Origin of the sequence: Mesorhizobium sp. M8A.F.Ca.ET.218.01.1.1, assembly GCF_004791165.1 — a bacterium.
Classification (GTDB): domain Bacteria; phylum Pseudomonadota; class Alphaproteobacteria; order Rhizobiales; family Rhizobiaceae; genus Mesorhizobium.
This window is the reverse complement of sequence record NZ_SRUZ01000009.1, coordinates 1-57671: the sequence shown is the minus strand read 5'-3', so window position 1 is coordinate 57671 and position 57671 is coordinate 1. Positions and strand designations below refer to the sequence as shown.

Here is a 57671-nt window from a genome sequence, read left to right as displayed (position 1 = left end):
CCTTGCCGACGATTTCGTTGACCAGCCATCCGCAGTAGGCACCCCACAGTTCAAAGGCTTGGGCGCTAGTTGCCTTGTGCGGCCATTTGGCACCGCCATCACGCATTCTCTGCAGCGCGGTCGGATGGCCATCGGCGCCAACCACGAAAATCTTGTCCTGAAGGCCCTTGGCAACGATCGCTTCGGAGGCCGCCATTGCCGGCTCGTCCCATGGGCACCAGATGCAATCCAGCTCGTCGCCGTAGCGCGTCAGCCAGTCGTTAACGATATTCTGGGTCTTTTCATAGAACCCGTCATACTGGATGACACGGGAATCGACCTGCTCGATCCAGGTATTTTCAGACAACAGAACTTCGAGAACCTTGCCGCGCTTTCGCGTGCCGTGATGGAAGTTTGCAACGATCGAGGCAATCTTCGCCTTGCTCTTGCCGGCGCCGAGAAGACGGTCGGCCATGTATTGCGACGGCGCGCCACCGAGAATGTAATTGTTGCTGGTGAGATCGGCGATCGCTGGATCTTGCCATCCGGAATCGATGCTGAAGAACGGAATGCCAGAGCTCTTGACGCTATCAAGCGCAGCATGCGCAGCCGTTAGCGTCGCAAAGAGCACGATGATTGCATCAACCTTTGCGGTCACGGCATCCTGGATCTGCGAGACAAGCTTGCCGGGATCGCCCTTCGCGTCCGTCAGGTTCATCTTCCAGGTCTTGTCGACGCCCATGCCCTTCATCCAGGCCTGCATACCTTCCCAAGCACGCTGGTCGGACTGGGCGGACATCTGTTGACCGATGACCGCGATGTTCAGCGGCTTGTCAGCGGCATACGCTGGCGTCGAGCCGAGGAGAAATTCGGCCATGTTGGGCAGCGTGGCAGCTGCCGCGGCCACGCCGCCTGCACGTCCACCCCACTTCAAGAGATCGCGGCGCGATACGCCCCCAGTTGCGGTCGATTGACCATCAATGTCAGTCATCAAATCCTCCCAGAAAGAGACGCTTGCTGCTGCAAGCGACGATCATTTGTTCATTGCGTGCACAAAAAGTCAAACCAAAAATACTTTTGCTCGCCGACTGAACAAATGATACACGAGCGCGAGAAAGGATTCACAGTGATCGAACGCGACCAGAGCGACGGCGACATGATGGTGAGAGCCGCGTGGCTTTACTATGTGGCCGAAAAAACCCAGAACGAGATCGCATCCGTCCTGGGCGTTTCCCGCGTCAAGGTTGCGCGCCTGATTGCCGATGCCCGAACGAGCGGCATCGTTACGATCGACATCGACCACCGGCTGTCGGCGCTTTCCGAACTCGAGGAGCGCATCCGCATCAAGTTCGACCTGAAATTCTGCTTTATCACCCCGCCCTCCGATGACGAGGAGAACGCAGCAACGGGTGAGGCAGTTGCGCGCCGCGGGGTCGGTATGGTCGCTGCGAAGATCCTTCGCTCGATGCTGGTCCAGGATCAAGCGAAGGAGACCGTCATTGGTCTCGCTTGGGGCAGGACGATCAGCGCCATGGCCGATGCCTTCCTCCCGATCCACAAGCCTGATGTACAGTTCGTGTCGCTTCTCGGTTCGTTGACGCGTTCGGCCTCGGCAAACCCGTTTGACGTTGTTCAGAAGATCGCTTCAAAGACAGGTGGACAGGCGAAGTATCTGCCGGTGCCATTCATCGCAGACAGTGAAGAGGATCGAGAGGTCTTCATCCAGCAGAGGGTGGTTCAGGACATCATTCGCACGGCCATGCGCGCACAGGCCTGCTTCATCAGCGTCGGCGAATGCGGTTCCAGTTCGTTCCTGTCGCGTTATGGCTATCTGTCCATGGACGACCTGAAGGTCCTCCAGGAGCTCGGCGCTGTCGGCGACACGCTTGGATTGTTCTTCGACAAGAACGGAAATTATATCGATTCACAGATCTGCAGACGCACGCTGGCGATCAACTTGTCTGCGCTTTCTCAGAGCGACATCATCCTTTTGTCAGCCGGCACCAACAAGGTGAAGGCAACCCATGCCATCTTGAAAGCAGCGTTCATAACCGGTCTGGTCATCGATGCCTACAGCGCCAGTCAGTTAGAGCGCCTTCTGTAGAAGGAGGAAGAGTTGCTCGTTGAGCGGGACAGACGGAGCCGCGCAACAATCGCCCAGGACACGACGGCGGTTCCGCATCCAGCAGATGTCAGGTCGGCTGCACGTTCGGTACAACTATGGCGGGGGCGAACCTACGGAATCTGTCTGAGAAAAAGCGGCGATGATCGCGAGCAACTGGTCAAGGCGACTCGAGGCGATGCAGGCGAGCGGCGAGATGCTGACGCTGCTGAAGAAATGGAACCTCCCGGGCACCACTACCGACGTCAAGCACTCGGCCTCAATTGAGGGAAGGGCGCCGTGGTCGTCGACAAGCTCTTCCTGACGGCATTGTTCGGCTGCCCTCCCCAAGGGGACCCTGCTGACCTTGATTCTTTCGGTTGTCGTGATGTCGGTCGACTTGACCATATCCCCGGCAACAGCGGCGCTGGCCACGTCCAAGCGGCGCTGGGTCCGTCTGTTTATCGTCGCCTCGTCTGGCTCTTCGCGGTGCGCCGGCGCTGCTCGTGCTGCTGTTCATCTGGAATGGGCTGCCGCAAATCTCGGGCGGTGTTCCAATCGAACTGGTTCACGTCTTTCATCGCGGCCCTTCTTGCCTTGACGTTGATCCAGAATGCCAACCTGGCCGAGATTCTTCGCAGTTCCTAAGCAGCCATCGGCAAGGGACAATCGGAAGGCGCGGCGGCCCTCGGCCTGCACCCGGGTCGCTATTCTTCCTGATCATCCTGCCTCAGGCGCTGCGTGTCGCACTGCCGGCCCGGTCAACGAGTTCATTTCGTTACTGAAGGCAACCTCGCTGGGATGGCGCCGCGCTGATCTACTACATGTCGACGGTTTTCGGTCCTGACCGTCCTTAAGTTGAAGGTCGAGCGAATGCTTGCGCAGCGGACATCGTTGATGTCGTCCACAAGGCTTGGCGACGCTCACCGTGCTCCCGGCTGGCTTTCACGCGAAGCTCTGGGTCGGGGCATCACGCGGATACGGGAGCCGCACGTCCTCCTGATTTCAGAAGCAATATCATTCATGTGGCTTGGCGCGATGCCGATCTCGTCATCGATGGGGGCATGGGTCTCGTGCCTTTCTCCAGTTTTTTGAAAACAAACAGCTTGCCTTCTCGCACGCTGTCTTCAAGTGATCTCGCATTTGCAAAATGCGCCGCGATCGCGCTGGCCATCATGCAGCCGGTCCCGCGTAGCGTTCCGGCAAGCCGAGGCATATCGAAACGGACAGGTTCCCGATCGGAACGCAACAGGATATCGGTTGATCGAGGTCCAGATGCGTGGCCGCCCTTGATCAGCAGGGACTGTGGCCCGTCGGCCAGAAGTCTTTGTCCTTGTTGAAGCGCGCTTCCCTCATCCATCGCCAATTCCGCGCCGACAAGAAGCGCCAACTCGATTAAATTAGGCGTAACGACACGGCAAAGCGGCATCAGATCGCGTTTCATGGCGGCGATGGCGTCCGTTTCGAGTAGCGCTCGACCTGAGGTGGAGGCCAGCACAGGGTCGAGTACTGCGGGGACATGGGGAAATTTGCGCAGCATTGCGGCAACGGCAACAATGATCTCGGCAGTCGCCAGCATGCCGATCTTGATTGTGGCCACGTCGTTGGCCTGCAGCGCGGCGCACATCTGATTGGCCACCAGGCTGGGTGGCGAATGATGGATTTCGATCACTGCGTCGTGCGTTTGCACCGTTAGCGCTGTGACGGCGAGACAGGTGCGCACGCCAATGGCAGAGATCGTCTCGATGTCACGCGCAATTCCGGCTCCGCCGCTGGAGTCGGACCCGCCAACGACAAGCACATGCGGTTCTCGTCTCATCGCCATCGGTCCGTCTTTTCGATCCATTCTCGCGTGCGCGCTTCGGGGTCGGAGTTCAACGTGATGTCCGTGACCACTGCGGCGCTGTTGGCGCCGGCCTCAAAGACGCCGTCGAGGCGGTCCGGGTTGAGGCCGCCGATGGCGACCAATGGTATCCGCGCCACCCGCCGCTTCCACTCGCTGATCCGCTCTAGCCCTTGCGGTGCCCACTTCATTTTCTTCAAGATGGTGGGATAGATTGGACCGAGCGCGACATAGTCGGGTTCAGCAAACATGGCCGTTTCCAGCTCGACATGATCATGCGTGCTCAACCCGAGCCTGACACCGGCTGACCGTATCCTCGAGAGGTCAGCGGTTTGCAGATCCTCCTGGCCGAGATGCACGAAATCGCAGCCCTCCTCGATTACCAGGCGCCAATGATCGTTGACGATGAGCTGGCTTTTGTATTGGACACACAAGGCCTTCGACTTGCGGATCTCCGCGCGCAGCCCGGTTTCGTCCATGGTCTTGATGCGAAGCTGCACCAGCTTCACGCCGAGCGGCACCAGCCGCTCGATCCAGGCTGCACTACCGACGATCAGATAGAAGGGATCGAGCTTCATGAAAAAGCCGCCCTGCCGATCGTCGGGGTTGACGGCATCGCGACCTCGCGCGGTTCGAGCATTCCCGAGCAAAAGGCTTCGCGGCCGGCTTCGACCGTCTTGCCGAAAGCACGCGCCATGCCGACCGGATCGGCCGCCTTGGCGACCGCCGTGTTCAGGAGCACGGCGTCAAAGCCGAGTTCCATGACGGTCGCCGCGTGCGACGGCCGTCCGAGCCCTGCATCCACAATCAGCGGGACGCCTGGGAAATGTGCGCGCATCGAGCGCAGCGCCGGAATGTTGACGGGTCCCAGGGCGGAACCGATCGGTGCGCACCACGGCATCAGGACCTTGCAGCCCGCTTCCAGCAGCCGCTCGGCGACGACAAGATCGTCGGTGGTATAGGGAAAGACGGAAAAGCCGTCCTCGGACAGGATGCGGGCGGCGTCGACCAGGCAGAACACGTCAGGCTGCAGTGTGTCGTGTTTGCCGATCACTTCGAGCTTGATCCAGCTCGTCCCGAACACCTCGCGCGCCATGTTCGCGGTGGTGACCGCTTCCTTGACGGAGTGGCAGCCTGCCGTGTTGGGAAGGACTCTCGTGCCAAGCGAGCGCATCAGCGACCAGAATTTCTCGCCGGCCCTGCCGCCCGCCATCTCTCGCCGCAGGGAGACGGTCACGATAGACGTGCCCGACGCCTTGACCGCGTCGGCAAGGATGGCCGGCGAGGGATATTGAGCCGTGCCGAGAAGCAGCCGCGAGGCAAGCGTCGTTCCAAGAAGATCGAACATGCTAGCCTCCCTGCATCGGCGAGAGGATTTCGATCCGGTCGCCGTCGCTCAATCGGAATTCCGCCCGGTTGGCTTTGTGCACGAGGTCGCTGTTGACGGCCGTCGCCAGCCAATCGCCCTCATAGTCGAGCGCGGCAAGCAATTCGGCCAGCGTGGCGGCGGCGATCTCACGCGCTTCGCCATTGACCATCAGTTTCATGAGCAAGCTCCTTGGTTCCGGCTTGATTGAAAACCAGGTCGGCTGCCTGGTGCGCCATTGCGGGGGCGAGAAGAAAGCCATGGCGGTAGAGGCCGTTGATCGCGACGGTGCTTCCATGGACCTCGACTCGCGGCAGGTTGTCTGGAAAGGCCGGACGAACGCCGACACCGGCCTCAACGATCTCAGCCTCGCCGAATGTCGGATGGAGCCCGCAGGCGGCACTGAGCAACTCCATCATCGAACGCGCCGTGACCGGTCCCCCAGATTGGCTCTCGATCATCGTGGCGCCGATCATGAAACGGTGGCCGGTGCGCGGCACCGCGTAGAGCGGAAAGCGCGGATGAAGCAGCCGGACCGGGCGCGACAGCGAGACTTCAGGCGTGCGCAGGATCAGCATTTCGCCGCGAACGCCGCGCAGCCTGTCATCGACGGCCGCCATCCCCGTGCAGTCGATGTGGCGATCGAAACCGGAGATGTGCCGGGCGTCGCAGCTGAAGTGGAATTCGACACCCATGGCCGCGAGCTTGTCATGAAGTGCCGCCATCGCCTGGCGCGGGTCGAGATGACCCTCATCGGGGAACAGCAATCCGCGGCGGAATCGGCCGGCGAGGTCGGGCTCCAGCAACGCGATATCATCTTCATCGACGCGCCGATGACCCGACGTGCGACTGGCGAACCGGTCGAGCTCGCCCGCATCACGCGGCGCGGCCACGACCAGTGTCCCGGCCCGTGTCACCTGACCCGGCGTTGTCGCCTCCCACCAATCGGCCGCGCCGCATCCAAGGTCCAGAACCGGCTGCTCGGCGCTTTCACGCTCGCACCATGGTGCCAGCATGCCGCCCGCGAACCATGATGCGTTGCCGCCGAGGCCATGCCTTGTCTCCGCGACGGTCACCGCGGCACCGCGGGCAGCGAGCTCGAACGCCGCGGCGAGGCCGGCGACGCCGGCCCCTTTGACCAGTACCCTCATGACGGTTCCGGCACCTCTGACATCAGCCGTACGCCGGTCTCATCAGCCGGCATATAGAGATCGCCGCCTTCGCGATATTTCGCCGCCATCGCGGCCATGCCCTCTTTCTGTGCCTCGGCGCGGATGTCGTGGGAGATGCGCATCGAGCAGAATTTCGGCCCGCACATGGAGCAGAAATGCGCCACCTTGTGCGCCTCCTTGGGCAAGGTCTGGTCGTGGAAGGACCGCGCGGTTTCGGGGTCGAGCGACAGGTTGAACTGGTCTTCCCAGCGGAACTCGAAACGCGCGCGCGAAAGGGCATCATCCCTGAGTTTTGTCGCTGGATGCCCCTTAGCCAGATCGGCGGCATGAGCGGCTATCTTGTAGGTGATCACGCCAATCTTGACGTCGTTGCGGTCGGGAAGGCCGAGATGCTCCTTGGGTGTGACATAGCAAAGCATGGCCGTGCCGAACCAGCCGATCATGGCGGCGCCGATACCTGAGGTGATGTGGTCATAGCCTGGCGCGATGTCGGTCGTCAGCGGTCCAAGCGTATAGAACGGCGCCTCGCCGCACACTGCGAGCTGCTTGTCCATGTTCTCCTTGATCTTGTGCATCGGCACGTGGCCGGGCCCCTCGATCATCACCTGGCAATCCTTGGCCCAGGCGATCTTCGTCAACTCGCCGAGCGTCTCCAGCTCGGCGAATTGGGCTGCGTCATTGGCATCGGCGATCGAGCCCGGACGAAGGCCGTCGCCGAGAGAAAAGGACACATCATAGGCGCGGCAGATGTCGCAGATCTCCGCGAAATGCTCGTAGAGGAAGCTTTCTCGGTGATGGTGCAGGCACCATTTGGCCATGATCGAGCCGCCACGCGAGACGATGCCCGTGACCCGGTCTACGGTAAGCGGGATGTAATGCAGCCGCACGCCGGCATGGATGGTGAAATAGTCGACGCCCTGTTCGGCCTGTTCGATCAGCGTGTCGCGGTAGACCGCCCAGGTCAGGTCCTCGGCGATGCCGCCCACCTTTTCGAGCGCCTGATAGAGAGGCACCGTGCCGATCGGCACTGGCGCATTGCGTACGATCCACTCGCGGATGTTATGGATGCTGCGTCCCGTCGACAGATCCATCACCGTGTCGGCGCCCCAGCGGATCGCCCACACCATCTTTTCCACTTCCTCGGCCATCGAAGAGGTGACCGCCGAGTTGCCGATATTGGCGTTGATCTTCACCAGGAAATTGCGGCCGATGATCATCGGTTCGCTTTCGGGATGATTGATGTTGGCGGGAATGATCGCACGTCCGCGTGCTACCTCCTCACGCACGAATTCCGGTGTGACGAAGTCGGGGATCGCGGCCCCGAAGGCCTCGCCGTCCCGCTCAAGCTTGCCACGCAGCATCTCGCGGCCGAGGTTCTCGCGGATGGCGACGAACTCCATTTCGGGCGTGACGATGCCGGCGCGCGCATAGGCAAGCTGAGTCACCGCCTTGCCTGCCTTGGCCCTGAGCGGTCGGTTGCATACCGGAAATTCCGGTGTCAGGCGCTCGCTCGTGACGAATCCATTGTCTTCCGGCCGGACATGGCGGCCGTCATAGGCCTCGACGTCGTCGCGGGCCGTAACCCATTCGCGGCGAATCCGTGCGAGGCCCTTTTCGATGCTGGTTTCGACAGTCGGGTCGGTGTAGGGGCCGGACGGATCATAGACGGTGACGGGCGGCTCGCCGGCTGTCGGATGAACGGAGATTTCGCGCATCGGCACCCTGATCTGTGGGTGGAGGACGCCGGACTTGTGGATTTTCCGCGAGGCGGGCAATGGTCCCGTCGACACGGCAGGGGTGAGGGCATTCATCGTGAGGCTCCTTTGCTCATGCATTGGAGACCCAGTTCTGTGCCGGAAGGATGAAAAGAGCTTCAGTCGACCTGCCGAAACAGGACCTCGGGCGTAAACTCCCGCAAAAGCGCTTGCACCGTCCCTACGCCAGTATGAACTGGATCAGGTTCAACGGGTCACTGCGCCGCGAAGCCAGCAGTATCTCAGCCCCTTGCCGGGACTCCCCTGGTGAATGCCTGAGGGTGACCGGACCGACGCTATCTGTCAAGTGTAGTCCTGCGCGTGCAGACCCCTCGGGCCATTCAGGTGACTGGTTATCCCTGAGACTTGCCCGCTGATGGTCAGCCCGACGATCAAATCTCACGGTAGTCGAGACCGATATTAAGGTTGGCGCGCTATGAGTCAGCCAGCCGGAGATCAGATCGACTCCGGTCGCGGCGATGCTGGCGCCGTCGCCGGTGTGACCCTACACGAGGCCTCGGTAGTCGCCCGGCCGGCAATCATCGCCATTGCATGTTGCAACTCGTCGACCGACATGTTGTCGAGTAGGGCAGCGTCCCGGAGCGAGACCCAAGACCTGGCCAGCTTGTCGACCTCGACTTCGATCTTGACGAGCTTCGCGCGCGCTCGACGGCTGGACGAATTCCGGCGGCGATCGCGATGTGCACGGCGTATTTTTCGACAGCCCGCAAGCCGGCGTCGTGCAGACGATCTTTGCACATGGCCGCGAACAGCCGCGATGACGCTGCCGTCGCCGTCGCAATGAGAGCGCTGTCCGTTCGGCGTTAAGCATGGCCCGGGCCGGACCGCCCATGCGATGGCCTCGCCTTGCGCGACGTCGCTGCCGTCCGCTCGCTCCACCGTTGTCTCGACATTCTGGTCGATGAGCTTGAAGGCGAGCATCGCAGCTGCAATGCGAGGGAAGCGTTAGGCCGCCAGCAGGTCACAGTGGTGTTCGCTGAAGAAGAAGTCGGCGACCACAACCGGAAAGGCCCTTGGACCGGGATCACTGCAGAGTTCGTCGAGCCTATCTGCCGCGCGATCCACAAGCGCAACCCGTCCACCTTCCGCCAGCATGAATCGTGCGCATTCCAAGCCGATTCGGAAAGCGGCGCCCGTTATTGCCGCGACCATACCTTCTTGTAACTTCCCGGTCCTATCATTTACCCGTGCTATCGATTCAAAGGGCATCAGGCAGCATGCAAATGTAGCCACAAAAGGCGATTTGGCACAAGAAAACCCTGTCTTGGCTAGAAGCTTGACCAAATGAGACCATTTTCCCGGTTTCCGGGTAGAATTTTTGAACACAATTGTATTTTGAAAGATCTATTTGTCGTTGACAGACATAGAGAAGGGGGCTACTTGAGTTCGCGGCCCTCGCTACGACTGGAGCTGACATCCCGCTTTCGATGTTCCGCCGCTGCCGGCTGCCTAGTCCAAATAAAGCAACGAGCGTCGTGACGGCGGAGAAAGCGCGCATGCCACTGGGATCGCATCGGATTGCATCTATAGAAGACGATTGGTTGCAGCCAAGGGACCCAGGCGCCGAGGACATGGTCCGTCAATACTGTGAGCTTCCGTTCACAACAGTTGGCAGCAGCTGAATGACGAGGGGGGAGGAAGGTTTGCGTGACGAACGCATAAAATATCTCTTTGTCTGGCCGGCATTCCTCATCGTGCTGGCTGTCAGCATTTTCCCGCTGATATATGCGCTGACCGTCAGTTTTCAGTCCATGCGCCTAACGCCCCCTTTACCGGCGCGCTTCGTCGGCCTTGAAAATTATCTGGGGCTGCTTGCCTCAGCACGCTTCTGGGGCGCTATAGCAACAACGAGTATCATCGTTCTGATCTCGGTGGCCGTTCAATATTGTGTTGGCCTTGCCCTGGCACTTTCATTGCACAGTAACGTACCTGGTGAGCGGCTTTACCGACCGCTTTTCCTTTTTCCGATGTTCATGGCGCCCGTTGCGGTGGCGCTTGTCGCACGGATGATATTCAGCCCAACACTTGGTCCTCTTAACGAGTTCGCGACATTTCTCGGCTTTCCGAACCTGCCTTTTCTGACGCAGGCGAACTGGGCGATTGCGGTGATCGCCATCGTTGAAATCTGGCAGTGGACGCCACTTGTCACACTGCTGATGCTCGCCGGCCTGCAGGGCCTGCCGCGGGAAGTGTTCGAAGCGGCCGCCATCGAGAACGCGTCGCCTTGGCAGCGCTTCTGGAGCATCACTTTTCCGATGCTGCTGCCGCTCTCCGTGGCGGTCGTCTTCATCCGCATCATCGAAGGTTTGAAGATCATCGACACGGTCTTTGTGCTCACCGGCGGAGGTCCGGGCACCTCCACCGAGACGCTGACGCTCTTCGCCTACAATGAGGGCTTCAAGAAGTTCAACCTCGGGCAGGCCTCGGCGCTGAGCTTTCTCTTCCTGATGGTCATCACTCTGTTCGGAATTGTGTATCTGGCGCTCGCACGGCCGTTGATGGAGAAGCGCACATGAATGAAGGCCGCTTGCTCCGCTGGGTCGCCTTCCTAGCCTGCCTCGTCTGGGCGCTATTCGTCGCGGCGCCATTCTGGTGGGTCGGGGTCACCGCCTTCAAGGCACCAACAGACGTGAATGGTGGCCCAACCTACTTGCCGTGGATCGACTTCAATCCTACGTTTTCGACATTCCGCGAAATCGTGGCGGGTGAGCGCGGTGACTTTTTCAGGGGCTTTTGGCACTCGACGGCCGTCGGCCTCTCGGCGACTGCCCTTGCGGTCTTCTTCGGCTCGATGGCCGCTTATGGGCTCAGCCGTTTCGAATACCGTATTAAGCTTGCCGCCGCTATCGCCTTCGCCGCAATTGCCATCGGCGGCTTCATACTCTTGAACGAAGTGTGGCGCCTGCCGGCGCCGCAATCGCTCAGTCTGTCGATGCTGGCCGCGCTTCCGACTTGCATTGTCCTCAACAGGCTTCGATTGCCTGGCCCGCAGCTCGGCAACAAGGATATCACCTTCTGGTTCGTCTCTCAGCGCATGTTTCCGCCGGTCGTCTCGGCCTTTGCGCTCTTCCTCTTCTACGCAGAGCTGAACAAACAGGGCGTGCGTCTTCTCGACAGCTATCTGGGTTTGGTCCTTGCTTACACGGCCTTTGGCCTGCCGTTGGCCGTCTGGCTGATGATCGACTTCTTCAAAAGCGTGCCCTTGGAGGTCGAGGAGGCGGCGCTCGTGGACGACGTGCCGCGCTGGCGGATCTTCTTCGAGATCGTGCTGCCGATGGTCCGACCTGGGATGTTGGCCACTTTCATGATCGTGCTGGCCTTCATCTGGAACGAGTTTCTCTTTGCTCTGCTGCTCACCACGTCTCGGTGGCAAACGCTGCCCGTGGTTCTCGCCGGACAGGTATCCAGTCGCGGAGACGAATGGTGGGCAATATCGGCGGCCACACTCATCTCGATCGTTCCGATGATGTTCGTCGCGGCTCTGCTCGGCCGCATGATGCGGTCCGGGTTGCTCGCAGGTTCAATCAAATAGCTTCGTGTTTCAAAGGAGGAGAACTGGCATGGTACACAAACTCGCAACATTGGTCGGCGCGCTCATGGTGTCAGCCGCAACCCCCGCGCTTGCTTGCGAACCGGACTACACTGGTGTGACCTTGAGTGTCGGCGTGCAGACGGGTCCGTTCGTGGCGTCAGCCCTGAAGACCGCCAGCGACAATTGGTCGAAGAAGACCTGCGGCAAAGTGAATGTCGTCGAGTTCCCATTCGGCGAACTGTTCCCAAAATATATCACCGCGCTGCAAAGTAGCACCGGCGATTTCGACGTTATGGCCTTTACGCCAGCCTGGCTGCCGGACATGGCCGATTTCCTTTCGGATATGCCGGCGAACATGCAACAGGGCGAGTACTGGGCCGACATTCACCCAGCCTACAAAGAGCGGCTGATGATCTGGAACGGCAAGGTCAAGGCTGCCCAGATGGATGGCGACATGCACACGCTGCAATACCGCGGCGATCTCTTCGAAAATCCTGAGGAGCAAAAAACCTTCAAGGCGAAATACGGCTATGATCTCGCCCCTCCGAAGACCTGGGACCAATATTACGACATTGCAGCCTTCTTCACTCGTCCCGACAAGGGGCTTTTCGGCACCGCCGAGGCCTATAAGCGCGGCGGGCAGCAATTCTGGTTTTTCTTCAGCCACGCTGCGAGCTACACGAACAACCCTAACGTGCCGGGATCGATGTTCTTCGATCCCGAAACGATGAAGGCCGAGATCAATAATCCGGGCTGGGTAAAGGCGCTGGAAGACTACAAGAAGGGATTGGATTTCAATCCGCCCGGCTCGCTCAACAATGGCTCGAGCGAGATCCGCCCGCTCTATTCCGGCGGCAAAGTGGCAATGAACATCGACTGGGGCGATTCAGGGATTCTTGGCGCTGACAAGAAGGAATCACGCATCATCGGCAACGTCCGCGCGTCGGTCCTGCCCGCTTCGGCGAAGATCTGGAACATCAAGAAGAGCGCTTGGGACGAATTCCCCGAGCCAGTCGCCTCGCCTTTCCTGGCATTTGGTGGCTGGCAGCTCGGTGTTCCGACCTCGTCGGCGCATATGGAGGCGGCCTGGAACTACGTCCAGGAAGTCACCAGCATCGAGACTTCAGGCAAGGCCATCGTCACGGCCGGCACCGGCGTCAATCCCTACCGCCTCAGCCACATGAGCAATGTCGAGAATTGGCTGTCGATCTTCTCCAGGCCTGAAGCCGTATCTTACCTGGGTGCGATAAAAGGTTCTCTCGACGCCAAGAATGTGACCTTCGATCTGCGCCTGCCAGGCTTCTTCAACTATACCGAAGCGCTGGAAATCGAGCTTTCGAAGGCGCTTGCCGGTCAAGTTGAGCCACAGGCAGCCTTGGATGCGGTTGCAGCCGAATGGGACAGCCTGACGGAGGAATTCGGTAAGGACAAGCAACTTGCGGCCTATCGCGCGTCGATGGGACTGCCGCCACTCAAGTGAAAACGGACATGCCGGGCGGAACGCCGCCCGGCCTCTCCCGAGGAGATCTCAAGCATGTCTCATGTCACGCTGGAAGGCGTCGCCAAATCGTTTGGCAGCCTCCAAGTCATACCACCGCTGGACCTCAGAATAGACAAGGGCGAGTTCGTCGTGCTGGTTGGACCATCGGGATGCGGCAAAACGACAACATTGCGGATGATCGCGGGGCTCGAACAGGGAAGTTCTGGCCGTATCACCATCGCCGGCCGCGATGTGACCGACGTTCGGCCTGGCCTGCGCAACTGCGCCATGGTGTTCCAGAATTATGCGCTCTATCCGCATATGTCGACCTACGACAATATCGCCTATGGAATGAAGGTTCGGCGCGAAAATCCTGAAAGCATACGTCGCCGCGTGACAGAGGCAAGCGAACTGCTTGGGCTGACGCCCTACCTCGAGCGCAAGCCTCGGCACCTTTCCGGCGGCCAGCGGCAGCGGGTCGCGATCGGCCGCGCCATCGTCCGCAATCCAGAGGTTTTTCTATTCGATGAGCCACTTTCGAACCTTGACGCCAAACTCCGCGTCGACATGCGCACGGAGATCAAGCAGTTGCAGCGGCGACTCGGGGCGACGGCGATCTATGTCACACACGATCAGGTCGAAGCCATGACCATGGCCGACCGCGTCGTCTTGATGAATGGCGGTCGGGTCGAGCAGGCGAGTGATCCGATTGAACTCTACGAGCGCCCTGCCAACCTGTTCGTTGCCGGTTTCATCGGCACGCCAAGCATGAATTTTCTCGAAGTGGAAGTGGCCATGGCGTCGGGCTCGTTGGCGCTCAAACTTCCCGACGGTTCTCTTCGAGAGCTGCCGGAACTTGTCGCCAGGTCAAGTCTTGCCCGGTTTGCTGGCCAGACGGTGATTTTTGGCATTCGTCCCGATGACAGTTCCGAAGGCCAAGGCGGCGCCGAAGGTTTCATCGTCGATGCGATCGAACCTTTGGGGCCGCACACCTTGGCGATCGGCAGGATTGGGCAGTCGAAATTCACTGCCAAGCTCGAAGCGCATGTGCGGCCGAAGCCGGGAACGCAACTCTCAGTCAAATGGGATTGGTTGAAGACCCATTTCTTTGATCCCGCCGATGGCAGCGCCATCAGCTGACGATCATACGCTTGCTATCCAAGACCGGTACCCGCTCGCGGGGACTACTCGGCGGCTTTCTGCAGGGCTCAGCCGTGCCGTCCATGCGAAATGCACAGGAGTCAAAGGAATTTACAATTGAATGATTGTTTCACAAATGTGTGTGCAGGCAATATTGCCCATGCCCGTTTTTGAAAAATTCCCCATAAAATCTGAAAGCCTAGCCGGCAACAAATGTATTTTTTAATATCTATTTGTGTTAGCCTTGTGGTGTATGTTAAGGACTGAACTGCCTGAAAGCCTTCGTGGAGGTGATGTTCGACAACTGGGTCGCATGCGTTGATCCGGACCGGTTCTGATTGTCTTGCCGTCCACCTGACGTGGCGAAGCTGCGCAGGGGAACTCTGTCTGAACGCGGGAGCGCCGTTCGCAGAGCGTGGTCTCATCGCGCTCGCTGGGAGGGTTCGCATGAAGAAAATCTTGTTGGTTGCGTCCGCTGCTGCCATTTCGCTCGCCGCCTCGCCAGGACTGGCCCAAACGGACTGGGGGTCGATCCTGAGCAAGCATGACGGCGAGGCCGTGAACATCATGTCGATCCAGGACCCATTCATCGATGCGGTCCGGAAAATGTCGCCCCAATTCGAGGCTCTCACGGGTGCCAAGGTCACTACCGACGGGTTCGGCTACGATCCGCTGCACCAGAAGGAAATTCTCGCGTGCTCGCAAAAAGACAGCCAGTACGATGTTCTCTTCATCGATGGCATCTGGCTTGGTGAATTCGCAGACGCCGGCTGCATCGATCCGGTGCAGGACATCTGGAGCGACACGGATCCCAAGATCATTGCCTGGGACGATTATGTCGAGTCCTTCGCCGGTCAGGCGATGTGGGGAGATAAAAAGCTGTGCCTGCCAGTCGCAGCCTATTGGCAGATGGTTCACTACCGCAAGGACCTCTTCGACAAAGCTGGGCTGAAGCCACCGACCACTCTCAAGGAGACAATGGAGGACGCAAAGTTCTTCACCAACAACAAGGACTTTCCTGGCGTCACGGGCTACGCCATGAACGACCAGAGAGGCGCCGCGGCCGGTCAGCAGTATTTTGAATGGGTCTATTCCGCCGGTGGCAAGCCCTGGGTGAGCAACTTTCCGGGCTCGCCCGCTGCTTACGCGGACCAGACGCCGCTGCTGAACTCGTCGGAATCCGTGTCGATTGTGCAGTTCATGAAAGACATGGTGGCGTATGGACCGCCGGGCGTGGAGCAGTTTGCCTGGGATGAGCGTTACAATGCGTTCGCACAGGGCAATGTTGCAATGATCAACGCCTGGTCCGTGCAAACGCCGGGGCTTAATGACCCCAAAATATCCAAGGTCGCCGGCAAGTGGGACGTCGCGATGATGCCCCACGCCGAAGGCAAGGAGTCCATCCCCCCAGTCGGCGGTTGGATCATGTGCTTGAACAAGTACAGCACGCGCAAGGAGGCGGCTTGGGACTTCATGCGCTGGTACGCCAGCCCCGAAGTTCACAAGGCAGCAGTGCTGGCCGGAGCGCCGCCGTCCCGCCACTCTGCCTTCCAGGACCCCGAGGTCCAGAAAGCTCAGCCTTGGGTGCCCACGCTCTACGAGGCCGCAAAAAAGGCTTGGATGGAAGGCCGCCCGCGTCACGCGCTGACTTTCGAGATGATTGACGCGATCGGCCTCCAGGTCAATCGCGCCATCATCGGCGAAGCGACCGCACAAGAGGCGATGGACAAAGCGAACGGTGATGTCACCAAGCTGCTCAAAGATGCAGGCTACATCAAATAGCGTTCCGTCCACGCGGGCGGTCGTCATCCTACCGCCCGCTCCGCAGCCCTTCAATCTCGAATGCCGGCGTTCGGCCGCCGTAAAGTGTACAGAATGAGACGAACCGAGCGATGAGATTTAGCGTGGTCGACAGTATCCCGGGCTCCCGACCGAAGAGCCAATGGGACCGCGAAAGCCGCGAGCGTTTGATCTTTCTAACGCCGGCCGTGGCCTATCTTTTCTTGCTGACAGTTTTCCCTTTCCTCTATTCGCTCTACCTCAGCCTATATCAAGTGAAGCTGACGCGGATGGACAGAAAGGTTTTTGTCGGCTTCGACAACTATGCTAATCTTCTTACCGATTCCCTCTTCCTTCACGCTTGCCTAAACATAGGAATTATCACCGGCATATCTATCGTCATCGAGATAATCTTCGGGTTCCTCGCTGCAAAGATCTTCTTCGCGCTGAGATTCAGCCGAGCTGGCGGCATTCTCCGCTCCCTCTCGATCTTGCCGATGATGATCACTCCAATCTGCATTGGGTTGATCTTCTCCTACATTCTTAATCCGACTTTGGGTATCGCCAACTACCTGATCAAGGGGGCAGGGCTGCCGCCGCCAGGTTGGCTCAGCGATCAGACTTTTGCTCTCTTTACCATCAGTCTGATCAATAGCTGGCAATGGACACCGTTCATGATGCTGCTGATGCTGGCCGGGCTGATGTCGATCCCGACCGAACATTACGAGGCCGCAGAGGTTGAAGGGGCAAGATGGTGGCACGTTGCCAGGGCCATCGAGATCCCCGCCATCAAAAGTGTCGTGCTGGTTGGCGTTATCCTGCGTGTCATCGACAACCTTCGTTTTTTCGACATTGTCTATGTCACCACCCGTGGTGGGCCTGGCGCGTCGACTGAAGTCGTTACGCTCTTTGCCTACAAGCAGGACTATCAATATTTTCAAATCGGTTACGGATCGGCCGCGGCAGTTGTCATCCTGGCCATGAGCATCGTCATCACGACCTTCGCTGCCGGCTATCTCAGGAGGGCTGAAGGTGAATAGGGGCACGCATCCACACCGGCTCGCGCTGCCTGCCGGCATTCTCGTGGCTGTGGCCTTCGTAGCGCCCATGGCCTGGATGTTCCTGGCCAGCTTCAAGAGCATAGAAGGCATATTCTCTCTGCCGCCGCGATGGATTCCCGATTTCACTTACGTCGACAACTATACGAAGCTGCTTTCGCAGAATTGGGTCTTTCTCGTCAATTCCATCATCGTCACCCTTGGTGCGACGCTCCTGTGCATGGTGCTGTCGTTGCCCGCTGCGTTTGGTTTGGTGAATTTCAAGTTTCGCGGCCGCGAGTTCCTGGCAGACTGGATCCTGTCCACTCGTATGATGCCGCCGATCGCGGCCGGGGTGCCGCTCTATATAATCTTCAACACCATAGGCTTGCTCGACACCGTGTGGGCCCTGATAGTCGTCTATGCCGGTTTCAATATTCCCTTTGCCGTGTGGGTCAGCATGTCGTTCTTCCGGCGCGTGCCGCGCGAGACGATTGAAGCAGCCATGCTCGAGGGATGCTCCTGGGCGCAGATTTTCACCAAGGTAGCCCTTCCGCTAACCCGTAGCGGCATCGCGACAGTGGCTACCTTCGTGTTCATTTTTGCATGGAACGAGCTGCTCTTGGCCCTGTTTCTGACAACTCGCGCCGCAAAGACGTTTCCGGTCGTTATCTCGTCCTTCGTCACCAACAGCATGACTTTTTGGGAGATGATCGCGGCGTCTTCGGTAATTCAGGCAATTCCGCCGATCATCTTCACCCTGCTCATGCAAAGGCACATCGTATCGGGCCTCACGATGGGCGCGGTCAAAGACTGATCGCATTAGAGGAGATTTCATGGGCCAGATCACGATTGATCGCGCTGTAAAACGCTTCGGCGACTACACAGCTATCGACCATGTCAGCCTCGATATAGAGGATGGTCAATTCGCCGTCTTTGTGGGGCCGTCCGGCTGCGGCAAGTCAACGCTGTTGCGCGTGATTACTGGCCTGGAGGATCTCAGTGAAGGCGCCATCTATATTGACGGACGGGATGTGAGCCACGTCCGGCCATCCGAGCGCAAGCTGGCAATGGTGTTTCAATCTTACGCGCTATTTCCCCATATCAGCGTGCGTGACAATATTGCGTTTGGCCTCAAAATCGCCGGCGAATCAAAAGACGTCATCCACACAAAGGTCGCGGATGCCGCACGCATCCTGGCACTTTCTGACTATCTTGATCGAAAACCGCGTGAACTTTCGGGGGGCCAGCGCCAGCGCGTCGCAATCGGTCGTGCCATCGTTCGCAATCCGACCGCGTTCCTTTTCGACGAGCCCTTGTCTAATCTCGACGCAGCCTTGCGCGTACAAATGCGGCTTGAGCTTTTCAAGCTGCGCAAAACATTGAAAACTACGATGATCTATGTCACGCACGATCAAGTTGAAGCTATGACGATGGCCGACAAGATAGTGGTCTTGAACCACGGCCGTGTTGAGCAATTTGCAACGCCGCTGGAAATCTATGATCGCCCGGCAAACACCTTTGTCGCAAGCTTCATCGGTTCGCCGAGAATGAACTTTGTCGATGTCGTCACGACGGACGAGACCGGCCTTTTTTTCGGCGATGGAAACCATCTCGCCATTGAGAAACTGAGAGCAACCCCAGCAGGAAAGGCACCATCACTGCTCGGTGTTCGACCGGAGCATATCGCGTATTCCGCCAATGCCGGGTTTTGGCGCGGTGTTGTCTCGCTCGAAGAACAACTTGGCAGTGACACGTTTCTTTACGTTGATGTAGCCAGTGTCGGTACACTTATTGTTCGGGGCGTGGGCGAGCGTTCGTTCCGCGCTGGTGACACTATTTTCCTGACGCCTCCACCCGCGAGATGCCACATCTTCGACGGTGAGGGCCAACGGATCCTTACACACGCCCAAGCCGACGACAGCTCTAAGGTCCACATGAACATTTAGGAAAAGTGCGTTCCGGCTCGTTGAGTCCTGCTCCAGAAAGTCGCTTTTCAGGCGCGCGGAGCGCCGAACCACTTTGACACCTTTGCGATCGAAGCACGCATCCATCTTGTCGTTCAGTGTTTGGGCCACGTCGGCCGAGAGGCTGCCGGACTTACAGGCCGCGGACCAGATCTCGCCCGGCGCCAAAGTAGGGACATTGCTTTCCTGTTTCTCCTTAAGATAACCCTCGATCCCGAGGCGCACGGCAGCGGCAGGCCCAGTGCGTTCTGGTCCGGCGTGCGGGAATCCAGCGCACGGACCTCGGCAGCTCGGCCATCCGGAAGCCCAGATAGTCGGTCACGCCGTCATGGTGGATTTGGAGCGATTCGGCCCAGCCGTCGTTGTTGACAGAGAACTGGAAAAAACGGTGATGGAAGTTATTAATCAGCCCTCGGACTTCTGAGCAAGCTGAGCATTTGACGCGCAGCGCTTTCATCAGTCACCAAAGTATTGCAGCCTATTCGCCTGATAGCTGCCAAGATTGCGGCGGCTCGTTGTTCTCCCCCCGATGCGATAACCACGTGCCGTGCGCGTCTCACTGTATCGAGATCAACCGACATCACCCGATCGTTTACCGGATGGTCCACCGTGCGGCCGTCTCGATCCAGGAAATTGCAGAGAACATCGCACATTGCCCCCTTGCCGATGAGCGTTTCCAACTCCTCTGGCGCAAGGGATGCGACCGACAGCGATGTTGAATGGATGCCGATATCACCGACGCTCACCAGTGCAATGTCCAGATCGGCGGACAGCTTCATGATCCGATTCAAGCCGCACTTTTCGATTAGGCGTTCCTTGGTGTCGGCAGAGTCAACCAGCAGCGGCGCCATCAAAAGAAAACATTGCGCCCCGAGTTGATTGGCGAGCTGCCAGGTGAAATCGATCGGGTTTTCATGCTGGGCTTCCACCGTACCTCCAAGCAGAGACACAATTTTTACTCCTTCGCGTCGCAGCGGGCGAAAACTCGAAAGCGCGCCACTGAGTGTTCGTCCCCAGCCAACCCCGATCGTGGCATTGCTGGGAATGGTGTCGGAAAGAAATTGACCCAGCGCTTGCCCGACGGCCCGGGCTGTTCCGTCGACATCTTTCGCCGGCGGCGTGACGATCACTTCATCTAGATTGAGCGCGGCTTCCAGCTCGGATGCCAACTCCAACTCGCTTGCGGCCTGCTTCACCCAGATCTGGATTTCGCCCCGCTTCAGCGCCTCGTCGAGGAGCTTAACGATTGTGCTGCGGCTGACACCAAGTTTCGCGGCGACTTCGTTTTGCGTAAGCTTCTGATTATAATAAAGAAAAGCTGCTTTCAACCTGAGGCTTTCAGCGTCCAGCAAGCTGGTGTGGGGCATCCTTGTCAGTTTAGTCATCCAATCCGCCCCTCCGAAAATTATCGGCAGCCCATCATCCTACCAATTTGGATAAACGTTGCGCCCACGATAAGAACGGCGTCCAAATCCATTCACGGATATTCGAATAAAGCATCTCTAGACGTGGCGTTTCACCCTTAACTGGCACGGCTAGCCTCCGCAATAGCTTGCGGTGCTTGGCGTCTCATCCGGTCCCGTTTAACTGCCTTCGTCGTATCCAGCCAGGCTGATTTCTCTGCGCCACGGCGGGTCACTTCCGCGATGCTCGCAGGCGAGACTTGCAACATGTGCGGCAAACTCGAGAGCTTTGCGAGCCCGGTCATCCGTCAAGGCACCGATGCTATTGCGATTCAAGTCGCCGCTCTGCTGCAGATGGGTAAGAAAGCCTGCAATGAGTGCGTCTCCGGCTCCCACGGTATCAACAACCCTTGCAGGGCGTGCTGGAACTTCAACGACTCTGCCACCCCCAAGATAAACCGTTGCGCCCACCGCACCCCGGCTGACGAGGACGATCTTGGCCTGGTTTGCAAGCCAACTCTCCGCTGCCGAATGCGGCCTGACACCCGGCTGCATGAACTCGAGATCCGTCACCGATAGCTTTACGATGTCAGCCATACCGCAGAGGCGATTGAGACGCTGGCGATATGCCTCTGGATCCTGCGCCAGACTGGGCCGGCAGTTTGGATCGATTGATAGCACGCGCTTACCCTGTTCGTCTTCGAACAGCGACTCGCAAGCGCTTGAGACAGGGGGGTGAATCAACGTGACGGAACCGATGTGCAGGACGTCAACCTCGCTCCCCAAGGCTGGTGCCTGTTTCAGCGTCCAGTGCCTTGCCGCACTGTCGCTGTCATAGAACGCGTACTCAGGCTCGTCGCTTCCCAGACGTACAAAGGCCAGCGTCGTGTCGAAAGGCAGGCGAGCTGCGTAGCGAAGATCAGTCCCCGCTTCGTTGAACTGCTGAAGCAGCATGGCGCCAAAAAAATCCTCGGACAGCCCTCCCATGAATCCGACTTTCCCGCCCAACCTGCCAATCGCGGTCGCGATGTTGCAGCAGGATCCACCACAGACAGGGATGTAGCCGCTGCCACCTTCCGGGAGCGCGACCGGCATGAAGTCAATCAAGGCATCACCGCAGACAACGATCATGACCTCATCCCCCCAATTCCAATGCGGCACTCTTCAGGAATTCACAAAGATACCGGCTTACGGCTCTACTTGTCTCAACGTGAGGAAGATGCCCTGTATCCGGCAAAGTCAGCACTTGAGCGTTGAACCTCGACAGTTTCCGACGGTCGATCGGATTTATCCTGTCGTCCTCTCCCCAAATAACGATCCGCGGAATTCTGCTGAAGGCTATGGAGACCACATTGGGTTCAATCGAGGTCTCGACATGGCTCAACTCCGAAGCTAGGGCTCTGAGAGCGGCACGAACGCCAGGTCGTTCTAGGTGATTGAGGAGCCGGTGAGCGATCGGTGGCGTTATCAGGCGCGGGCGCGAGACCAATCGCTGAAGTAGCGCCAACGCAGGGTCCAGTTGGCTAAGTTCAGGCAGTTCGCTCAGAAAATCTCGATCGACCTCTTTGCCCAGACCCGCCGGTGCGATTAGGCCCAGGCCGGCGACCAAATCCGGTCGGCGGGCTGCCAGTTCGATGGCGATTGCGCCGCCCAGTGAATGCCCCACCACGACAAAGCGATCGTTCCGTCGTGCGAGTGCGTCAATCAGCTCGTCGGCGATCTCCGAGATTTTCATGCCAGTCCGGCCAGGCGGTTGATCGCCATGCGCAGGCAGGTCGCAGCTAAAAACCGCATACGACTGCATGAGCGCGTCCTGATTGGCTATCCAGGTCATTCGGTCAGCTCCGAACCCGTGGAGAAGCAGAAGGTTCGGCCCCGAACCCCCCAGGCGAAAGACCGGGAGCCGTAAGTTTTCGGTCGCGTTTGTCACGTCTCGATGATCCCAAGCGTGGTGCCCACTGCCGCAAGCTCGTCTGCGGGAACCAGGATTTTCTTCAGAATGCCTGTCGCTGGGGCTTCGATTTCCATGGTGACCTTGGGTGTCGTGATCAAGACGATTTGTTCACCTTCGGTGACCATGTCGCCTTCCGTCTTGAACCACTCGTCGATCTGGGCCTCGTCGATTTCGTTTCCGAGATTCGGCATGAGGATCGGGGTATCCATATGTGTTCCTCGCTCAAAATGTGTTGGTTCACAGACCGAGACGGGCAAGTTCCCGATCGTCCCAGTCACGTATGCTGCGGCGGTTGCTGCGCTGGCCGGGAAACAACTCGCTGGTGATGACATCAAGGATATCATCTTTCTGGGGGAAGTAGGTTGATTCCATCTCAGCGCCGGGCACTATCCAATTCGGAGAACCGATTACACGAGGCGCGGCGTGGAGAGTTTCATAGCCGAAGCGCGTAATGTTTGCGGCGAGCGTCATCAGGAAGCTGCCGCGCTCCGAGGCCTCGGATACCAGTACGATGCGTCCGGTTTTCCTTATCGAGGCGAGCACGGGTTCATAGTTAAATGGAACAAGCGAACGCGCATCAATCACTTCGGCCGAGATGCCGAAGGTGCTTTCGAGTTCTTCAGCAGCAGCGAGCGCGGAGTAAAGCGAAGGTCCAACCGTTAGAATTGTGACGTCTTCTCCAGCGCGCTTACAGTCGGGTTCACCTATGGGAAGTTGGTAGTAGCCGGTCGGCACGCCTTCGTTGCGGAACTGTTCCACGGTGTCGTAGAGGCGCTGGCTTTCAAAGAAAACCACCGGATCGTTGCCTGACAATGCGGAAGCCAACAGCCCTTTCGCATCGTACGGCGTTGCCGGATAGACAACTTTGAGGCCCGGAATATGGGCGCATAATGCCGTCCAGTCTTGACTATGCTGGGCGCCGTACTTCGAACCGATCGAGCAACGCAAAACGACGGGAACCTTCAGCTGACCCCCGGACATTGATTGCCATTTTGCCATCTGATTGAAGACTTCGTCGCCCGCCCGGCCTAGGAAGTCGCCATACATCAGTTCGACCAGCGCGCGGCCGCCCTCGAGCGCAAAGCCGACCGCCGTCGCAACGATCGCAGCTTCAGAGATCGGTGAATTGAACAACCGATCATGCGGTAGGATTTCGGCAAGCCCCCGGTAAACGCCGAATGCGCCACCCCATTCTCGGCATTCTTCCCCATAGGCGACAAGACTGTCGTCGTGCGTCATGTGGTGCAAGACGGTCTCGAACAACGCGTCGCGCAATGTGATCGCCCGCATTGGCGACAGCTTGGCTCCGTCCTCGGCAAAGCCGTATCGACTTTTCTTCGCGTCCTGACGCACCCGGCTCACCGCGTCGACAGGCTTCAGGAGCGAAACTTCTTGCGAGGGCAGCTCTATGTTGGTGTTCGAGAACATGAGCTTGCCGATCAGCGTTGGATCTGCATGAATATCTACGGGAGGAGTGAGAGCCGGATCGACCGCGATCGCAGTAATCGAGCGCATGCGATCCGTCGTCTGTTCGCGCAGTTCGGCGACCTGGCCAGCGGTCACAATCCCGGCCTCCTGAAGGCGATTGGAGAACAGAATGATAGGATCATGCTGTTCCCATGCCTGCATCTCGTCCTTCGTCCGATAAGAGTTGATATCTGTCGTTGAATGACCCGAGCTGCGGTAACATTCGACGTCCAGCAAGGCTGGCCCGCGGCCCTGGACCAAAAGCTCGCGCTTGCGTGCAACGGCGTCAGCAACGGCGAGCGGATTTGTTCCGTCGACGGTTTCCGCGTGTATGGCTTGCTGGTTGACCGCCAGCCCTATGCGAGACAGGCGGTCCCATCCCATTGTTTCACCGATGGTCTGACCGCCCATCGCATAAAAGTTGTTGTTGAAGAAAAACAGGACCGGCAAACCACCTTTGAAAGCATCCGCCCACAGCGTGTCGAATTGTGCCATGGCGGCGAAATTCATCGCTTCCCAGACCGGCCCGCAGCCAGTAGAGCCATCGCCCGCGTTGGCCACAGTGATGCCGCTGGCCCCCGCAAGCTTCTTTCGCAATGCGGCCCCCGTGGCTATTCCGGCAGACGCGCCGACAATCGCATTGTTCGGATAAGTTCCAAAGGGGGGGAAAAAGGCATGCATTGACCCGCCCATGCCCCGGTTGAAACCGGTTGAGCGCATGAATATCTCTGCAAGCAGGCCGAGCAATAGAAAATTCTCCGCGGTCTCGATTCCTTTCGGACCCTGCAGAGAGGTCTCCACGGTCCTGAGAAGCGCACCACGCTCATGGCTCTCCATGATGAGACGCATGGCATCGTCGGGGAGCTTTCGGATCGCCGAAAGGCCCTTGGCGATGAACTCGCCATGGCTGCGATGACTGCCGAAAATATGGTCATGCGGCTCGAGTGAGGCAGCCGCTCCGACGGCAGCAGCCTCTTGCCCGATCGAAAGGTGAGCCGGCCCTTTGTAGTTAAACTCAATGCCGCAATATGCCCCCTTTGCCTTTAGCGAAGCCAAAATCGTCTCGAATTCGCGTATGATCATCATATCGCGCAGTATTTGTAGCAATCCTTCATCCCCATAGCGGGCACGTTCCGCCTCGATGTTCTCATCGTACGCGTGGATGGGAATTGGTGGCGCATTCAGCGCGCTGCGCACCTTGAACGTCTTGGGGTCGATGTGGATTTCCTTGGGCATTCTGACCTCCGATGGGATTTGGCGGGGTCGCGTCCCCATAGCCGTTAGACCATATATCGCCTAGTCAAATGTATTTCAAGAAAGATATTTGTGTTCGACGCTTTTCCGCGCCTATCATACAAAATAGGACGGAAGTGGCGATTTCATGGCGTGGGTACGCCGTCAGATTGTTGCGCAAATGTGTTTCCGAATAGATATTTGTGTTGACGTTTGAGAATTTTCCGCTAACCATCCCCTTAATGATCAGCGGCGAATAAACGTCGCGAAGAGGGCATGTGCCGATGTCGCGCTGTCTGGGTCTACGTTCTTGTTGGCTCTGCAGCGGATTACGGGAGGATAAATGCAATGACAAAGTTTGGAATGCACTTCAGTCTATGGGCGCCCGAGTGGACGACCGAGGCGGCCAACGCCGCGATCCCTGAGGCGGCGCGATACGGGCTGGAAATAATCGAGATCCCTTTGTTCGAGCCGGCCAAAATCGATCTGGACCACGCAAAGTCGATAATCCGAGATCATGGTCTTCAGGCAACTGCGTCGCTTTGCCTGCCCGAAGACAAGATGGCGCATCTGGCTCCGGAGGCCTGTACGAAATATCTGTTTCAAGTTCTCGACGCCGCTCACCACATTGGGTGCTCCATGCTGACTGGCGTCACCTACTCGGCGCTCGGCTACAAGACCGGTGTTCCCCCCACAAATCGCGAGTACGAAGCGGTAGTTCGGGCACTGAAGCCGGTAGCCCGGCGCGCTGCTGAACTCGGCATGACGTTCGGTGTCGAGCCTTGCACACGCTTCGACACCCACATCCTCAATACGGCCGCGCAAGGAATATGGCTGCTTGAGCAAATCGATGAACCGAATACCTTCGTCCACCTCGACACCTATCACATGAACGTAGAGGAGAATGGTTTCGACGACGGCCTGCGCCGGGCCGCGGGACGCTCTCCCTATATTCACCTTTCCGAAAGTCATCGCGGTGTCCCAGGCACCGGAACCGTAGATTGGGAGCTGATCTTCCGGACATTGCGTGACACCGGATTCGATGGCGATCTTGTCATTGAAAGCTTTGTCTCGGTACCGCCACAGCTTGCCGCGGCACTCTGCATGTGGCGGCCGGCCGCGCCCAACGCTAGCGCTGTACTCGATCAGGGGCTGCCGTATTTGCGCGGCTTGGCGACACGCTACGGCTTCTGAGGCGACAGCTGGCGGCGACGGCCGCGGACGCAATTCCGAAAATCTAGAATCTACAACGCTCACAGGAGGAGAGTATGAAACGTCGTGACATTTTGAAGCTTACTTTGGCCGCAGGCGTGGCATTGCTGGTTGCCACGCCAAACCTCGCGATGGCGGCCAACCCAGTCATGGTAACTGTCGTTAAGATTGCCGGCATTCCGTACTTCGGTGCCCTTGAGCACGGCCTACAGGAGGCCGGAAAGCAATTCAACATCGACGTTTCCATGACCGGTCCGGCAAACATCGATCCGGCTCAGCAGGTCAAGCTGCTGGAGGACCTGATCGCCAGGAAGGTGGATGTGATCGGCCTTGTGCCCCTAGACGTCAAGGCGTGCGAGCCTGTGCTCAAGCGGGCTCAGGCAGCAGGCATCAAGGTTATTGTACACGAAGGGCCGGAACAGGAGGGCCGCGACTGGGACGTCGAACTCATTGACTCGACCAAGTTCGGCGAAGTCCAAATGCAGAGTCTCGCCAAGGAAATGGGCGAGGAAGGGGATTATGTCGTCTATGTCGGCACCCTGACTACTCCGCTGCACAACAAGTGGGCCGACGCGGCCATCGCCTATCAAAAGGCACATTATCCCAAGATGAAGCTGGTGGCCGATCGCTTCCCTGGCGCCGACGAAATCGACAGCGCCTACCGCACGACCATCGACGTGCTGAAGGCCTATCCGAAGCTCAAGGGTATTCTCGCGTTTGGCTCGAACGGTCCGATCGCCGCCGGCAACGCCGTGAAGGAAAAGCACTTGAGCAAGCGGGTTGCCGTCATAGGCACGGTGCTGCCGTCACAGGCCAAGGACCTGATCATGGATGGCGTCATTCGGGAAGGTTTCATGTGGAACCCAACAGAAGCTGGCTTTGCGATGGTTGCCGTGGCCAGATTGGTCCTCGACGGAACGAAAATCGAGGACGGGATGGATGTTCCCGGTCTCGGCAAGGCTACGGTCGATGTTCCCGGTAAGCTCATCAAGGTCGACAAGATCACCCACATCAACAAAGAAACCGTGGATGGCCTGATCGCCCAGGGTCTCTAGAGGAAATAACGCAGGCGGGCCTGGCCCGCCTGCAGAGGACCGATGCCAGCGACTAAGGGTAAAACCCACTTTGACCGTATTCCTTGAATTGACCCATATCTCCAAGCATTTCGGCGGAGTGAGTGCTCTTCGAAATGTCGATCTGTCGCTGAAGGCCGGTGAAGTGCACTGTCTTGTTGGCGAAAATGGTTCGGGCAAATCCACCCTGATCAAGATTATTGCTGGCGTGCAGGCGCCCGATCCGGGTGGTCGCATCGTTCTGGAGGGTCGCGAACATTCTCGTTTGGACCCCATTCATTCCACTAAGAGTGGCATCCAGGTCATCTATCAGGATCTCTCCCTCTTTCCCAACCTATCCGTGGCTGAGAACATCGCCATCGGCAGCCACATGGGCTTGCCTCGGCTCGCGAATTGGAACCGCATAAGTGACATTGCGGCGAAAGCGATGGCTCGCATCAACGTCAATCTCGACCTGGAGACGATGGTGTCGGACCTCTCTATCGCAAACCGGCAACTGGTTGCGATTTGCCGTGCCATGGCCGCCGACGCAAAGCTGGTCATCATGGACGAGCCCACCGCCTCGTTGACCCGGCATGAGGTGGATGCTCTGCTGAGTGTCGTCAAAGACCTTAAGAGCAGAGACATTTGCACGGTGTTCGTATCCCACCGTCTCGATGAAGTAATGGAGATAGCCGAGCGCGTGACGGTTCTGCGAGACGGCGGCAAAGTGGGGACCTTTGATGCCAGCGAAATCACTTCGCGGCGGCTCGAGACCTTGATGACCGGTCATGAGTTCGACTATGCGCCTCCGCAGCCCGCAGGCGAAGCTGCGGAGGTTGTGCTGGCGGTTCGAAACCTGACTCGGCCAGGCCACTACGAGGATATCAGCTTCGACATTCGCAAAGGAGAAATCGTCGGCCTAACCGGGCTTTTGGGCTCGGGACGGACGGAACTCGCACTCAGCATCTTCGGTATGAATCCGCCCTCCCGCGGCACGATTGAAGTCTCCGGGAAGCCGCTGATAGCCAGCTCCAATCGTGTGGCAATAGCCAGCGGCGTGGCTTATGTCCCCGAAGATAGGTTGTTGCTTGGCCTGGCGCTGGGGCAGCCCATTTCTGTGAACATCCTCGCGACGGTCCTCGACAGCTTGGCCGGCAAATTCGGCCTGATCGACCCCGCCAAACGTGTGGCTGCAGCCGGTGATTGGATCGTTCGCCTGAACACGAAAGTGTCCGACCTCGAAAATCCCGTCGGAACTCTGTCAGGAGGCAACCAGCAACGGGTGGTGTTGGGCAAGTGGATGGCCACCAAACCCCGCATACTGATACTCGATAGCCCAACCGTCGGCGTGGACATCAAGGCCAAGGACGGAATCTATGAGATAGTGCACCGATTGGCGGCAGAAGGCGTCGGGGTACTGCTCATCTCCGACGAGGCCCAAGAGGTCTTCTACCACACCCATCGTGTCCTGGTCATGCGGCAAGGCAGGCTCGTCAGCGAAGTCCATCCGCTTTCGTCGACCGAGAGAACTCTGCAAGAGGATATTTATGCCTAAGACAATTCAACGCTGGACACGAAGTCACGAATTTTGGCTGCTTGCGGTTGTCGTCATATTGTCCATGTTCCTCACGGCAGCGACGGACAGTTTTCTGACGCTGCAAAACCTCTTCGACCTTCTCACCTCCACTTCGTTTGCAGGCATTCTTGCAGCCGGTCTGCTTGTGGTCTTGGTGTTCGGTGGGATCGACATCTCCTTTACTGCCATAGCCAGCGTCGCCCAATATGTGGCTCTCACGATTGCCAAGACCTATCCCATTGGATGGTTCGGAGTGTTCTTTGTCGCCTGCTGCATTGGAATACTATGTGGGCTCTTCAATGCGGCTATCATTCATAAGGTTCGCATTTCATCCGTTATTGTGACAATATCTACTCTCAATATATTTTATGGATCACTAATATATATCACTCGCGGCGACTATATCACTTCCCTTCCCACCTATTTCCGCGAAGGAATCTGGTGGTTCGAATTCACCGACAGTAATGGGTTTCCATATGCAATCAATTTGCAGGCGCTGTTGCTAGTGGTCTCATTCTTTATGACCTGGGTCTTGCTCAACAAGACAAACATCGGTCGTCAAATATGTGCCATGGGGGGGAATGAGATAGCTGCCGAACGCCTTGGTTTTCATGTTTTCGGCCTGAGATGCCTTGTTTACGGCTATATGGGATTCATGGCCGCGATCGCATCAATATCGCAAGCCCAACTGGCCCAATCGGTTACGCCGACGACGCTCATTGGCAAGGAACTAGAAGTGCTTGCGGCTGTCGTTCTTGGCGGTGCGAGTCTGACCGGTGGCAAGGGCACGGTGTTTGGCGCCGTATTGGGCGTCATGCTCATCGCAATACTGCAGAACGGACTGATATTGCTGGGTGTGTCCTCATATTGGAATCAGTTCTTTGTCGGCTGCGTTATTCTGCTTGCAGTCTCCGCGACTGCACTGTCTCAGCGGCGTCGGCATGCTGGACTCGCGTCCTAGGGAAGAGATCACCATGAAGCCGTCTGCCAATCGATCTCTCATATCTCGTTTCGTTCGAGAGAACGCCACGACAGTGACGCTTGCTTCCATTTTCATTGCCCTTCTAGCGGTGTTTGGCCTCATCCTCGGCGATCGGCTGCTGAGTGTGGGAACGTTTCAGTCGATAGCCTTTCAGACCCCGGAACTCGGCATTCTTGCTCTTGCGATGATGCTTGCGCTCCTTTCCGGCGGGCTGAATTTGTCGATCATTTCAACGGCCAATCTCTGCGCTTTGACGATAGCATCGGTATTGCAGTACACAATTCCGTGGGGCGATGCTGGAAGCGTGCTTTGGCTCACCTGGCAAGTCGGCGCGGTTGCCGCGGGCCTCGCCGTCGCCATCCTGGTAGGCCTGCTGAACGGCTTCATCATCGCCTATTTCGGCGTATCCCCCATTCTGGCCACACTGGGGACCATGATCGCCTGCAAGGGTCTTGCCATTGGACTGACGCGTGGAAATGTCTTGTCAGGGTTTCCAGATCCAATCGTTGCGATTGGAAATGGAACCTTTCTGGGCGTACCGCTTGCGTTCCTGCTGTTTATTGTCCTTTGCGTGTTCGTGTCGGTGGTTCTTCGGCGATCATCCTTCGGTCAGAAAGTCTACCTTGTCGGCGCCAACGAGAAAGCTGCCCTGTTCTCGGGGATACATGTCAAACGAGTTTTGCTTATGACCTATGCCTTATCGGGCGCGCTTGCAGGATGCGGCGGGCTTGTAATGATGGCCCGATTCAATTCTGCCAACGCGTCGTATGGTGAAAGCTTCCTTCTCATCAGCATCCTGGCGGCGGTTCTGGGAGGCATCAATCCATATGGCGGCTCCGGAAAAGTATCAGGGTTGTTTGCTGCGTTGCTGCTCTTGCAGTTGATCTCCTCCGCGTTCAACTTGATGAATTTTAGCCAGTTCCTGACAATTGCCATCTGGGGGGCACTTCTGATCGGTGTTTCCGCGCTTCGCTCAGGCACGGGCATATTCGATCGGTTGTTCCTTTTCGAATTTTGGAGAGCAAAGAGCGCCGTGTCCGAAAAAGCCTGATCTGTTCGTTTCGGAAAGCGGACGGAGGATGCCTCAACCACAGTGGGCTCACAAATGTCTGCACCAAATCATGGGTCTTGAGCCGACGTGAACAGCACGATCCATGTGCGGAATTGCCGTGCCGATTGTCACTTGCCGAAATATATGAGGGAGAAATTCAGTTCATGGACAAGCTTGCGCAATTGCGTCAAATGACGACGGTAGTCGCCGACACCGCCGACGTTGAAGCCGTCAAGCGCCTCAAGCCAATGGATTGTACCACCAATCCCACCATTGTGCTTAAGGCGCTAAAAACTCCTATTTTCCATGAAGAGTTCGAAGAAGCACTCGAGTGGGGGAGCAAGCAAGCGGGCAGCAGACAAGCGATAGTCGAGGCCGTCGCGGATCGTCTTGCAGTTGCAGTCGGACTCGCGCTCCTGCGAGAAGTACCGGGACGCATCTCGACCGAAGTGGACGCTGAACTCTCGTTCGATACCCAGGCGTCGATCAGAAAAGGGCAGGCAATTGTCAAGGCCTACGGTGAGCATGGCGTCGAGCGAGGCCGTATCCTGATCAAACTTGCCGCCACCTGGGAGGGAATCCGTGCCGCCGAGGTGCTTCAGAAACAAGGCATAGACTGCAACCTGACGCTTGTCTTCTCGACGGTTCAGGCGGTTGCCTGCGCAGACGCCAATGCTTTTCTCATCTCGCCATTCGTGGGACGCATACTCGACTGGCACACAAAGGCAACCGGCCAAGAATTTGGCCCTGAGCATGATCCTGGCGTCAAGTCTGTTATCGAGATCTACAATTACTACAAGACGCATGACATCCGAACAGTTGTCATGGGAGCTTCATTCCGCAACGTCGGTCAGATAGAGGCGCTGGCCGGATGCGATCGCCTTACGATCAGCGCGCCGCTTCTGGAGCAACTCGCGGCGAGCTCGACGGTGCTTGAGCGCAAGCTGTCGCCCGAAATGGCTCGGCCTGTTCAAAGGATGGCTGTCGATGAAAAGACCTTTCGTTGGATCATGAACGATGATGCAATGGCGACGGAAAAGCTGGCGGAAGGTATTCGGGCTTTTGCCAAGGATCTATATGAATTGCGGCGCATGATCCAAGAGCAACTGGACGCACCAGCGAAATGTTTAATTTCCAACTGAATAGTGCATTTGATGGGAAGCCACGCTCAGGATTAGTGAGACTTCGATCCGCCGTTCTTCCGACCTTCGGTCTTGAATTGGGGGCGGCGGTTCCATAGGCCTTTTGCCGACCATTTTTTTCGGGCTCGTTCTGTAAGGGTGGACGAAAGGCTGGGCTGCAATCGACCCACCGCTAACCGGCGTAGACCTGCGGCCGTATCTGTTAGTGACGCATCAGAAGAGCAGGTCGTTGGCCGGGTTGGCCGCAGGCCATCTCAACGACTCGTCGAGAAGCTGATGGGGCCGAAGATGAAGGTCCGGGGCGCCGGCGAGATTGCCAAGCTCACAGGGCCAGAACCCGAGGAGGTTTTCGAGGCGATCCGTGGCCGGATTCTCCAGGACGACAACTTCGCGGCCAAACTCAAAGGGACCGACGGCCTCGTTCGTCTGGTCGAGGCGCGGCGAAGCTGCTCAATCCGGCATCTACACCTGGGACGCAGAACGTCAGTAAGACCGGTTTGGCCGGGGAAGGGCGACGGCGAAGAGCAAGACACAGAAAACAGTAGCGTCGAGGATGAAGTAGCGCGGTATGCGGCAGCTTCGCGCTCTCAGTTCGGTCATTCATACAGTCGAAATCGTCTACCGGAAACGGGGGCAAAGGACCGGACGGCAACGTCTCTGCCGTTTACATTTTTTGAGCACCGCGCCATCTCTGCGCTGCACTCATCCAGACTGTTGCGGATTTAAGCCGAACGCAGAACCTCGAGAACTTGAGCTACCTCGGTTGTGTCGCTGAAATAATGCGGCGAGAAGCGGATTGCACCGTTCCTGACGCTGCATCTCACTCTTGCCTCATACAGTCGATCGAACAGGACATCGGTCTGGACTTTGCTACTGCGCATCAACACGATCCCGGAAAGCGACGATTGCGGCCAATCGCTCACAATTTCGAAACCGATTCGCCTTGCCCCCTGGCGAATTTGCTCACCCAAGGAGAGAACATAGCTCTCTATCCGTTTCGCACCGGTTGATTGGATTTCCTCAAGCCGCTTTGACAGGCCAAAGATCCCTGCGGCATTCTCTGTTCCTGGCTCAAACCTTCGCGCGTCCGGGAGAAAATCCAGCTTGCGGTGGAACGAGAACGGCTCGCTAACGCTAAGCCATCCCACTACGCGGGGGCAGACACGTTCGAATGCCCGTTGCGAGAACGCCATGAAGCCTATGCCCAAGGGGCCAAGCAGCCACTTATGCGCGCTGACAACTACGACATCCACTCCGTCCGTGGCCATGTCGAGATCGAGCACCCCGACTGACTGGGTACCGTCGACCACCAGCAGGGCGTCATGGTGGGAGCAAACGTCGGCGAATGCGGCTAAATCCACACGAAACCCGCTGTAGAACTGAACCTGGCTGACCGCCACGACTCGCGTTCGTGAGTCTGTCAGCGCTCGGAGATCTTCAGCCAGAAGCGCGCCATTTCGAGCCTTCAGCTTGCGAACTTCGACGCCATTTGCCGCGAGAGATTCCCAGATGAGGTAGTTCGAAGGGAACTCGAGCTCCGCCACCACGACATTGTCGCCCTCCAGCCAATCAAGGCCAAGCGCAACCAACGACATACCATGGGAAGTATTCTGGATGTAGGCGACGCGATCCGGTGTCGAGCTCACCAGCTTTGCCGCAAGCTCGCGCCCCATCTGCTGGACTGGAACCGCCGCGTTGACGGCATCTTTGATGTCGGCACAGTGCAACCCGGTCTGCCGCGCCATGGCTTCACTCACGTTGCGCGAAATGGGCGAAACGGCAGCGCAGTCCCAGAAAACGCACTTGTCGACGATTGGATACTGCACACGGATGGCAGCAATCTCTTCCTCACCCAGGGTTGGGCGGAGATCGGTTCGAAACCGATTGTGTTCCGCTTGCGCACTCATGCGTGTCCTCATGCGACAGGTTCCACAGCGGCGCCGCGATATCGGACTTCACCGTGACTTCTTCTGCTTCAAGTCGTTGGGCGCGCCGTATATGCCGAGGCGCGGGTGGCAGGCCGGGGTGTCGGCGGGTGCGCTGTCGGGTAGCAGTGCGACCCGCCAGTAGGTTCTATTCGGCGATCTGATCAACGGACGTGATAATCCGCGACTTCTCTACCGCTGCCAGGGCCATGCCGTACTTTTCCAGAATGGGCTTGTAGGTGCCGTTGTCGATCAATGCCTGCAGGGTCGCACGCATCATTTCAGCGGTCGCCGCGTCCCCCTTGGGAACAGCTAATCCCAACGGAAGAACATCATAGACGCCAGGCGCGACAATCAGCTTGCCGCCGCTCGTCTTCTCATAATAGCCGGCGGCCGTGGTATCATCGAGCCGCGCATCCGCGCGCCCCGTCAGCACGGCCTGGATCGTATCCTTCTGTTCAGGATAGATCGCCTTATCGATCGCGGGCTTTCCCGCTTTGGTGCATTCACCGCTCAGCTTGTCAGTCGTGAAGTCGGCGGCTGAGCCGGTTTGAACAGCCACTTTGGCTCCGCACAGGCTGTTTTGGCCTTGGAACTTCGACAAATTTTCGGGCAGGACCGCAGCCACAGTTCCCGATTTCAGAAACGTGACGAAATCTACCTGCTTCAGACGGTCTGCCTTCACCGTAAACGTGGCCCAGCCGACCTTGATGCGGCCAGCCGTCAGGGCGGGAATCTGGGAAGCGAACGGAATTCGCTTCAGATCGAGTTTGACCCCCATCAGCTTTGCGGCCACCTGCGAGAGCTCGACGTCCAGGCCCGCGGGTTCACCCTTTTCATCCGTAAATTCGAATGGCGCATAGTCGAGGCCACTGGCGATCGACAAAGTTCCAGAGTCCTTGACGTCGCTCGTAAGCGGAAGATCGGCGGATAGTGTCGGATACACGGTCAGTGCTGCGAACGCGGCCGTCAGAAATACCCTCTTCATAATTGCTCCCCGTTAGGATTGTTGTGACTAGGGAGAGAAGATCACATAACTTTGACTGAATCGAATGGATATCATTCATCGACATTATGAGTGCGGTTCATAATAGCATTTTCAAATTTGCCATGCCCGAGTTCATGGCGCCTAACTAAGGTATTCACGGAGCCGATTGTCCGTCAGTCGAGAAGGGTCACCCATGTCGGAGTTTTCTCTCAATCAGATTGACATGAACCTCCTGAGGACGTTCGACGTCCTGATGCAGGAAAGGAGCGTCACGCGCTCCGCAGTGCGACTGGGTCGAACTCAATCCGCCGTCAGTCACTCCCTAGGCCGTCTCAGGCAGATTTTCAATGACGTACTTTTCTCATGGGACGCGGGCCTGATGGAGCCGACCCCACGGGCAAGAGAACTCGGCATCGTGATATCCCGCGCGCTGGCCGATATCCGGCTTGTGGTTGACCGCCACCTCAATTTCGAGCCCGCGCAGACAAACAGGAATTTCCGCATCGGACTATCGGACTACACGGCTGTCACCTTCCTGCCGACGCTCATCGAAAGTTTTTCAGCGCTCGCCCCGCACGCCACTCTCAACGTCGTCCATGCAAGGGAACCGGATGTTTTAGAGTCCCTGCGGAGCCGGGAGGTGGAATGCGCCGTTTTGGGCAATGCCAGGGTTGAAGGTGATCAATTCGAGGTAGTCGAGCTGTCACGAGACAGGATGGTCTGCGGTGGATGGAGCGGCAACAGGCTTCTCGACGACTTCACTCCTGAGCGATATCTGGCCTCACCCCACCTGCAGATTTCCGCCGATGGCACAGCGACCGGAGTGGCTGACACAGTCCTGCGTGGCATGGGTCTCACCCGCAAGGTCATCGCTACCATCCCCCACTATCTGGTGGCGCCTTGGGTCATTAAGGGGACGCAACTCGTTGCGGTGTTTGGCGATGGCGTCCTCCTCGCTTTGCCCGAGGAGAGCGAGATCAGGATCGTTCCGCCGCCGATCACCCTGCCCGAGGTGACCATATCGCTCATTTTCGAACGCAACGTTGCCTTCGACCCGGGGCATACGTGGTTCCGAAACTTAATTACCAGCGTATCGGACAGCCAGAAGATACGAAAAAGACAAATCTATGAGCGGCTGGACTATCCTTTGCAATCGACGACGCGCATCAAGCGATCTCGGCGACCGCCTCCACCTCCACTGCGGCTCGCATAGGCAGTGAGGCAACACCGACTGTGCTGCGCGTGTGGCGCCCCTGCTCGCCGAAGATTTCGACCATGAGATCAGAAGCGCCGTTCATGATTTTTGCATGGTCGGTGAAATCAGCGGGGGCGGCAATAAATCCGCCTAGTCGAACGATTTGCTTGATCCCGTCGAGTGAACCCAAGGCAGCACGAATCTGCGAAAGAACGTTGATAGCCGATGCCCTTGCGGCCAGGGTCGCATCTTCGATCGACACGTCGACGCTGACCAACCCCGAAGCCAATAGCTTGCCGCCAGATCCCATGCAAAGCTGTCCGGAAACGAAAAGCAGGTTTCCTGTGCGGTAGGTGGGAACGTAGTTGGCGACAGCCTTAGGCGCTGCGGGAAACTCGATGCCGAGTTGAAAGGCGCGCGCTTCAAAAGTGGTCATGTAGAGTCCCTTCTTCGTCGTCCGTACTTGGCATAGTTGAAGTGAATATCGCTCAGATGCTCAATGGCTCGGTAACCTCAAAGGACGCGCGCGAGGAATTCCTTCGTGCGCGGCGATTTGGGGCTCGCGATCATTTCCCTCGGATGGCCGGATTCTACGACGACGCCTCCATCCATGAATATGAGCTGGTCAGCCACCTCGCGCGCAAATCCGATTTCGTGGGTGACCACGATCATTGTGATGCCTTCCTTGGCGAGATCCTTCATGACTTCCAGAACTTCCCCGACAAGCTCGGGGTCAAGCGCCGACGTCGGCTCGTCGAATAGAAGGACCTTGGGGTTCATCGCAAGCGCGCGGGCGATCGCGACGCGTTGTTGCTGACCGCCCGAGAGCTGTTTGGGAAACGCATCGCGCTTGTCGGCCAGACCGACACGCTGGAGAAGGGCCGTCGCCCTGGCTGTTGCCTTCGCAATCGGCTCCTTCCTGACCCGGATGGGAGCCTCGATGAGATTCTCGAGGACTGTCATGTGCGGAAACAGATTGAATTGCTGGAAGACCATCCCGATCTCGGCCCGTCGCTTGCAGATAGCGGACGGGGGCAGTTCATGCAGCTTGTTGCCTTCGAGGCGGTAGCCGACGAAGTCTCCGTCGACGAGTAGAAGCCCGCCGTTGATTTCCTCGAGATGGTTTATGCACCGGAGGAATGTGCTTTTGCCCGATCCCGAGGGTCCGATGATGCAGGCGACCGAACCAACCGGAACGGTCAGGTCCACACCCTTAAGTACTTCCAGGTTCCCGTATGATTTGCGTATGCCGGCGGCATGAACCATGGTCGAGGGCGCGATGCCGAAGCGGTTATGATGCGTAGCGACCGCGTTCATGCCACCACCTCGTTTTTGCGAAACCGGAAGACGTTTCTCCAGGCGAAAGCGAGCGCGCCCCCTTGGTGCCTGGTCTCATCTCGCGAGTAGTAGCGCTCGAGGTAGTATTGTCCGATCGACATCACGGAGACGACGGCCAGATACCAGAATGTCACCACCAGCAGGAGCGGCATCGTCTCGAACGTGCGGGCGTAGATCGACTGCGCCGAGTACAGCAGATCGCCCACGGCGATGATGCTCACAAGAGATGTCGTCTTGAGAAGATTGATCGTCTCGTTTCCCGTCGGCGGGATTATCATCCGCATCGCTTGCGGCAATATGATGCGACGGAGCGAGAGACCGGGGTTCATGCCAAGGCAGGCCGCAGCTTCGCCTTGGCCAGGGCTCACGGATTTCAACCCCCCCCGCACGATCTCCGCCATGTATCCGCTTTCGTGAAGGGACAGGGCGACGACCGCGGCGACCATGGGCGTCATTACATCGTTTGTGGAAACGGAAAAAACCGTGCCGTAGCCAGGCACCCAAAGGCTGAAGTTCTTGATGACCAAGGACAGATTGTACCAGAGAACGAGCTGGACCAGCGCCGGAGCACCCCTGAACAGCCATACAAATGCCTTTGCGGGAATGGAAAGTAGCTTGCTCGGCGAAAGCATCATCAGAGCGGCGATCGTCCCGCCGACAATCGCCAAGACCATGACGATGAACGTCAGCGAGATTGTCTGTCCCAGCCCGTTCATGATCAACGGATTGAACAGGTAGGTGGCAACCACTGGCCATTGGAAGTTCGGGTTGAAGATAGCCGATCGCACTATAAGAAGTACGCCGACGATGACGAGCACAACGGCTGCCAGCCGCCAGGGATGCCCCAGGGGCACCACAGTCAGCGCGTTTGGGTCAATCTGCTGTTGACTTTCTTCCTTCACAGTCACTGGCGGTCCTCCATTGTAAATGGCACCTTCCCTTGCCAAGCGGCGGCGCTGTAGATTGCATTTTGCGATTGTTCGGGCCAACCGAGAGATCTCGCAGCCATCCCGCCATCCACCGACCGGGCGGCGCGTAAAGGCATTGTGTTTCTCTTTTTCATTAGCCAGTGAACGTTGAAGCAAGGCTTGAGATTGATCAAATTGATAATATGCATGAGAGTAATGAGCAGCAATCATACTGCTGCATGGGATGGCGCGCGCAATGTAAACGACAAGGCCCCACACCTACGTCAGTCGGCATTGGCTTCATCCCGAGGCGGCCAGTTCCGTGGACCTCGCCATCGACAAGGTTCTACTGCTTCCTGGTTTGCTCAACCTGCTTCAAAGCGCGGCGAATCTCTCGATCGGCAAGGCTTGGCACTGGGGTCCCCCTAGCTAGAGCGTCGTTCGTGCTCGATAGAGGGATGATTGAGGGTCATGATTCGGATCCTGCAGAAATGCGAAGACTGGTGAGTTAGCCTCGGAGGTTAACTTGCCCAAATCTTATTTCGAGGCAACAACCTCAACCGAGTGCACGGCGTTTCTGGCATCAGACAGCGGCTGTCCTTCCCCAAGTTCGTTAGCGCACCGACACATCAAGATGTGTTTGCCTGATATCGGGGTCCACGGAAATTCGAACCGCTGCCAACTTCTACCCTCGCGCGGCCCGACCTTTGCAGTCTGCCAGGTGCCTCCACCATCCACACTGACCTCGACACGCGTTATCCGATGATCTCCCCAAGCCCAGCCCCATATCCCTGTGGGTATGCCAGCTTGCAATTGGTCCACAGGTGAGGGGGATACGATGACCGATTCCGGGGCGACACTCCAAACTGGCTTCGTGCCCGAAGGCGTGGGATCATTGTAGAAGCGTGTCGTATAAGCCCCGCTCGCCCGTCGCTCCGCAGCCGTGATCGAACCAATCCATTTCACAGAGTTTGTGCCGTACCACCCTGGCACAACCAGCCGAACCGGACCTCCGCGCTCGCAGGTGAGTGGCTGGCCGTTGATTTCCAGCGCCAAGAGAACTTCGTCGGCCAAGGCCTTGTCGATCGGTAGATCTTTTTGATAGGCGTCTTCAATGCCGGAGTACTCGCCCCACTCGAGTCCAGCCGTCCAGATGAAGGAGGCTTTGTCGCTAAGCCTGGCCTGTTCCAGAACAAGCGAGAGCGGCACCCCTTTCCAAACCACATTGCCAATCCGGCGCTTGGCCACTGTCGGCGCAAGAGGGCTGCCGGCGCATTCGTGAAATGACATGTACTCACGCTGCGGCATTGCCTGAAGATCCGCCAGACGCAACGTCATCGGATTCTCGACAAGACCGTTTATATTCAAATACCATTGCTCGGGGTCGATCTGCAGGAATCCCATATGGGTGACCAGAAACAGATCGTCTGCGGGCGTAATCCACGAGCCTAGCGCATGAACGCCTTCGGCGGGTCCTTGAAACGAGAAGCCGTTCCTGGCCATGTGCATGCCCGGGCGTCTCATGGGAGATCCTGATCCGTCAGCGTCATGTAACAGATGCGCTTTCGCCGCGTCCAGTTCAGGGCGAGATCGAAGCCTTGAAGTTCACGTGACCCATCGACACCTCCAATGTTCAGACCTGCCCTAGCCTGTAATTACCATGGGCAGCAAACACCTACGACCGCCGTTTTGCCGTCAGCCCAATTTCAATGCGCGCTCCTAAGGGGAGGCTGGCGCACCCGATGGTGGTGCGCGAAGGGTAAGGTGCTGAAAATTGCTCAGCGTAGATCTGGTTCATCTGGCCAAAGTCGCTCATATCAGTGAGATAGACATTGACCGATACCACATCGTCAGGACTCAACCCTGCCGCTTCGAGAACCTGGAATAGATTGGCGAAACACTGACGCGTCTGGTCGGCGATATTTCCCTCAACCAGCCTGCCGGATTTTGAGTCGAGCGGCGTTTGCCCGGAGCAGAACAGTAAATCGCCAGCCCACGTTGCGTGGGAGTACGGTCCGACTGCGGCAGCGTTCGAGGCATTCACTGTTTGACGAGACATGCTACGCTTCCCCCGGATAAGTTTGAACGATGAAGCGCCGACGCGACACACCGCAGCAAGTTTGCCTAAGGTGTCTTGGTACGTCAGCGCTTTTGATCGGCCGACGATAGCAGAACAACTTTGAGCGCCAAGCCCAACAGAGTGCACTGTGCCGTGCAAAAATGAACGGGGTTTCTAGCGAACCGTCGTCGCGCAGCCGGGAACTGGCTGCTCCCAATTCCCGGAGGGCTGCGGCGTCTGGAATGACAAGGACCCCGCGGCTATGCAGGCTTCTGCGATGCGGCTCGCAGTAGATCCTTAGACGGCGAAATTTGCACGGCCGTCTGCAAAAACGGTGAATTCCACGCGCGTGCCTTTTCAGCCAATAGTCGCGAAGGGCACAACATTAGGGGTCACGATGTCCATGTCGCACGTCAACCGTGATGCTACCGATGCACTGGACATTCACCGCCTCCGTGCCGACACCCCCGGAACGCAGAACAGAAACCATCTCAACAACGCAGGTGCCTCCTTGATGCCGAGCCCAGTCATTGAGGCTGTCACCCGCTACGTCAGGCGGGAGGGTGAGATTGGCGGCTACGAGGCTGCCGCCGAGGCCAACGCTGCTCTGGAGGCAACATATGATAGTGTGGCCGCCCTTGTGAACTGCAGCCGCGACGAGATAGCGATAGCTGAGAACGCCACGATTGCCTGGCAGCGCGCTTTCTATTCGCTCTCGTTTAAGCCTGGGGACAGAATCCTGACGGCAAGCGCCGAGTTTGCGGCCAACTATGTAGCATTTCTCCAAGTTGCCAAGCGTACCGGCGCCAGGGTGGAAGTCATTCCCAATGATGCATCAGGCGTGCTCGATCCCCACGCGTTGGAGGCGATGCTGGACGATCGCGTCCGATTGATTGCGATCACCTGGATTCCTACTAATGGTGGGCTGATCAATCCAGCAGCAGCGGTCGGTCGCATAGCGCGCCACAACGGCATCCTTTACCTGCTTGATGCTTGCCAAGCCGCCGGCCAATTGCCCATCGACGTTGCTGCGCTGGGCTGTGATATGCTGACAGCTACCGGAAGAAAATTCCTGCGCGCACCGCGAGGAACCGGTTTTCTCTATATCCGTCAGTCATTGCTGGAGACGATCGAGCCGGCAATGATCGACCTTTATGGCGCTCATTGGATCGCACCGGATCGCTACGAGCTTCGAGCCGATGCCAGACGTTTTGAAACTTGGGAGAAAAACTACTCCGTTCGCGTTGGCCTGCGGGCAGCAGTGGATTACGCCCTTGAGATCGGACTGGACAAGATCGAGGAACGTTGCAGGCGCCTCTCGTCGAGACTGCGCGAAGGGCTAAACGATACGAAGTCAGTGTCCGTACATGATCTCGGGACCCAATTCGCCTCTATAATCTCGTTCACGGTCGCCGACCGCCGCTCACAGGACGTCATGGCGCACTTGACAAACAAGGGCATCAACGTATCGGTATCGCCGCCTTCGAGTACACTTATTGATGCTTTCACGCGAGGCCTCCCGCCCGTGGTGCGCGCGTCTCCGCACTATTACAATACCGAGGCGGAAATCGATAGTTTCCTGGAGGCAGTCGCTGACATCGCTGCCTAGTCGGTCGTTCGCTACTGAAGAATGACTGCCTGGCGCTTCGGAGCCAAAGCGTGTGCGGCAAAGCTGCTCCACGGCTCTCAGATTCAGATCTATCCCGCGGCCTTCGATGCCGCCCAGCGCCCATCGTGGTCCTGAAACCGGCCACGGAACGGCACGCGATTTCCGGCTCTCGTGAGGCAGTCGATCAGCGAGACGAGTTGGTTGCAAACTGGTCTTGGCGACGCTCGCCGCCGTCGAGAGTTTTGTCCAGCCTATGCCTGCGCTCCGGCGAAACGCCACCCTGTCCTGTGCCCTACGAAACGCTCCATCAGCAACAGCCTGCATAAGAGGCATATGAGCCGGGCCTCGCGAGCTCTCGCGTATGCCGGCAGAGGGAAGCTGCAACTCTAGTCAGAAGATTTTTGCTCGGCTAATGCGACTTGTCGCCCTATGGTGTGCAAAAATAGACGACAGGCACATGACTACACCGCTTGATCATTTGGACTGGGATGATCTGAAGCTGTTCCTCCGGGCGGTACGGAGCAAGAGCATCACAGGCGCGTCCCGCATCCTTGGCGTCAGTCACTCGACAGTTTCACGCCGTCTCAGCAGGTTGGAATATGCGGTCGGGGCAGGGCTTTTCGAACGAACGAGGGACGGTCTCGTCCTGACGACCGTGGGCATGACGGTCCTTCGAAGGGCAGAGGAAATAGAGCTCGGCGTCAACAGTCTGCGCTCGGACATGAGCAGCCAGAGCGAGGTCAGCGGAACCGTGAGACTGGCAACAATGGAAGGGATTGCCTCGCTCTACCTCGCGTCGCAGTTAACACGTCTTACGTCAAAATACCCCGATCTGCTTCTGGAGTTGGTCACGTCACCCCAAACAGTGCGCGTTGCCCGCCGCGAAGCGGACCTCTTCCTGAGTTTTTTCAAACCTCAGGGAAAGGTCCTCGTTGGCGAGTGCATCGGCCGCTTCGCCACACGGCTTTACGCTTCTCCGTCCTATCTTGAGAAATACGGAATTCCCGAAGGCAAAGAGGATCTCCAAAGACATCGTTTTGTCGGCTACATCGAGGAACTGGTTCAACTCGAAGCGGTCCGCTGGCTCGAAGATTTTATCCCCAGCCCAAATCTCGCCTTCGCCTCCAACAGCATGATTGCCCAAATGTTTGCGGCATCGAGCGGAGCGGGGATCGTCGCGCTTCCAGAATTCGCTCTGTGCGTCAACACGGGTCTGGTCAACGTCTTGCCGGCCCTTCAGGGGTACAGGGATGTTTGGCTTTCCGTACATCAGGATCTGGCAAATCTTTCCCGAATTCGCGTGGTGAGCCGGTTTCTGAAGGAACTCATGACCAGCGATGAGGCAAAGCTCGGCGGCCGCCAGATGTGGACGCAGAACGAATAAGTCATTGTGTCCAGTATCGCTCGTGCGCATTCGGGCGGTGAATGCTGGTCACTCTCGTGCCGCTGACGATGATAACCCGCGACTCGAAGGCGGGTAAGTTTTCAGGCGCAACGCGGCAATTGCTCCGCCTTGCTCAGTAGCTCGCCCAAAACCATCTCCGATGTTGTTGCGCTCGCGCCAGGCGTTCTGATCCCCTAGTCGAATTCCGTGGTGATCTTTTCACTTGTCTCCAATTGGACATTGAACCGGTCAATGCGATAGGGATGTAGATCGCATGCTGGTTGTTCATCCGCGACCACGGCAGCCAGGCAGTCTCCCACCGCTGGTGCAATTTGAAAGCCACCGCCGCTGCCACCGAATGCGTGAAACAGACCGGGCACTGCTTGACTGGGACCGACCACTGGCAGCATGTCAGGGAGATAGCCTTCAACACCGGACCAAGCTCGGATTACCTCTGCATTCGCGAAACTCGGTACGACGGATGCCAGAGATGCCATCCCCTGCACAATCTTTTGCGGCGGGACATATGTATGTTCCCCGTCGGCCTGCGAGCGTGTCCGAGGGTAGCCCGCGAAAATGATGTTTCCTCGGGCGATTTGTCGGACGATAACGTCGCCTTCGACAGCCTGGACAATCGGACGAAGCATGTAGGGCAGTGGTTCCGTGACAAACTGCGGCGGGCCGGCTGAAAACATCGGGACTTCTTCGCCAAACGTCTTGGCTAGAGAACCGGCCCAACCGCCGCCGGCATTCACGACCTTCGTCGCTGTAAAGCGACGACCCTCGGTGGTCCGCAGCGAAAAGCTTCCGCCATTGGGGACGAACTCAGACACCTGTTGGCCTTCGAAAAGCTGACCCCCGTTGCGCAGAAAAGCTCTGGCCACGGCAGGGGTCGATAATCTGGGGTTTGCGACGGCGCATCGCGCTGAATAGCTGGCTGCCGCAACATCGGGTGAAAGGAACGGGAATCGACGCTTGAGATCAGCCCGGTCGATGATCTCGACACTCAGGCCGTTGCATCTGGACGCTTCTGCGTAGCCGAGAAGCTTTTCAAGTCCTTTCTGCGTTCGGGCAAGGTAAAGATGCCCTGTTTGATCGTACTCGCAGGTTTCGCCGATCTCGGCGTCAAACCGTTCCCAAAACAGTTGAGCTTGCAGTGAGAGTGGATACTGTAGCGCTGCGCGTCCTTGAAGCCGAAGGTTTCCGAAGTTTGCGCCACTGGACTGTGCACCCACAAAGCCGCGATCGACAACCGCGACGTTGAGGCCCCGCCGTCTTAGGAAGAAGGCGGTAAAGGTGCCAAACAATCCTGCGCCGATGACGATGACATCAAATTTTTCCATCATTTGACCCGCTGTCGGCTGCGACCAACGGAATCGGCCGGACCGGGGCTTGGGCGCGCAACCGCCCGACATTACCTGCACCCTTGTTGGTGAGTGACGATAGGAGGCTTTGCAAGGCAAAGCCGCAATATCTCCCCTGGCACCGCCCCATTCCACACCGGGTGATTGCCTTGACGCGGTTGATTTCAGCCGGCCCCGCCGCCTGAGCGACAGCCTGGCGGATCTCTGCAGCGATTACTCTCTCACATCGGCACAGTATCATCGTGTCTGGCGCCTCGGCGGCTGCCGCAACGGGAGGGATAAAGGCACGCGCCATGGCATGCTGAAACTTTCGCCACCTTCTGAGCTGCCCCCGCATCGACTTAACCCGGTTCTCCGGTAGCAGCGTGATCCCCATTTCCCGCAGGACCGATAAAGCTGCTAACGCGCCGCTCACCTTGGCGCCAATCGCACCAACCGTCCTGGCCGCATCGCCAGCAACCCACAGGTCCTCAGACGCGCGTCCGTCCATGTCGGTGGCCGGAAACCATTGGCCGTGTTCGGCGTCAAACTCGAACTGAGCGCCAGCAAGCTCGGCAAGCTGCGTCTCCGGTCTCAGACCGTGGCCAATGGCCACTGCGTCGCACGCGACCGTCTCTACCGGATGCCCGCGCCGCCGAAACGTGATGTGTTCGACCTTTGTCGACCCCTGAATTTCGAGAAGGTCCGCACCGAATATTATTCGCACGCCAGCGCGTTGCAACTCCTGAAGCAGGCGCAGGCCTTCGAAGAGTGTTCCGGCACTCCAACGGGCCATGGCCGGCGCGGCCTTTATCTTCTCAAAGAGCGACGTTGAATCGACTATGACCAGATCGCGGGCTCCAAGGCGCAGGTACTGAGCTGCTGCAAGATAAAGAAGCGGCGAACTTCCGGCAAAGACGATCTTCCTGCCAATGAAGGTTCCATGTTTCTTGAGCGCAACCTGCGCGCCCCCCAGTGTATAAACGCCTGGCAGCGTCCAACCCGCAACCGGCAGAATGCGATCTGTTGCGCCGGTGCAAAGCAGGAGATGTTGAAAGGGTATGTTGGATAATCTGTCGCCGGCGAAGACTTCGAGCCTCTTATCATAGACGCCCCAGATCGTCGTTAGCGGTCGATAGTTGCTCTGCGCGAGGATGGCGTCCTCGACGGTCTCACGATCTCTCACGCGGGCCGCATAGCGCGTGCCGAACAAAGCGTTCATTCGAGGTTCCGCAAGGGGCCCCAAGCGCCGCGTCCCTTGACCGCCGGCTGCATCTGCTTCGTCCAGGATCAGTGGAGCGACCCCTGCTTGCAGGAACGTGCCAGCGGCAGCCAGGCCGGCGGGGCCGGCGCCGACGATTACTGGGGGAAGATGGTTGACGTCGATTTTCATTGTTCATGTCGAAGGGGAGGGCGACTTGCGACAGTCATGCCTGACTCAACCGTCGTCATGCACGCACGGATGCGTCGACCGTCTGCAAGCCATAAGGAACAGTCCTGGCAGGCGCCCATCAGGCAAAAGCCCGCGCGGGGCGTGCCGTCGAATTCCGAGAAGCCCAGATAGCCGTGAGATCGCAGGACTGCGGCGATCACCGTTTCGCCAGTGCAGGCAGGCGTCTCTAGCCCGTTGAACAAGATGGTGACTGCAGATCTGGTTGCATGGGTAGGCCGAAATTGGCCGAAGGATTGTCCCGACATGGGAAATTGCACTCCAATGGTCAGTTTTGCCGCTGGCTGCCGCAACCAGCGTTGCTCAATGTCGCGACAGCATCGCACTAATAAGCAGAGACGGAACGGGCTGCTGAAATGATAAGCTTCGCGTACCGCTCGACGACCTCCTCCCGGGAAAAACGCGACAGCGTGGTCGCAATACTTATGGCGCCAATGGCCTGCGAATCTGGACCAAGTATTGGAGCAGCGATTGATGCATCACCGTGGTAAAGCTCTTCGAAGCATGCTGCGTACCCTTGCTGGCGAGCGGCTTCAATGAGATCGATCAATCGATCTGGATCTGTTTCGGTATGCGAGGTGTGTTTGACAAGATCAGACGCAGCGATCACCGAACAAGCGATGTCGTTCGGCAGCCGCGACAAGATCGCCCGTCCTGGAGACAAACAATAAGCCGGCAGCCGGGTTCCCGTGGTGACATTGGTTGCCAGGACATGCCGACTTTGAATGCGCTCGAGATAGACGACTTCAGTGCCATCGAGCACAGTCAAATTGACCGTCTCCTCGGTTTCCTTGCTGACGTGGTGCAGGACAGGCATGGCACGATTTACGAGCTGCGATGACAGCCGGTAGTGATAGGCAAGGTCGAGCGACTTCAGCGACAGCGAGAACTGCCGCGTACCGGGATGCTTCAGCAGATACCCAAGTTGTTGAAGGGTGTGCGCAAAGCGTTGCGCTGCACTTAGATCCAAATCAGCCTGCTGTGCGATTTCCGAAAGCGTCATTGCCGGGTGCTGCGCGTCAAACGCTTGCAACACCTTAAAAGCCTTCGCGACGGACTGCACCATCAGCGGATCTGCTTTGGGTGTCTTTGTAGGGGTCGTAGCCAATCGTTTTCTCCTGAACGAACCGCCTTCTTCTGGCGCCCCGCGTGGCATTGCGCAATGGGTCGTTGACATACAATAGACCACATGCGATAAACAATAACAACTATTACAATGCGATGGTGAATATGGACAAGATGATTGTTCCTGAAACGATCGGTCGCGTGCGCCGGCTTATTTTGAACAGGCCGGAAAAGCTGAATGCCTGGAACTCAACGATGCGACGGATGCTGGCTGATGAGCTGGCGCTCGCAGAGCAAGATCAAAGTGTCCGAGCTTTGGTTCTCACGGGGGCGGGAAGCCGCGCATTCGGTGCGGGTCAGGATCTTTCGGAAAGCAAGCTCTTTCAAGCGTCCGACGCAGCTGGCTGGATGCAGGAATGGTTGGATCTCTACCAATGCTTTCGACTTGGCACGAAGCCGGTTGTGGCCGCAGTCAATGGGGTCGCTGCCGGCTCCGCATTTCAGGTCGCGCTCCTGTGCGATTTCCGAATTGCGCATCCTGGCGTGATGATGGGGCAGCCTGAAATCAAGTCAGGCATTCCAACGGTAACCGGCAACTGGATCATGCGGGAGTTAATTGGCCTGGCTCGGACCGTGGACCTGACGCTTACCGGCCGGATGTTGAGTGCGCAGGAGGCCTTCACCTTCGGGCTCATCAGCAGGATCGTGCCCGAAGATGAGGTGCAAGCCGTTGCGCTTGCCCTTGCCGAGGAACTCGCGAACCAGCCGCCCCACGCCATGCGTTTGAACAGGCAGCGAATTGCGGAAGTCACCCAGCAAGGGTTTGAGGACGCCATGACGGCGGGTGTTCGTATCCAGACGGAAGCCTACGCGACGGGTGAGCCACAAGCGATGATGGAGCAGTTCCTCCTGCGGCGGAAGAAGGCGTAAGCTCTCATGCAAGCTGCCCCCGACCTTCCAGGCATCACTTCCGGTCAACCGCTCGAAGCGCATGGTCCTGTGATGGTCAGCGGTCTAGTGGCGTCATTCAAGCAACTGGCAAAGGAAGCGCCGGATCGGATCTTTGCGTGTGATGCCGATGGGTCAGTTTCTTTCGGCCAGCTTGCCAGCAATGTCGATGCATTGGCAGATTACCTGGATGAGATTGGCCTTCGACCGGGCGATCGTGTCCTGGTTATGATGCGAAACAGCCGGACGACACTCGCGCTGATTTATGCGATCTTGCAGCAGGGTCTCGTATGGGTTCCGATGAATCCACTGTTGATCGGCCCAGCGCTCGATCACGCTGTAACGCTTGTAAAGCCGACCCTGGCGATCTGCGATGTCGATCTGCTTGAAACGCTCGCATCCTGTGAGTTCCGACCAGCTCTTGGGGTTATCAACCTTCCCGACACCCTGACGGCGCTCGACGGTCGCGATCGGCTGGAACCTGCTCCGCAAGACTGTGCCGCGCTGATGTTCACATCTGGCACGACGGGCCCCGCCAAAGCGGTGATGGTCACTCATACCATGCTCGAACTGGCGGCCAAAGCCGTGATCAGATGCGCTGATGCGCGAGAGGGCGACAACTTTTACGTCTGGGAGCCCTTTCATCATATTGGCGGTGCGCAAGTGCTCTTTGTGCCTTTGTTCTCGCAGGTCGTATTGACGTTGCGAAATCGCTTCAGTGCGTCTCGTTTCTGGCAGGAAGTCAGTGAAGCCGGCTGCACGCATATTCATCATCTTGGCGGTATCATCCAGATTCTTCTTCGACAGAACGAAACCCGCTTCGATCGCGACCACAACGTGCGCATTGCTTGGGGCGGCGGCTGCGCGATCGATGCCTGGCGGCTTTTTGAAAAGCGCTTCGGACTGGAAATTCGCGAATGTTACGGAATGACGGAGTCGTCCAGTTTAACAACCTTCAACGCCGAGCGCTTGGTCGGATCAGTTGGACGTCCTCTGCCCTGGTTTGAGGTGTTTCTCAAGAATCAAGATGGGCTCGTCATCCCGTTCTCGTCCAATGACAAGGGTGAAATCATTGTGACGACCAATCTGGCCGGCGCGATTTTTCCTGGCTACTACAACAACGAGGCGGCCACCAAGGAGGCACTGCGACCGGACGGGTTTCACACCGGCGACCTGGGATCCTGGGACCCGTCGGGTATGCTGATGTTTCACGGTCGCATGAGCGACAGTGTGCGGTGTCGTGGGGAGAACGTTTCCGCCTTCGAGGTCGAATCCGTCGCCAATCAACACGTCGATGTTGAGGAAAGTGCCATGGCAGGCGTGCCGGCTGAAATCGGCGAGTCCGACATTCACCTTTTCGTTCGCCCCCGCCTGGATGCGACTATCGATCCCGGGCAGCTTTACACCTGGTTGTTGCCCAGGCTCGCACCGTTCCAGCGGCCACGTTACATTTCTGTTGTCTCCGAATTTCCGAAAACGCCCAGCCAACGTGTGCAAAAATCTCGCCTCGTCGAGGCGTCTCACGAACGCTGGGATAGTGCTTGTATCAGCCACCGGTTTCAAAATGAAGGTTGATCTCCTGATCACCGGTACTGGCATGTTTGCAGGTCGCATCGTCCTTGACCTGGCGGCTACGGCGCGCGTCCCGATCAACGTCATGATTGCCGGTCGAAATCAGGAACGCCTGATTTGGCTTCGCACGGCTGCCAATGCCCGGGCAAAGATGTTCGGCACCCCGACGACGATTTCGACCCATGAGATTGACTTGCGCGCGCCGCAGGCCTGCTCAGACCTGATTTCGAGCTTCCAACCAAGGATCGTCGTGCAGGCCGCTTCGATTCAGACCTCGAGCGTCATTTCGAGCAGTCGGGAAGGCTGGGGCCGATTGGTGGCAGAAGGCGGTTTGTCGGCGACTGCGGTTCTTCAAGCCTTGATATCGAGCAGAATGGCGGCAGCGATTTCGTCCGTGTCGCCGCGAACGCATTTCATCAATTGCTGCTTTCCAGATGTCGTCAACGAAATGATCGTGGCGATGGGGCATAAAGTGCTGTGCGGAACCGGCAATGTCGCAATTCTCTCAAATATCTTTGAAGGAGCAAAGTCGCGGCGCTCCCTGGGTGCGGGACCTCTGAAGGTCCTTGCCCACTATCAATCTCTCGGACCTTGGCGCGAGTCTCCCGATCGTCGGATCGGCGCTAATCCACCACGGGTATTCGTCGCCAACGATGAGATTGCTGACGTATTTGCCACCTTCCCCGATGTTCGGCTGACGAGAGAGCCGGCCATTGAAGTATCAGGGGCGAGCGGAGTGACCCTGATCCAGGCCTTGGCGAGCTCTCAAGCCTGGGTCGGCCATGTCCCGGGACCCAATGGCCTACCAGGTGGCTATCCTGTCGAGCTCGACGAACGCGGCAATCTTTCTCTCAACCTGCCAGAGCGCCTTGATGCTGATGAGGCTGTGACTTGGAACCGTAATCATGAGCTTGAATCAGGCCTCACGGTCGACAAATCGACGGTCCGCTTTCATGGGCGTTTGGCGACCTGCCTTCGTGATGCAGGCTTTGCATACGCCGATGGATTTGAGGTGAGCGAGCTTGAAAATGCCTGCCAGGAGCTCGAGCGCGTTCGCGATCGGCTTCTGGCAGACGGCAAGGGAAAGGAGGACAGCGCTTCAATCGCGTGAAGACACTGACAACATCAACATCTCTAATCGACAACAAAGGGGAATGAAAAAATGAAGAATACTTTGTCGAGACGATCCATCCTCAAACATAGCCTTTCGTTGGCGGCGATCGGTGTCGCCGGGCTGAAGCTTTCAGCCCCGGCGATAGCCAAGTCGCTGACTGGTACAGGAGAACTTGTCGTTTATGACGGCGGGGGCACCTGGGGAGCAGCACAAAAAATCGCTTTCTTCGACCCATTCGAGAAAGAAACTGGAATTCGTCTGATCCGCAGCCCCCGATCTGAAATGGCCGCGATCCGCGCAAGCGTCAAGGCAGGTATCCCGCGGTATGATATCACCGTCATCGCCGGCGCGGACGTCCCGAGCTTTGTCGCAGATGACCTCCTTCTTCCCATCGACTATTCCTTCTTCGAAAAGGAAGACCTGGCGGGCTTCGACACCGTATCCACTCAGAAGTTCGCGTGCCCACACATCATATACGCGTTGATAGGGGCCTATTCCACGGATGCCTTTCCGAAGGGTGGCCCAAACAACTGGTCGGATTTCTGGGACACAAAAAAGTTTCCGGGACTGCGGACCTTGGGAACCGGGGTCCAGCAGGCTGGAGTTGGCACTTTCGAGGCTGCCTTGCTCGCAGATGGCGTCGATCCGTCAAAGCTCTATCCACTGGATTGGAATAGAGCCTTCAAGAGCCTGGACCGGATCAAACCGGACATCCTGAAGTGGTGGGAGAGCGGTGCGGAGACCGGGCAGCTGCTTGTGGACAAGCAGGTTGTTGCCGGAAGTGCCTGGAACGGCCGCATAAGCAGTGCGATTGATGAGGGCGTAAAGCTGTCATTCATGTGGAATCAGGGCTTATTGCAAACGGACTACTGGGTTGCTCTCAAGGGCAGCAAGAACCAGGAGAATGCGATGAAGTTTCTCGCATTTGCCGGGCGCGCGGACCGACAAGCAGAATTTGTCAAGCACATCCTCTATTCTCCGCCGAACAGCCGTGCCTTCTCCATGATCGCCCCGGAACTGGTTGCCAAGCTGCCGACCCAGCCGAGCTTGAAGGGCCAGTTGATCCCGCAGGATTACGTTTATTGGGGACAGTCGACCGACGGCGTGCCTAATGTTCGATATGCTGTTGCGCAGTGGGAAGCGTGGATCTCCGGCACACGGTAGCGATAGGAGATTTCGTTGGGAATCCTGACCGCATCGCCGGTCAAGAGGCACAATGCTGTGACCATCTTAGCTTTGGCCCCAGCATTGTGCTTTCTGATCATATTTTTTGTATATCCAATCGCCAAAGTCCTTGCCGACACAGTTTTCGTGGACGGCCAGTGGGATGTGTCCGGCTATGTGCAGACGTTCCGCAATTCAGCGTTTCTGACAATCTTTGGCAGAACGATCGTTCTGTCGCTTGCCGTAACTGCCATCTGCCTTGCACTGGCTTATCCCCTCGCGCACACGCTGGCGCAGCTAAAAGGGCCGGTTGCGGCGATCTTCTTGTTGATGGTTGCGATACCGTACATCACCAGCGTGCTGGTAAGGACCTATGGCTGGATCATCATCCTGGCGCCAAACGGCTTGATCAACAAAGCCCTCCTTTCGGCGGGACTCATCGATAAGCCCATGCAACTCGTGTTCAACATGCTGGGGGCATACATCGGCACCGTCCAGGTGCAATTGCCGCTGATGGTCTTTCCAATCTATGCCTCGATGAAGCGCTTTGACCACACTTTGTTGGATGCAGCCTCCAACCTCGGCAGCAATCGCCTGAGTGCCATCTGGAACGTATATTTGCCCCTGACACGGGTGGGCATCATCAGCGGCTGCTCGCTGGTGTTTTTGTCCACCCTGGGATTTTACACGACGCCAGCCCTGCTCGGCGGAACCAGCAACTATCTCCTGGCCCAAGCCATAACCGTTCGCCTGAGCAATCTGGCCGACTTTGCCGGCGCCTCGACGCAAGCTGCCATTCTGTTTGCCGTCACGGTGGTGCTTATGATCGTCTTCCGAAAATGGTTGACCTTCCACAATGAGCATCAATTCGACCGGCTGCCCGCCGGGCGCAGGAATGTCGCCCGCTACAAGGCCCGCCTGCGAGATGCCGGCAATCGGCGTCTTGGTCCTGCCCTGGATCACCTGGGTGCTACGCTTTCACACCTCCTCAGGCCGTTGCGTTGGACGGTGTCCATCTTTGTCCTGGCGTGCTTGGTTCTTCCGCTTCTCGTGGTCATTCCCCTGGCCTTCAGCGGTTCGTCATACATTTCATTCCCGCCGCCTTCCCTCTCATTGCGCTGGTTCAAGACATTCTTCGAAAACAGCCAATGGCTTGAGGCCGCGCGCTTCAGCTTGGTGACATGCGGTGCTGCCGTCGTGGTTTCCATAGCGCTGAGCATCCCCGCAGCCATGGCCATGGTCCGCAGGAAAATGATTGGACGCGAAACGTCGTACCTGTTCTTGATCGCGCCGATCGTTCTACCGCAGGTCGTCACGGCGCTCGCACTCTACCTGCTCTTTGCGCAATCTGGTCTCGTCGGCACGAAGGCGGGGTTCATCGTCGCATATACAATCATCGGTCTTCCCTATGCGGTGATCGTTCTGGTTGCCGGCATCCACCAGCTCGATGACAGCCTGGAGATGGCCGCTGCCAATCTGGGAGCGACACCGCTTGCAGCCTTCCAGACCATAACGCTGCCGCTTCTCCTTCCTTCTATCGCCAGTGCTGCTTTCTTCACCTTTGTGATGTGCTTCGACGATGTCGTCTTCGGTCTTTACCTTGGCGGGCCGGATGCCGTGCCGCTCTCGGTCCGCATGTGGGATGACATCAAGAACGAGATCAGTCCGCAGGTGGCTGTGGTCGCCACGCTCGTCTTCGGCATGATGGCTCTCGCCTATGTCGGTTACCTCACCATTCCTGCCCTGCTTAGAAAAACCATCCATAGGAGTAAGAGATGAAACGGTCCCATCTGGCATTTTCTGAAAGCGAGTTCCGAGCTCGGCTGGATGCTGTGCGAAATGAGATGACACGGATTGGCGTTGACGTTGCCGTCATCGATCAAGTCGAGACCATGGCTTGGCTGACCGGCTTTTCGGTCGGTGAGACGATGTGGCGTTGCTGCGTGGTGACGCCGGCGCACGATCCGTTCCTGATCATTCGCAGTCTCGACGTACCTCCTTGCGAGGAAACGACGTGGCTGGATACGATTGTCGGCTTCAGGGATTGGGATGATCCGCATCAGGTTCTCGTCGGTGAACTCGAAAAGCGCGGTTTGTCCAACAAGGCGATCGGCATCGAGTTTGCGTCCCAATCCATGTCAGTCTCGCGCTACAGCGCCCTCAAAGCGCTTCTGCCATTGGCGGCCTTCAAGGACTTCGGCGGCGCATTCTGGGCGGTGAGAACGATCAAGTCGGAAGCGGAAATCAACTATCTCCGAAAAGCTGCCGAGATCTGCGACGTCACTATGCTCGAACTGGTTGACGTGGTTCGCATTGGCGGATTCCAGCGCGAACTGGTCAGAGCAGCAAGCGATAGCTTCCTTGCAATGGGAGGCGACCGTGGTGCGTTAGGCATCATAACAACCGGCGTCAGCTGGGATGCATTGCATTCGCACGAGCAGTCGGGTCCGATAGAAAAGGACATGATCGTCCACATTGAGCTTTGCCCAAAGGTCAGCAGCTATAGCTCGCGCATCATGCGATCAATCATTGTTGGCAAGCCAACGGCGCGACAGCAGACGGTTGCCAGGGCTCTCGTCGACATCCAGGATCGTCAAATGGCTGCGATCAAACCGGGTGCAAGCGCCCGCCAGATCGATGCCTTGGCTCGCGACGCGGTGATGGAGCAGGGTCTTCGCCCAAGCTACGACAATGTCACTGGCTACACACTCGGTTGCTTCCCGGCATCGACACAGATCGGAAGCGAGTTTTTCCATAGCTTCACGCCCGGCGCCGACTGGGAAATCAAAGAGGGCATGGCGCTGCATATGTATCTTTCGGCCGAAGGGCTTGCTTTCAGCGAGTCGCTGGTGGTGCGCGCCAACGGCATAGAGCGGCTCACGAAATCCGATCGCAAGCTATTTGAAGCGGCGAGCTGACCTTATTTGCGCGGCACAGGTCGTTGCTGGCCGAAGCCGTCAAACCAATCCGATTGAGAGGTGGAACGTGCAACCAAGAGGGGCCCCGGTCACTGCAAAGAACCTATTCATGAAATATGGAAGGTTCACGGCTCTTCATGATGTTTCGATTGATGTCGAAGCGGGCGAGTTTCTGGCATTGCTCGGTCCGAGCGGGTCGGGAAAATCAACGATGTTGATGGCCATCGGCGGCTTCAACATTCCGACCAGCGGCGACGTCATCATCAACGATGAAGTCGTAACTCAAAAGGCGCCGCATTTGAGGAACGTCGGCATCGTCTTCCAGCGCTACGCCCTTTTTCCCCATATGACTGTGTGGGAGAACGTGGCCTATCCGCTGCGCCGTCGAAGGATCGCATCCGCCGAGGTTGCGAAGGAAGTGACGCAAGCCTTGGAGATGGTCAGTCTCGAAACCCTGGCCCATCGCTTTCCAGCCGAGCTTTCGGGCGGTCAACAGCAGCGCGTGGCTTTGGCCCGCGCGCTGGTGTTTCATCCACCTGTTTTGTTGATGGACGAACCGCTCGGGGCTTTGGATCGAAAACTGCGCCAGCAGTTGCAGATGGAGCTGAAAAAGCTTCATCGATCCCTGGGAACGACAATCATCCTTGTTACGCACGATCAGGAAGAGGCTCTTTCCATGGCAGACCGCGTTGCCGTCATGGCCGAGGGCCGGCTTCTCCAAATCGGCACGCCGACCGAGCTTTATTGTCACCCGAACTCACCATTCGTTGCCGACTTCATTGGCGAAAGCAATTTCCTCGATGTCGAAGTGGTGACTGTGGCGGGGGATCTGGCGACTATCAAGATAACGGGAATCGAAGAAAACCGCACCGTCAGGCATTTGGGTCTCAACGGCGCAAACTCTGCGAAGCTGGCCGTCCGACCCGAGTATTTTCACGTCTGCGGGGAGGGGCCGGGTTTGGCCGCGACTGTCGAAGAGGTTGCGTTCCAGGGGGATTCAGTCGCCATGTTGCTTTCCTCTCAGCAGGGCGAACTCAAACTGAAGTCAAGTATATCGCACGGCTTCAAACACGGTGACAGAATCAAGATCGCGCCCGACTGCGAGCGGTGCGTCTTGTTCCCCAGCGACTAAGAACACCAGAAGAAAACGAGGAGGCTCCATGCCCACAAGCGTCAACATCGCTCATCAGCTGGTCGAGGATCGACAGAAGGCGTACTGGGAACTGAGCGACAGGGTTTGGGAGACCCCTGAGCTGAACTACAAGGAGTTCAAGTCATCGAAGCTCCATGAAGACGCTCTTCGTCGTGAGGGATTTACCGTCTCAACAGGTATAGGAGGTTTGCCCACGGCCGTCATGGGCGAGGCCGGAAGCGGCGGACCGACTATTGCGATATTGGGCGAATTCGACGCGCTTCCTGGCTTGGAGCAGGCGGCGGGATCGCTCTCGCCAAACGAGAATGCCAATCCTGGGGCAGGTCATGGATGTGGCCACAATCTGCTTGGCGCGGCGTCCCTCCTCGCAGCGGTAGCGGTGAAGAATTATCTTTCGTCGTCGGGCGTACAGGGTCGGGTTCGCTATTATGGTTGTCCGGCTGAAGAAGGCGGGTCGGGCAAAGCATTTCTGGTGCGCAGTGGCGCCTTTGATGATGTCGACGCGGCCATAACCTGGCACCCGGCCTCTTACTGTGGCATCCCGAACCCCGTTTCGCTTGCCTGCAATGAAATCGTCTTCGAATTCAAGGGCAGGAGCGCGCATGCAGCCGTTTGTCCGCATCTCGGCCGAAGCGCGCTGGACGCGGTCGAACTGATGAATGTGGGCATCAACTACCTGCGCGAGCACATCCCAAGCCGGGCACGCATCCACTATGCCATCACCGATACGGGCGGGCACGCGCCGAACGTCGTCCAGGCCAACGCGGCTGTTCGCTACGTCGTACGAGGCAGCGACACGAAGGAACTTCGCGGTCTTGTCGAGCGCGTCTTCAAAGTCGCTGAAGGCGCCTCCATGATGACGGAAACCACCGTTAAATGGCGCATCGTGACGGGTGAGGCCAATCTATTGGGCAACGAGACGCTGGAGAACCTCATGTTTCGCTGCCTGCAGGAGTATGGTGCTCCCAGGTTCGACGAGGCCGATCAGGCCTTCGCAAAAGAGCTCCAAGAGACGTTCCCTGGCGGCAGCGTTGAGGAAACCGTCAAGTATTTGAACCTTCAAACCTTAAAGACCTCCGCTCTTGCTACCGAGCTCGTCGCGCCGCGCTCGACCGATCCTTCTATTGCCGGATCAACGGATGTCGGGAACGTCAGCTGGGTTGTTCCCACAGTCGAGCTCCGGAGCACGACCCATGCAATGGGGACGCCTGCGCACTCTTGGCAGACTGTTTCGCAAGGAAAGATGCCGGCTGCCCACAAGGGCCTATCACACGCCGCGGTCATCATGGCTG

General features: G+C 57.8%; 52 protein-coding genes, 1 pseudogene and 1 riboswitch (1 of these 54 running past the window's edge). Of the genes and pseudogenes, 28 read left to right on the top strand and 25 right to left on the bottom strand.

Going from position 1 to position 57671, the window contains the following annotated elements:
• On the bottom strand, window positions 1–970 hold the 5' portion of the coding sequence (locus EN861_RS28235; protein WP_135867094.1) for a sugar ABC transporter substrate-binding protein. It extends 161 nt beyond the left edge of the window; 970 of the gene's 1131 nt are visible here — the first part of the coding sequence; its start codon is at window positions 968–970; its stop codon lies beyond the left edge, outside the window.
• A gap of 135 nt (window positions 971–1105) precedes the next feature.
• Here EN861_RS28235 and EN861_RS28230 point away from each other — a divergent pair, with 135 nt between their 5' ends.
• Window positions 1106–2083: a sugar-binding transcriptional regulator gene (locus EN861_RS28230; RefSeq protein ID WP_189343759.1), complete on the top strand. Its 978-nt coding sequence runs from the start codon at window positions 1106–1108 to the stop codon at window positions 2081–2083.
• Between the two features lie 297 nt (window positions 2084–2380).
• The gene (locus EN861_RS28225; RefSeq protein WP_127399388.1) at window positions 2381–2728 is read left to right on the top strand and encodes a hypothetical protein; all 348 of its coding nucleotides are present in this window, start codon (window positions 2381–2383) and stop codon (window positions 2726–2728) included.
• Window positions 2729–3101: 373 nt separating this feature from the next.
• On the opposite strand, the gene EN861_RS28220 is transcribed toward EN861_RS28225, so the two are convergent.
• From EN861_RS28220 to EN861_RS36430, 8 genes and pseudogenes are all read right to left on the bottom strand, one after another.
• On the bottom strand, window positions 3102–3905 hold the full coding sequence (locus tag EN861_RS28220) for a hydroxymethylpyrimidine/phosphomethylpyrimidine kinase (protein WP_135867089.1): 804 nt from the start codon (window positions 3903–3905) through the stop codon (window positions 3102–3104).
• Window positions 3896–4501, bottom strand: a complete 606-nt coding sequence (locus EN861_RS28215) for a thiamine phosphate synthase (protein WP_135867087.1) — start codon at window positions 4499–4501, stop codon at window positions 3896–3898. Before EN861_RS28215 ends, EN861_RS28220 begins: the two co-directional genes overlap by 10 nt.
• A complete protein-coding gene (locus tag EN861_RS28210) occupies window positions 4498–5271 on the bottom strand; it encodes a thiazole synthase (protein WP_135867084.1) in 774 nt (257 codons plus the stop codon). The genes EN861_RS28215 and EN861_RS28210 overlap by 4 nt, the downstream gene beginning before the upstream one ends.
• A 1-nt stretch (window position 5272) precedes the next feature.
• The gene (gene thiS, locus EN861_RS28205; RefSeq protein WP_135867082.1) at window positions 5273–5470 is read right to left on the bottom strand and encodes a sulfur carrier protein ThiS; all 198 of its coding nucleotides are present in this window, start codon (window positions 5468–5470) and stop codon (window positions 5273–5275) included.
• Window positions 5439–6440, bottom strand: coding sequence for a glycine oxidase ThiO (gene thiO, locus EN861_RS28200; RefSeq protein WP_135867080.1), 1002 nt, complete (start codon window positions 6438–6440; stop codon window positions 5439–5441). The genes thiS and thiO overlap by 32 nt, the downstream gene beginning before the upstream one ends.
• Window positions 6437–8272, bottom strand: a complete 1836-nt coding sequence (gene thiC / locus EN861_RS28195) for a phosphomethylpyrimidine synthase ThiC (RefSeq protein ID WP_135867078.1) — start codon at window positions 8270–8272, stop codon at window positions 6437–6439. The genes thiO and thiC overlap by 4 nt, the downstream gene beginning before the upstream one ends.
• A 103-nt stretch (window positions 8273–8375) precedes the next feature.
• Window positions 8376–8491: riboswitch (TPP riboswitch) on the bottom strand.
• A gap of 180 nt (window positions 8492–8671) precedes the next feature.
• The gene (locus tag EN861_RS36435) at window positions 8672–9157 is read right to left on the bottom strand and encodes a hypothetical protein (RefSeq protein ID WP_245512127.1); all 486 of its coding nucleotides are present in this window, start codon (window positions 9155–9157) and stop codon (window positions 8672–8674) included.
• 72 nt (window positions 9158–9229) lie between these two features.
• A pseudogene (locus tag EN861_RS36430) lies at window positions 9230–9445 on the bottom strand (hypothetical protein); the annotation flags it as partial.
• 434 nt (window positions 9446–9879) lie between these two features.
• Between EN861_RS36430 and EN861_RS28180 the strand changes: the two are divergent.
• The 8 genes from EN861_RS28180 to ugpC (EN861_RS28145) all read left to right on the top strand — a co-directional run bounded on the left by EN861_RS28180 (window position 9880) and on the right by ugpC (EN861_RS28145) (window position 19153).
• Entirely contained in the window at window positions 9880–10752 is an 873-nt protein-coding gene (locus tag EN861_RS28180; protein WP_245512126.1) for a sugar ABC transporter permease, read from the top strand.
• Window positions 10749–11768, top strand: a complete 1020-nt coding sequence (locus EN861_RS28175; protein WP_135867074.1) for a carbohydrate ABC transporter permease — start codon at window positions 10749–10751, stop codon at window positions 11766–11768. Before EN861_RS28180 ends, EN861_RS28175 begins: the two co-directional genes overlap by 4 nt.
• 28 nt (window positions 11769–11796) lie before the next feature.
• Window positions 11797–13248: an extracellular solute-binding protein gene (locus EN861_RS28170; protein WP_135867072.1), complete on the top strand. Its 1452-nt coding sequence runs from the start codon at window positions 11797–11799 to the stop codon at window positions 13246–13248.
• Window positions 13249–13302: 54 nt separating this feature from the next.
• A complete protein-coding gene (gene ugpC, locus EN861_RS28165) occupies window positions 13303–14388 on the top strand; it encodes a sn-glycerol-3-phosphate ABC transporter ATP-binding protein UgpC (protein ID WP_135867070.1) in 1086 nt (361 codons plus the stop codon).
• Between the two features lie 447 nt (window positions 14389–14835).
• Window positions 14836–16170 (top strand): extracellular solute-binding protein, encoded by a 1335-nt coding sequence (locus EN861_RS28160; protein WP_135867068.1) that lies wholly within the window; start codon window positions 14836–14838, stop codon window positions 16168–16170.
• 122 nt (window positions 16171–16292) lie between these two features.
• A complete protein-coding gene (locus tag EN861_RS28155; protein WP_189343757.1) occupies window positions 16293–17207 on the top strand; it encodes a sugar ABC transporter permease in 915 nt (304 codons plus the stop codon).
• Window positions 17200–18021, top strand: coding sequence for a carbohydrate ABC transporter permease (locus EN861_RS28150; RefSeq protein WP_135867064.1), 822 nt, complete (start codon window positions 17200–17202; stop codon window positions 18019–18021). The genes EN861_RS28155 and EN861_RS28150 overlap by 8 nt, the downstream gene beginning before the upstream one ends.
• Before the next feature lie 19 nt (window positions 18022–18040).
• Window positions 18041–19153 (top strand): sn-glycerol-3-phosphate ABC transporter ATP-binding protein UgpC, encoded by a 1113-nt coding sequence (gene ugpC, locus EN861_RS28145; RefSeq protein WP_135867061.1) that lies wholly within the window; start codon window positions 18041–18043, stop codon window positions 19151–19153.
• 419 nt (window positions 19154–19572) lie between these two features.
• On the opposite strand, the gene EN861_RS28140 is transcribed toward ugpC (EN861_RS28145), so the two are convergent.
• The 5 genes from EN861_RS28140 to EN861_RS28120 form a co-directional block, all read right to left on the bottom strand.
• Entirely contained in the window at window positions 19573–20556 is a 984-nt protein-coding gene (locus tag EN861_RS28140) for a sugar-binding transcriptional regulator (protein WP_135867059.1), read from the bottom strand.
• Between the two features lie 198 nt (window positions 20557–20754).
• The gene (locus tag EN861_RS28135) at window positions 20755–21705 is read right to left on the bottom strand and encodes a carbohydrate kinase (RefSeq protein ID WP_135867057.1); all 951 of its coding nucleotides are present in this window, start codon (window positions 21703–21705) and stop codon (window positions 20755–20757) included.
• A 4-nt stretch (window positions 21706–21709) separates the two neighbouring features.
• Window positions 21710–22504, bottom strand: a complete 795-nt coding sequence (locus EN861_RS28130; protein WP_135867055.1) for an alpha/beta fold hydrolase — start codon at window positions 22502–22504, stop codon at window positions 21710–21712.
• Window positions 22501–22737, bottom strand: a complete 237-nt coding sequence (locus EN861_RS28125; RefSeq protein ID WP_135867053.1) for a lipoyl domain-containing protein — start codon at window positions 22735–22737, stop codon at window positions 22501–22503. Before EN861_RS28125 ends, EN861_RS28130 begins: the two co-directional genes overlap by 4 nt.
• 28 nt (window positions 22738–22765) lie before the next feature.
• The gene (locus EN861_RS28120) at window positions 22766–25231 is read right to left on the bottom strand and encodes an alpha-ketoacid dehydrogenase subunit alpha/beta (protein ID WP_135867051.1); all 2466 of its coding nucleotides are present in this window, start codon (window positions 25229–25231) and stop codon (window positions 22766–22768) included.
• 345 nt (window positions 25232–25576) lie between these two features.
• On the opposite strand from EN861_RS28120, the gene EN861_RS28115 reads away from it, so the two are divergent.
• The 7 genes from EN861_RS28115 to EN861_RS35890 all read left to right on the top strand — a co-directional run bounded on the left by EN861_RS28115 (window position 25577) and on the right by EN861_RS35890 (window position 32972).
• On the top strand, window positions 25577–26422 hold the full coding sequence (locus EN861_RS28115; RefSeq protein ID WP_135867048.1) for a sugar phosphate isomerase/epimerase: 846 nt from the start codon (window positions 25577–25579) through the stop codon (window positions 26420–26422).
• A gap of 74 nt (window positions 26423–26496) precedes the next feature.
• Window positions 26497–27495 (top strand): substrate-binding domain-containing protein, encoded by a 999-nt coding sequence (locus tag EN861_RS28110; protein WP_135867046.1) that lies wholly within the window; start codon window positions 26497–26499, stop codon window positions 27493–27495.
• Window positions 27496–27565: 70 nt separating this feature from the next.
• Entirely contained in the window at window positions 27566–29050 is a 1485-nt protein-coding gene (locus tag EN861_RS28105; RefSeq protein WP_135867044.1) for a sugar ABC transporter ATP-binding protein, read from the top strand.
• A complete protein-coding gene (locus EN861_RS28100) occupies window positions 29043–30032 on the top strand; it encodes an ABC transporter permease (RefSeq protein WP_135867042.1) in 990 nt (329 codons plus the stop codon). Before EN861_RS28105 ends, EN861_RS28100 begins: the two co-directional genes overlap by 8 nt.
• A gap of 13 nt (window positions 30033–30045) precedes the next feature.
• Complete coding sequence (locus EN861_RS28095) at window positions 30046–31104, top strand: ABC transporter permease (RefSeq protein ID WP_135867040.1); 1059 nt, start codon at window positions 30046–30048, stop codon at window positions 31102–31104.
• 164 nt (window positions 31105–31268) lie between these two features.
• Window positions 31269–32246 carry a transaldolase gene (tal, locus tag EN861_RS28090; protein WP_135867038.1) on the top strand — a complete coding sequence of 326 codons (978 nt, stop codon included), beginning with the start codon at window positions 31269–31271 and terminating at the stop codon, window positions 32244–32246.
• Between the two features lie 276 nt (window positions 32247–32522).
• Window positions 32523–32972, top strand: coding sequence for a hypothetical protein (locus tag EN861_RS35890; protein WP_135867036.1), 450 nt, complete (start codon window positions 32523–32525; stop codon window positions 32970–32972).
• On the opposite strand, the gene EN861_RS28085 is transcribed toward EN861_RS35890, so the two are convergent.
• Together EN861_RS28085 and EN861_RS28080 are read right to left on the bottom strand one after the other, a co-directional pair.
• Entirely contained in the window at window positions 32969–34153 is a 1185-nt protein-coding gene (locus EN861_RS28085) for an aminotransferase class V-fold PLP-dependent enzyme (protein ID WP_135867034.1), read from the bottom strand. The genes EN861_RS35890 and EN861_RS28085 overlap by 4 nt on opposite strands.
• Window positions 34154–34319: 166 nt before the next feature.
• A complete protein-coding gene (locus tag EN861_RS28080; RefSeq protein ID WP_135867032.1) occupies window positions 34320–35159 on the bottom strand; it encodes an ABC transporter substrate-binding protein in 840 nt (279 codons plus the stop codon).
• A 193-nt stretch (window positions 35160–35352) separates the two neighbouring features.
• On the opposite strand from EN861_RS28080, the gene EN861_RS28075 reads away from it, so the two are divergent.
• On the top strand, window positions 35353–36372 hold the full coding sequence (locus EN861_RS28075; protein WP_135867030.1) for a LysR family transcriptional regulator: 1020 nt from the start codon (window positions 35353–35355) through the stop codon (window positions 36370–36372).
• Here EN861_RS28075 and EN861_RS28070 read toward each other — a convergent pair.
• The 5 genes from EN861_RS28070 to EN861_RS28045 form a co-directional block, all read right to left on the bottom strand.
• Entirely contained in the window at window positions 36326–36790 is a 465-nt protein-coding gene (locus EN861_RS28070; protein ID WP_135867028.1) for a RidA family protein, read from the bottom strand. The two genes, EN861_RS28075 and EN861_RS28070, sit on opposite strands and share 47 nt — an antisense overlap.
• Window positions 36791–36867: 77 nt before the next feature.
• A complete protein-coding gene (locus tag EN861_RS28065; RefSeq protein ID WP_135867026.1) occupies window positions 36868–37671 on the bottom strand; it encodes an amino acid ABC transporter ATP-binding protein in 804 nt (267 codons plus the stop codon).
• Window positions 37668–38600 (bottom strand): amino acid ABC transporter permease, encoded by a 933-nt coding sequence (locus EN861_RS28060; RefSeq protein WP_245512124.1) that lies wholly within the window; start codon window positions 38598–38600, stop codon window positions 37668–37670. The genes EN861_RS28065 and EN861_RS28060 overlap by 4 nt, the downstream gene beginning before the upstream one ends.
• Before the next feature lie 537 nt (window positions 38601–39137).
• Window positions 39138–40124: a molybdopterin-dependent oxidoreductase gene (locus EN861_RS28050; RefSeq protein ID WP_135867022.1), complete on the bottom strand. Its 987-nt coding sequence runs from the start codon at window positions 40122–40124 to the stop codon at window positions 39138–39140.
• Window positions 40125–40275: 151 nt separating this feature from the next.
• Window positions 40276–40659, bottom strand: a complete 384-nt coding sequence (locus tag EN861_RS28045) for a Rid family detoxifying hydrolase (protein WP_135867020.1) — start codon at window positions 40657–40659, stop codon at window positions 40276–40278.
• Window positions 40660–41062: 403 nt separating this feature from the next.
• Here EN861_RS28045 and EN861_RS28040 point away from each other — a divergent pair, with 403 nt between their 5' ends.
• Together EN861_RS28040 and EN861_RS28035 are read left to right on the top strand one after the other, a co-directional pair.
• The gene (locus tag EN861_RS28040; protein ID WP_135867018.1) at window positions 41063–42268 is read left to right on the top strand and encodes an aminotransferase class V-fold PLP-dependent enzyme; all 1206 of its coding nucleotides are present in this window, start codon (window positions 41063–41065) and stop codon (window positions 42266–42268) included.
• A gap of 457 nt (window positions 42269–42725) precedes the next feature.
• The gene (locus EN861_RS28035) at window positions 42726–43652 is read left to right on the top strand and encodes a LysR family transcriptional regulator (protein WP_135867016.1); all 927 of its coding nucleotides are present in this window, start codon (window positions 42726–42728) and stop codon (window positions 43650–43652) included.
• A gap of 194 nt (window positions 43653–43846) precedes the next feature.
• Here EN861_RS28035 and EN861_RS28030 read toward each other — a convergent pair whose 3' ends face one another.
• The 4 genes from EN861_RS28030 to EN861_RS28015 form a co-directional block, all read right to left on the bottom strand.
• On the bottom strand, window positions 43847–44995 hold the full coding sequence (locus EN861_RS28030; protein WP_245512123.1) for an FAD-dependent oxidoreductase: 1149 nt from the start codon (window positions 44993–44995) through the stop codon (window positions 43847–43849).
• Window positions 44982–46388 carry an NAD(P)/FAD-dependent oxidoreductase gene (locus tag EN861_RS28025; RefSeq protein ID WP_135867012.1) on the bottom strand — a complete coding sequence of 469 codons (1407 nt, stop codon included), beginning with the start codon at window positions 46386–46388 and terminating at the stop codon, window positions 44982–44984. The genes EN861_RS28030 and EN861_RS28025 overlap by 14 nt, the downstream gene beginning before the upstream one ends.
• The gene (locus EN861_RS28020) at window positions 46385–46693 is read right to left on the bottom strand and encodes a (2Fe-2S)-binding protein (RefSeq protein WP_135867010.1); all 309 of its coding nucleotides are present in this window, start codon (window positions 46691–46693) and stop codon (window positions 46385–46387) included. The genes EN861_RS28025 and EN861_RS28020 overlap by 4 nt, the downstream gene beginning before the upstream one ends.
• A 77-nt stretch (window positions 46694–46770) precedes the next feature.
• Window positions 46771–47553 (bottom strand): IclR family transcriptional regulator C-terminal domain-containing protein, encoded by a 783-nt coding sequence (locus EN861_RS28015; RefSeq protein WP_245512122.1) that lies wholly within the window; start codon window positions 47551–47553, stop codon window positions 46771–46773.
• Window positions 47554–47675: 122 nt separating this feature from the next.
• Between EN861_RS28015 and EN861_RS28010 the strand changes: the two genes are divergently transcribed.
• The 8 genes from EN861_RS28010 to EN861_RS27975 form a co-directional block, all read left to right on the top strand.
• Window positions 47676–48440: an enoyl-CoA hydratase/isomerase family protein gene (locus tag EN861_RS28010; RefSeq protein ID WP_135867008.1), complete on the top strand. Its 765-nt coding sequence runs from the start codon at window positions 47676–47678 to the stop codon at window positions 48438–48440.
• Between the two features lie 6 nt (window positions 48441–48446).
• Complete coding sequence (locus EN861_RS28005; RefSeq protein ID WP_245512121.1) at window positions 48447–50033, top strand: AMP-binding protein; 1587 nt, start codon at window positions 48447–48449, stop codon at window positions 50031–50033.
• Complete coding sequence (locus EN861_RS28000) at window positions 50023–51141, top strand: hypothetical protein (protein ID WP_135867006.1); 1119 nt, start codon at window positions 50023–50025, stop codon at window positions 51139–51141. The genes EN861_RS28005 and EN861_RS28000 overlap by 11 nt, the downstream gene beginning before the upstream one ends.
• Window positions 51142–51192: 51 nt before the next feature.
• Entirely contained in the window at window positions 51193–52308 is a 1116-nt protein-coding gene (locus tag EN861_RS27995; protein WP_135867004.1) for an ABC transporter substrate-binding protein, read from the top strand.
• Window positions 52309–52323: 15 nt separating this feature from the next.
• Entirely contained in the window at window positions 52324–54087 is a 1764-nt protein-coding gene (locus EN861_RS27990; RefSeq protein WP_135867002.1) for an ABC transporter permease subunit, read from the top strand.
• The gene (locus EN861_RS27985) at window positions 54084–55226 is read left to right on the top strand and encodes a Xaa-Pro peptidase family protein (protein WP_135867000.1); all 1143 of its coding nucleotides are present in this window, start codon (window positions 54084–54086) and stop codon (window positions 55224–55226) included. The genes EN861_RS27990 and EN861_RS27985 overlap by 4 nt, the downstream gene beginning before the upstream one ends.
• 109 nt (window positions 55227–55335) lie before the next feature.
• Window positions 55336–56358, top strand: coding sequence for an ABC transporter ATP-binding protein (locus EN861_RS27980; RefSeq protein ID WP_135866997.1), 1023 nt, complete (start codon window positions 55336–55338; stop codon window positions 56356–56358).
• A gap of 28 nt (window positions 56359–56386) precedes the next feature.
• Window positions 56387–57671 (top strand): amidohydrolase (locus EN861_RS27975; protein WP_135928196.1); only part of this gene is annotated, 1285 nt, incomplete at its 3' end.

Excerpts from the sequence above, each read along its gene's own strand:
- EN861_RS28220 (WP_135867089.1), bottom strand. The coding sequence starts at position 3,905 with ATGGCGATGAGACGAGAACCGCATGTGCTTGTCGTTGGCGGGTCCGAC.
- EN861_RS28215 (WP_135867087.1), bottom strand. The coding sequence starts at position 4,501 with ATGAAGCTCGATCCCTTCTATCTGATCGTCGGTAGTGCAGCCTGGATC.
- EN861_RS28210 (WP_135867084.1), bottom strand. The coding sequence starts at position 5,271 with ATGTTCGATCTTCTTGGAACGACGCTTGCCTCGCGGCTGCTTCTCGGC.
- thiS (WP_135867082.1), bottom strand. The coding sequence starts at position 5,470 with ATGAAACTGATGGTCAATGGCGAAGCGCGTGAGATCGCCGCCGCCACG.
- thiO (WP_135867080.1), bottom strand. The coding sequence starts at position 6,440 with ATGAGGGTACTGGTCAAAGGGGCCGGCGTCGCCGGCCTCGCCGCGGCG.
- thiC (WP_135867078.1), bottom strand. The coding sequence starts at position 8,272 with ATGAATGCCCTCACCCCTGCCGTGTCGACGGGACCATTGCCCGCCTCG.
- EN861_RS36435 (WP_245512127.1), bottom strand. The coding sequence starts at position 9,157 with ATGCTCGCCTTCAAGCTCATCGACCAGAATGTCGAGACAACGGTGGAG.
- EN861_RS28175 (WP_135867074.1), top strand. The coding sequence starts at position 10,749 with ATGAATGAAGGCCGCTTGCTCCGCTGGGTCGCCTTCCTAGCCTGCCTC.
- EN861_RS28170 (WP_135867072.1), top strand. The coding sequence starts at position 11,797 with ATGGTACACAAACTCGCAACATTGGTCGGCGCGCTCATGGTGTCAGCC.
- ugpC (WP_135867070.1), top strand. The coding sequence starts at position 13,303 with ATGTCTCATGTCACGCTGGAAGGCGTCGCCAAATCGTTTGGCAGCCTC.
- EN861_RS28160 (WP_135867068.1), top strand. The coding sequence starts at position 14,836 with ATGAAGAAAATCTTGTTGGTTGCGTCCGCTGCTGCCATTTCGCTCGCC.
- ugpC (WP_135867061.1), top strand. The coding sequence starts at position 18,041 with ATGGGCCAGATCACGATTGATCGCGCTGTAAAACGCTTCGGCGACTAC.
- EN861_RS28140 (WP_135867059.1), bottom strand. The coding sequence starts at position 20,556 with ATGACTAAACTGACAAGGATGCCCCACACCAGCTTGCTGGACGCTGAA.
- EN861_RS28135 (WP_135867057.1), bottom strand. The coding sequence starts at position 21,705 with ATGATCGTTGTCTGCGGTGATGCCTTGATTGACTTCATGCCGGTCGCG.
- EN861_RS28125 (WP_135867053.1), bottom strand. The coding sequence starts at position 22,737 with ATGGATACCCCGATCCTCATGCCGAATCTCGGAAACGAAATCGACGAG.
- EN861_RS28120 (WP_135867051.1), bottom strand. The coding sequence starts at position 25,231 with ATGCCCAAGGAAATCCACATCGACCCCAAGACGTTCAAGGTGCGCAGC.
- EN861_RS28115 (WP_135867048.1), top strand. The coding sequence starts at position 25,577 with ATGACAAAGTTTGGAATGCACTTCAGTCTATGGGCGCCCGAGTGGACG.
- EN861_RS28110 (WP_135867046.1), top strand. The coding sequence starts at position 26,497 with ATGAAACGTCGTGACATTTTGAAGCTTACTTTGGCCGCAGGCGTGGCA.
- EN861_RS28100 (WP_135867042.1), top strand. The coding sequence starts at position 29,043 with ATGCCTAAGACAATTCAACGCTGGACACGAAGTCACGAATTTTGGCTG.
- EN861_RS28095 (WP_135867040.1), top strand. The coding sequence starts at position 30,046 with ATGAAGCCGTCTGCCAATCGATCTCTCATATCTCGTTTCGTTCGAGAG.
- tal (WP_135867038.1), top strand. The coding sequence starts at position 31,269 with ATGGACAAGCTTGCGCAATTGCGTCAAATGACGACGGTAGTCGCCGAC.
- EN861_RS35890 (WP_135867036.1), top strand. The coding sequence starts at position 32,523 with ATGGGGCCGAAGATGAAGGTCCGGGGCGCCGGCGAGATTGCCAAGCTC.
- EN861_RS28085 (WP_135867034.1), bottom strand. The coding sequence starts at position 34,153 with ATGAGTGCGCAAGCGGAACACAATCGGTTTCGAACCGATCTCCGCCCA.
- EN861_RS28080 (WP_135867032.1), bottom strand. The coding sequence starts at position 35,159 with ATGAAGAGGGTATTTCTGACGGCCGCGTTCGCAGCACTGACCGTGTAT.
- EN861_RS28075 (WP_135867030.1), top strand. The coding sequence starts at position 35,353 with ATGTCGGAGTTTTCTCTCAATCAGATTGACATGAACCTCCTGAGGACG.
- EN861_RS28070 (WP_135867028.1), bottom strand. The coding sequence starts at position 36,790 with ATGACCACTTTTGAAGCGCGCGCCTTTCAACTCGGCATCGAGTTTCCC.
- EN861_RS28065 (WP_135867026.1), bottom strand. The coding sequence starts at position 37,671 with ATGAACGCGGTCGCTACGCATCATAACCGCTTCGGCATCGCGCCCTCG.
- EN861_RS28050 (WP_135867022.1), bottom strand. The coding sequence starts at position 40,124 with ATGAGACGCCCGGGCATGCACATGGCCAGGAACGGCTTCTCGTTTCAA.
- EN861_RS28045 (WP_135867020.1), bottom strand. The coding sequence starts at position 40,659 with ATGTCTCGTCAAACAGTGAATGCCTCGAACGCTGCCGCAGTCGGACCG.
- EN861_RS28040 (WP_135867018.1), top strand. The coding sequence starts at position 41,063 with ATGTCGCACGTCAACCGTGATGCTACCGATGCACTGGACATTCACCGC.
- EN861_RS28035 (WP_135867016.1), top strand. The coding sequence starts at position 42,726 with ATGACTACACCGCTTGATCATTTGGACTGGGATGATCTGAAGCTGTTC.
- EN861_RS28030 (WP_245512123.1), bottom strand. The coding sequence starts at position 44,995 with ATGGAAAAATTTGATGTCATCGTCATCGGCGCAGGATTGTTTGGCACC.
- EN861_RS28025 (WP_135867012.1), bottom strand. The coding sequence starts at position 46,388 with ATGAAAATCGACGTCAACCATCTTCCCCCAGTAATCGTCGGCGCCGGC.
- EN861_RS28020 (WP_135867010.1), bottom strand. The coding sequence starts at position 46,693 with ATGTCGGGACAATCCTTCGGCCAATTTCGGCCTACCCATGCAACCAGA.
- EN861_RS28010 (WP_135867008.1), top strand. The coding sequence starts at position 47,676 with ATGGACAAGATGATTGTTCCTGAAACGATCGGTCGCGTGCGCCGGCTT.
- EN861_RS28005 (WP_245512121.1), top strand. The coding sequence starts at position 48,447 with ATGCAAGCTGCCCCCGACCTTCCAGGCATCACTTCCGGTCAACCGCTC.
- EN861_RS28000 (WP_135867006.1), top strand. The coding sequence starts at position 50,023 with ATGAAGGTTGATCTCCTGATCACCGGTACTGGCATGTTTGCAGGTCGC.
- EN861_RS27995 (WP_135867004.1), top strand. The coding sequence starts at position 51,193 with ATGAAGAATACTTTGTCGAGACGATCCATCCTCAAACATAGCCTTTCG.
- EN861_RS27985 (WP_135867000.1), top strand. The coding sequence starts at position 54,084 with ATGAAACGGTCCCATCTGGCATTTTCTGAAAGCGAGTTCCGAGCTCGG.
- EN861_RS27980 (WP_135866997.1), top strand. The coding sequence starts at position 55,336 with ATGAAATATGGAAGGTTCACGGCTCTTCATGATGTTTCGATTGATGTC.